Origin of the sequence: Ectopseudomonas oleovorans, assembly GCF_003052605.1 — a bacterium.
In the GTDB taxonomy this organism is placed as follows: Bacteria; Pseudomonadota; Gammaproteobacteria; order Pseudomonadales; family Pseudomonadaceae; genus Aquipseudomonas; species Aquipseudomonas oleovorans_A.
The window spans coordinates 1-53,307 of the sequence record NZ_QASO01000084.1 but is presented as its reverse complement, the minus strand read 5'-3'; the positions used below and the strand labels follow the sequence as shown (position 1 = coordinate 53,307).

Sequence of the window (53,307 nt, the reverse complement as noted above, 5' to 3'; positions counted from 1 at the left end):
AGTTGCTTGCGGCATTTGACCTGCTCATGGCTGTCGACACCATGAACTTGAAAAACCTGCTTTGCCAAATCCACGCCTATGCGTTTAAGTTTCATGCGGGCTCCCCCTCCGGGATTGTTTGTTTCGTAACCTACAGTCTGGCGCAATGACGCCGTAGGAGGGAGGAGTCCATCTCATTGGGCTACGGGGTGTAAACCCTCACCCTCATTGGCTTGCCTGCACATCGCACCGCCTGCGTCGATGTCGCTAGCCCGCTTGTTTCCCCTCAGGATAAAAAAGTTCTCAACAGGCATAGACATACCTGCTTCATTCACTTATAAAAATCACCAACAAGAAAAATAGATTCGTCACAGTAATTTTTATTCATAGACGAACAACACTTTTACTCATGAAGATTTTCCTGCCGCCGCCCCCAGCAGAGGATTCGCCATGCAGCACGCCAAGCACCCATACGTGATCAAGATCAGTTGCCCGGCCACATCCGGCATCGTCGCCGCCGTAACGTCCTTCCTCGCCGACCATGGTTGCTACATCAGCGAAATGGCGCAGTTCGACGACGAGGTCAGCGGTGCCTTCTTCATGCGCGCGGTATTCCGTTTCAACAGCGGATTCGAGGGTGACATCCAGCAGATCCAGGACGGCTTCGTCGATGTCGCCGAGCGCTTCGAGATGGCCTGGGAGCTGTACGACGCCACCGAGCCGATGCGCGTGCTGCTGATGGTCAGCAAGTACGACCACTGCCTGGCCGACCTGCTCTATCGCCACCAGAAAGGCGAGCTGCAGATGAAGATCACCGCCATCGTCTCCAACCACCTCGACCTGCGGCCGATGGCCGAGCGCGAGGGCATCCGTTTCATCTACCTGCCGGTGACCAAGGACACCAAGGCCCAGCAGGAAGCCGAACTGTTGAAGATCGTCGACGAGACCAAGACCGAGCTGGTGGTGCTGGCGCGTTACATGCAGATCCTCTCCGACGATCTGTGCAAGCAGCTCTCGGGCCGCGCCATCAACATCCACCACTCCTTCCTGCCCGGCTTCAAGGGCGCCAAGCCCTATCACCAGGCCTACGACCGTGGCGTGAAGCTGATCGGCGCCACCGCCCACTACGTCACTTCGGATCTCGACGAAGGCCCGATCATCGAGCAGGAAGTGCAGCGCGTGGATCACAACTACACCCCCGAGGCCCTGGTGGCGGTGGGTCGCGACACCGAGACGGTGGCCCTGTCCAAGGCAGTCAAGTACCACCTCGAGCACCGTGTGTTCCTCAACCACGACAAGACGGTGATCTTCCGATGAGCGCGCAACTGATCGACGGCAAGGCCGCCGCCGCGCGCGTGCTCGCCGAAGTCGGCGCTGACGTGGCGGTGCTCAAGGCCCGGGGCATCGAGCCGGCGCTGGCCGTGGTGCTGGTCGGCGATGACCCGGCCAGCCAGGTCTACGTGCGCAACAAGGTGCTGCGCGCGAACGAGGTGGGCATCCGCTCGCTGGAATATCGCCTGGGCGCCGACGCCAGCGCCGAGGCCGTGCTGGAGGTGGTGGCCGGGCTCAATGCCGACGCCTCGGTCAACGGTATCCTGGTGCAGTTGCCGCTGCCGGCGCACATCGATGAAACCCGCGTGCTGCAGGCCATCGACCCGGCCAAGGACGTCGACGGCTTCCACAGCGAGAACGTCGGCGGCCTCAGCCAGGGCCGCCCGGTGCTCACGCCCTGCACCCCGGCCGGCTGCATGCGCCTGCTGCGCGACACCCTCGGCGACCTGTCCGGCAAGCATGCCGTGGTGGTGGGCCGCTCGAACATCGTCGGCAAGCCGATGGCGGCGCTGCTGCTGGCCGCCAACTGCAGCGTCACCGTGCTGCATTCGCGCAGCGTCAAGCCGGAGAAGCTCTGCGGCCAGGCCGACATCGTGGTCGCCGCCGTCGGCCGACCAAGGATGATCGGCGCCGACTGGATCAAACCCGGCGCGGTGGTGATCGACGTCGGCATCAACCGCATCGAGGAAAACGGTCGCTCGCGCCTGGTCGGCGATGTGGACTTCGACGCCGTGCTGCCGGTGGCCTCGGCCATCACCCCGGTGCCCGGCGGCGTCGGCCCCATGACCATCGCCATGCTGATGCACAACACCTTGCTCGCCGCCCGCCAGCAACACGGCCTGTCGGCCCAGGAGTAACCGCAATGCCCCTTGCCCTGCTCAAGTACGGCCTGTCCTCGGACTACCCGGTGGAGGTCGACCTGCCTGCGCCGAAGGAACTCAAGCCGGCGTACGACGTGGTCATCATCGGCGGCGGCGGCCATGGCCTGGCCACCGCTTATTACCTGGCCAAGTACCACGGCGTGAGCAACGTCGCGGTGCTGGAGAAGTCCTACCTCGGCGGTGGCAACACCGCGCGCAACACGGCGGTGATCCGCTCCAACTACCTCACCAGCGAAGGCGTGCGCTTCTATGCCGAGTCGGTGCGGATGTTCAAGGAGCTGTCCAACGAGTTCGACTTCAACATCATGTATTCCGAGCGTGGCCAGCTCACCCTGGCGCACACCGACGCCACCGTGCGCGCCTTCCGCCAGCGCGCCGAGGTGAACAAGCACTTCGGTGGACGCACCGAGATGATCGACCGCCAGCAGATCCGTGAACTGGTGCCCTGCCTCAACCTCGACCCCGGCCACCTGCCGGTGCTTGCCGGGCTCTGGCATATCGACGGTGCCACCGCCCGCCACGACGCCGTGGCCTGGGGCTACGCCAAGCAGGCAGCCAAGCGCGGCGTGGAAATCCACCAGCTTACCGAGGTGCAGGATTTCATCGTCGAGCACGGCAAGGTCACGGCGGTGCAGACCAACCGTGGCACCGTACGCTGTGGCTGTGTGGTGCAGGCAGTGGCCGGCGCCAGCTCGCTGCTGATGAACAAGCTGAACATCAAGGCGCCGATCCACACCTACCCGCTGCAGGCCATGGTCACCCAGCCGTTTAAGCCCTTCCTCGATCCGCTGGTGAGTTCCTCGGCGCTGCACTGCTACGTGCAGCAGACCAGCCGTGGCGAGATCGTTTTCGGCGGCGGCTCCGACCCTTATCCGCTGTACAACACGCGTTCCACCCTCGACCTGAAGGAAAGCCTGCTGGCCCACGCCATCGAGATGTTCCCCTTCATGGCCGGCGCCAAGCTGATGCGCCAGTGGGCCGGCAGCACCGACATGACCCCGGACTACAGCCCGATCATGGGTCACTCGCCGCTGGACAACTACTACCTCGACGCCGGCTGGGGCACCTGGGGCTTCAAGGCCACGCCGATCTGCGGCTGGACCATGGCCGAGCTGGTCGCCACCGGCAAGACCCCGGCGCTGATCAAACCCTTCGCCCTCGAGCGCTTCTCGACCTTCCGCCAGGTCAACGAGATGGGCGCCACGGCGGCGAGCCACTGAACGAACTCCCCTCTCCCGCTTGCGGGAGAGGGGTTGGGGGAGAGGGCTGCATTGATCAAAAGCACCCTCTCCCCAGCCCTCTCCCTGCCCTTGAGCAAAGAGCATGGGAGAGGGAGCAGATCGAAGCTCGGGGGACGTTCCGACGCCACCCGCTACGCAAGCTGAATGACTGGGGATCACCATGAAGATCATGCCCTGCCCACTCAACGGGCCTCGCAACATCAACGAATTCACCTACGGCGGCGAACTCAAGCGCATGCCCGACCCGAACACCTGCTCGGACGCCGAATGGGCCGACTACGTGTTCAACAGCGAGAACATCGCAGGCGTCGTCACCGAATGGTGGATGCACAACGCCTCCAGCTACTGGTTCCTGGCCGAACGCCACACCGTCAGCGATGAAATTCTGCGCACCTTCGACCCGAAGGAACTGTTCGACCGCCGCGTCGATTTCGCCGCGCCTGCCAGCAAACCTCAGGAGGTAAGTGCATGAGTGCCGATCTCCGCCTGCCGGCCCCGCTGGGCCTGCTGATCGACCGCAACCGCCCGGTCAGTTTCGACTTCGAGGGCACCACCTACCAGGGCCTGGCCGGCGACAGCATCGCCAGCGCCCTGCTGGCCAACCAGCGCTGGCTGCTGTCGCGCTCGTTCAAGTACCACCGCCCGCGCGGCCCGCTGTCGATGGCCGGGCAGGACGCCAACACCCTGGTGCAACTGCCGGACGAACCCAACGTGCTGGCCGATATGCAGCCGCTGGCCGCTGGCCTCGACGTCACCGCGCAGAACTACAACGGCAGCCTGGACAAGGATCGCGACGCCCTGCTCGGGCACTTCTCCAGGTTCATGCCGGTGGGCTTCTACTACCGCTCGTTCTACAAGCCCAAGGGCATGTGGAAGGTCTGGGAACCGCTGATCCGCAAGAAGGCCGGCCTCGGCGTACTCAACCTCAAGCTGCAGCCGCAGTACCACGACAAGGCCTTTCTGTTCACCGATCTGGCAGTGATCGGTGCCGGCCCAGCCGGCCTGTGCGCGGCGCTGAGCGCTGCCAACGCCGGAGCCAAGGTGCTGCTGATCGAACAGCAGAACTACCTCGGCGGCGCGCTGGCCTGGGCGCGTTTCGACGTCGAAGGCAAACGTGCCGCCGAACTGCGCGCCGAACTGCTGGCCGCCGTCGAAGGCCACGCCAATATCCGCATCCTCAAGGAAGCCACCTGCAACGCCTGGTTCACCGACCACTACCTGCCGGTGATCCAGGGCAAGCGGATGTACAAGGTGCGTGCCCGCCAGTGCATCGTCGCGGCTGGCGCCTTCGACCAGCCGGTGGTGTTTCGCAACAACGACCTGCCCGGCGTGCTGCTGACCAGCGCCGCGCAGCGCCTGATCAAGCTCTACGCGGTCAAGCCGGGCCAGCGCGCCGTGGTGCTGACCGGCAACGACGATGGCTACCTGGCCACCCTCGACCTGCTCGATGCCGGTGTCGAGGTCACCGCCCTGGTGGACATGCGCGAACGCGCCGATGACGCCAATCTGGCCACCGCCCTGCAAACCCGTGGCGTCGCCTGCCATGCCGGCAGCACGGTCTACGAAGCGCTGGGCGACAAGCACCTGAACGCCGTGGACGTGCGCCGTATCAGCGGCCAGGGCAAGGTGGCGGGCAGCGGCCTGCGCATCGACTGCGACCTGCTGTGCATGTCCGCCGGCTACATGCCGGTGTACCAGTTGCCGTGCCAGGCCGGCGGCAAGCTGGCCTACGATGACGCCAGTGCCTGCTTCAGCCTGTCCGGCCTACCGAGCGGGTTGCAGGTGGTCGGCTCGGTCAACGGCCGCAACGCCCTCGACGCGTTGCTTATCGATGCCACCAACGGTGCCCTGCGCGCGCTCGCTGCTCTCGGGCTGGAAGCCAGTCAGTCACTTGGCGAGCTACCAGCCGAGCCTCGGGTCAACTTCCCCTGGCCGATCTTCCCCCATCCCAAGGGCAAGGATTTCGTCGACTTCGACGAAGACCTGCAGGTGCGTGACATCGTCAACGCCACCCGCCACGGCTACCGCGACGTGCAACTGGTCAAGCGCTTCTCCACCGTCGGCATGGGCCCCTCGCAGGGCCGCCACTCGGCGCTGCCCACCGCGCGCCTGGTAGCCCAGGCCACCGGCCGCAGCGTCAGCGAAACCGGGGTGACCACCGCGCGTCCGCCGTTCTGCCCGGAAACTCTGGCGCAAGTCGCCGGCTGTGGCTTCGATCCGTATCGGCAAACCGCCATGCACGCACGGCACCTGGAGCTGGGGGCGAAGATGATGCCCGCCGGCATCTGGCAGCGCCCGGCCTACTATGGCAAGCCGGAAGAACGCGAAGCCTGCATGCAGGCCGAAGCGCGCCAGGTGCGCGAGAAGGTCGGCCTGATCGACGTCTCCACCCTGGGCGGCCTCGACGTGCGCGGCCCGGACGCCGCCGAGCTGCTCAACCGCCTCTACACCTTCGCCTTCGCCAAGCAGCCGGTCGGCCGTTCGCGCTATGCGCTGATGACCAACGAGCACGGCGTGGTGATCGACGATGGCGTCTGCGCGCGCTTTGCCGACGAGCACTTCTACGTCAGCGCCACCACCAGCGGCGTCGACCGCGTCTACCAACAGATGCTCAAGTGGAACGCGCAGTGGCGCCTGAACGTCGACATCACCAACGTCACCGCCGCGCTGGCCGCGGTCAACCTGGCCGGGCCGGACTCGCGCAAGGTGCTGGCCAAGCTGTGCGGCGATGTCGACCTGTCGGCCGAAGGCTTCCCCTACCTGGCGGTGCGCCTGGGCACGGTCGCGGGTATTCCGGCACGCTTGCTGCGGGTCGGTTTCGTCGGTGAACTGGGCTACGAGATCCACGTCCCGGCGCGCTACGGCGAAGCCCTGTGGGATGCACTGATGGAAGCCGGTCGGGAGTTCGACATTCCCCCCTTCGGCGTCGAAACGCAGCGCCTGCTGCGCCTGGAAAAGGGCCACGTGATCATCAGCCAGGACACCGACGGCATGACCAGCCCAGCCGAGATCGACATGGGCTGGGCCATCGCCCGCAGCAAGCCGTTCTTCGTCGGCAAGCGCTCGGTGGAAATCCTCGAGGCGCAGCCGCCGATCCGCAAGCTGGTCGGCTTCACCCTGCCCAAAGGCAGCAGCCAGCCGCTGGAAGGCCATCTGGTGCTCAAAGGCCCGGACATCAGCGGCAACGTCACCTCCTGCGAATACTCGCAGACCCTCGGCCAGATCATCGGCCTGGCCTACTGCGCGCCTGACCAGGCCACGCCGGGCCAGCGCCTGCCGATCCGCGTCGAAGGCGGCGAGATGGTGCAGGCCACCGTGGTGCTACTGCCCTTCTATGACCCTGAAAGCCAACGCCAGGAGCTGTGAGATGACCCTCCACGCCAATCAATTCGCAGCACGCAGCCCGCTCTACCGCCTGCAGGCCGGCGCCACTCTCGCTCAGTTCGGCGAGAGCTGCATCGTCACCACCTACGGCCAGGGCGACGAAAGCGCCCTACTGGGCCACTGCGCGCTCATCGACCTGACCAGCCTGGCGCGCTACGGCCTGCGCGGACCGGCCGCTGCTGATTATCTCGGCGCACTGGGCTACCAGTTGCCGCAGGCGCCCAACCAGGCGCTGAGCCAGGCCGATGGCAGCCATGTGCTGCGCCTGTCGCAGACCGAGTACCTGCTGCTCGGCAGCCTGCACGATGCCGGCAGCAAAGCGCAGCGCGAGGAAAGCCAGTGGCAGGCCAGCGCCGGCCAGTACCTGCTGCCACGCCAGGACAGCCACGCCTGGCTGGTGCTGACCGGCACCTGCCAGGCCGAGGTGATGGCCAAGCTCTGCGGCGTCGACCTCAGCCCGTCGGCCTTCGCCGTCGGCCAGGTGGCGCAGACCTCGGCAGCGCGGATCAACGTCATCGTCGCCAACCTGCCGCTGGGCGAAGTGCCGTGCCTGCACATCCTCTGCGACCGCGCCTCGGTGCATTACTTCTGGCGCGCGCTGCTGGACGCCATGCAGGAATTCGGTGGACAGCCCGTGGGGATCGACGCACTGCCCTGAGCCCCATGGTGCGCATAGCGCACCCTACGGCCATGGCGCCAAACGTAGGGTGCGCCCTGCGCACCACCAAATCTGGAGGACAGCCATGGGCATCCACGAAGACGAACTTGACTACCGCGTCCCCGCCCTGCAACGCGGCCTGAGCATCCTGCAGATGTTCAACGCCAGCGAGCGCAGCCTGAGCAGCAACACCATCGCCGAGCGCCTCGGCGTCAGTGTCTCGGCCATCTACCGCATCCTGATCACGCTCACTGACATGGGCTACCTGCGCAAGCTCGGCAAGAACAGCTACGAACTGGGCCCGCAGGTGCTCTGCGACGGCTTCGCCTACCTGGCCAGCCGCGACCTGGTGGACATCGCCATGCCGCACCTCAATGCCCTGCGCGACCGCACCTCGCTGTCGTGCCACCTGTCCATTCGCGAGCAGACCGAGAGTCTCTACATCGGCCGCGCCTTCGCCGCCCAGCGCCTGTCGGTGAACATCCCCATCGGCACGCGCATTCCCTGCCACTGCACGGCCATGGGCCGCATGCTGCTCAGCGGCCTGACGCCCATGGACCTGGACAAGCTCTACCAGCACGTACGCCTGGACGACTACCCGCCGCCCGCACCGAAGACCCTGCCCGAGCTGCAACAACTGCTCGAACGCGACCGCGAGCGCGGCTGGGTGATGCACCGCTCCGACTACTCCACCGCCATCGCCTGCGCCGTGCGTGACCACCGTGGCGACGTGGTGGCGGCGATCAACCTGTCCGGCCCGGAAGCGGTGATGGATAGCCCCGTGGCGCGTGAACGCTACAGAGAAAGTCTGCAGCAATGTGCGGACGCTATTTCCCTCGAACTGGGCGCCCAGGAACGTCGGTAAACCGTAGCGCTACTCCATAAGAAGCCGAAGACGCATCGCGGCGGCACTACAGCCAATACGTCAAGTGCCTGCCGGCCAGCGTCGTCACGGCAGCGGCAGCAGGCGAGAGGCATATCCTCGATTCCGCCAGTTACAGGGCCGGCAGCTGTCTCGTACACAACCGCCCCGCGACCTCTGGCCGCGTCTAGATAACGCTAATCCATCTTATTTAAATTCCGTTAGCCTGCTAATCTTGGCGCCCCGCTTCCCTGCCAGTTCGGATTGTTCCTCGATGTCGCCGCTCCAGCGCTGCCTGCTGCCCTTTCTGGCACTGTCTTTGATCGCTTGCGAACAGCAACCGCACTTCACCGCAGCAGAACCCGGCGAGGCCCTTTCTGCCGGTGCGGCGACGGTACGCAAGTTCGATCAAAACGCCTTCTCCCTGCCTTCGGCGAACCTCGCACCCAGCCGTCGCCTAGATTTCGCCGTGGGCAACAGCTTCTTCCGCAATCCCTGGGTCACGGCGCCAGCCACCACCACAGCGCGCGATGGCCTGGGCCCGCTGTTCAATACCAATGCCTGCCAGAACTGCCATATCAAGGACGGTCGCGGCCATCCACCGGGGCCAGATGCGGTCAGCGCCACTTCGATGCTGGTGCGTCTGTCGATACCGGCCGGCCCGGAGCATGCCGAGATGCTGATCCACCAGGGCGTGGTCGCCGAGCCTACCTACGGCACCCAAATGCAGGACATGGCCAACCCCGGCGTCACCCCCGAAGGCAAGATCCGCGTGACCTACAGCAGCGTGCCGGTACGTTTCGCCGACGGCACGCAGGTGGAGCTGCGCAAGCCGCAGTTGGTCATCAGCCAGCTCGGTTACGGCGACATGCACCCCAATACCCGGTTCTCGGCACGCATCGCCCCGCCGATGATCGGCCTCGGCCTGCTCGAAGCCATCGCCGAAGAAGACATCCTGGCCGGCGCCGATCCGGATGACGCCGATGGCGATGGTATTTCCGGTCGTCCCAATATGGTCTGGGATCGCGCCCAGCAGCGCAGCGTGCTCGGCCGCTTCGGCTGGAAGGCTGGCCAACCCAACCTCAATCAGCAAAATGCCGAAGCCTTCGCCAATGACATGGGCCTGACCAGCTCGCTGATCCCTCACGACAACTGCACCACGGCGCAAACCGATTGCCTGGCCGCGCCCCATGGCGGCGAACCGGAAGTCAGCGACAACATCCTCGCCAGCGTGCTGTTCTACAGCCGTAACCTGGGCGTGCCGGCACGGCGTGACGTCGACTCGCCTGACGTGCTCAAGGGCAAGAGCCTGTTCCACCAGGCCGGTTGCCAGAAGTGCCACACCCCCAGTTTCACCACATCGGCCGATGCGGCGGAGCCGGAACTGGCCAGCCAATTGATCCGGCCGTATACGGACCTGCTGCTGCATGACATGGGCGACGGGTTGGCCGATGGCCGCGAGGAGTTTCTCGCCAGCGGTCGCGAATGGCGCACGGCGCCGCTGTGGGGCATTGGTTTGACGCAAACGGTCAATGGCCATACTCAGTTCCTGCATGACGGCCGTGCCCGTAACCTGCTGGAAGCCATTCTCTGGCACGGTGGCGAGGCCGAAGCGGCCAAGCAGCAGGTGCTGCGTTTCGATAGCGATGAGCGAGCAGCGCTGCTCGCCTTCCTGAATTCTCTTTAAGGAGCCTGCGATGTTGCACAAAACCCTGATCGCCTCTCTGCTCGGCCTGGCCCTGGTCGGCTGCGGCCAGCAGGACCCGAAAGCCAAGGTCAGCGCAGCGCTGACCGATGGCGTGCTGCTGCCGGCCTACAGCAGCTGGCAGGAAGCCGATCGCCAGTTGGCCGTGAATGCCGAAGCCTTCTGCGCCGGTAACGTCGATCTGAGCACTGCTCGCCAGGCCTTTCTCGGCGCCCAGAGTGCCTGGGCCGGCTTGCAGCCGTTGCTGGTCGGGCCGCTGGCCGAAGGCAACCGCGCCTGGCAGATTCAGTTCTGGCCGGACAAGAAGAACCTGGTGCAGCGCCAGGTCGAAGCCCTGCTGAAGAACAAGCCGCAGCTGAGCGCGGATGACCTGTCCAATGCCAGCGTGGTGGTTCAGGGCCTGACCGCCTACGAATACATTCTTTTCGACCCCAATCTGGACCTCGCCCAGGCCGAACAGAAAGCGCGCTATTGCCCACTGCTGCAAGCCATCGGCAAACACCAGCAGGCACTGGCGGCGCAGATCGTCGGCGAATGGCAGGCCAAATCTGGCATGGCCGAACAGCTTAAGACATTCCCCAACGAGCGCTACGCCGACGCCAACGAAGCGATCGCCGAACTGTTGCGCGTACAGGTCAGCGCCCTGGATGGCCTGAAGAAGAAACTCGGCGCGCCGATGGGCCGCCAGAGCAAGGGCATCGCCCAGCCTTACCAGGCCGAAGCCTGGCGCAGTGCCGCCAGCCTGGCCAACCAGGGTGCGGCGCTGGCCAATGCCGAACTGCTGTGGCACGGCAGCAACCGTGATGGCATTCAATCGCTACTGGGCGAGGATCAGGTCGACCTGGCCAAACGCATCGACGCCGCTTACCAGGACACCCGTCAGCGCCTGGCTGCACTCGACAGCCCACTGGTCGAACTGCTCGCCGACGAAGCCGGTCGCACCGCCCTGAACGAGCTGTACGACAGCCTCAATCGCCTGCACCGCCTGCAGGAAAGCGAGCTGGCCAAAGCGCTCGGCGTGCAGATCGGCTTCAACGCCCACGACGGAGACTGAGCATGCAACGCAGAGCCTTCCTCGGCCTCAGTGCAGCCGCCGCCAGCCTGGCGGCCGCGGGTGCCTTTGGCGGCTGGACGCTGTTCGGCCCATCAGGACAACCGTTGCTGCTGTCAGCCCGTGACGATGGCGACGGCAACCACTACGCGGTCGGCTATCGCCTCGATGGTCAGCGCGCCTTCGCCACTCCGGTGAGCGAACGCTGCCATGACGTGGTGCCGCACCCCAGCCTGCCCATGGCCCTGTTCGTCGGTCGCCGCCCCAGCACCGAGAGCTACCTGATCGACACCCGCGACGGTCGCCTGCTGCAAACGCTGACCTCGCCGGCCGGGCGTCATTTCAACGGCCACGCGGTATTCCACAAGGGCGGCGAGTGGCTGTACGCCACCGAGAACGACACCACCGAGCCAGGCCGTGGTGTGATTGGCACCTATCGCCTGCAGGGTGAGCAGTTGCTGCGCGCGGCTGAACACAGCAGCCACGGCGTAGGCCCGCACCAACTGCTGTGGATGCCCGATGGCGAAACCCTGGTGGTGGCCAACGGCGGCATCCGCACCGAAGCGGAAAGTCGCGTCGACATGAATCTCGATGCCATGCAGGCCAGCCTGGTGCTGATGCAGCGCGACGGCAGCCTGGTCAGCCTGGAGTATCTGGCCGACCAGCAGAACAGCATCCGCCACCTGGCTGTCGCGCGCGACGGCACGGTGGTCAGCGGCCAGCAGTACATGGGCGACCTGCACGATCAAGTGCCGCTACTGGCGATCAAACGCCCCGGTCAGCCCTTCCAGCCGTTCGCCCTGGGCGAGCCGCAGCGTGCGGCGATGAACCAGTACACCGCCAGCGTGGCGATCCATGACGAGCTGCGCCTGCTGGCGATGACCGCACCGCGCGGCAACCGCTTCTTCATCTGGGATCTGGACAGTGCACAGGTGCGCCTGGACGTGCCGCTGCCGGACTGCGCAGGCGTTGGCGCGGTTGCCGACGGTTTCGTCGTGACCTCGGGTCAGGGCCGTTGTCGCCTGTACGATTGCCGCGGCGAGCGCATCGTCACCAACGCCCTGCAGCTACCGGCCGGCTTGTGGGACAACCACCTGCGCCTGGCCTGATCAGGCGCTGCCGCGTTCGATCAGCTCGAACCCCACGTCCAGGCGCAGCGGCTGACGCGCAGCGGCCGGCTCGGCAATACGCGCCAGCAGCGCATCGGCGATGGCACAGCCGATACGCGGCCCGTCCACTCGCACGGTGGAAAGCGGCGGATGGGTATGGGCGGCGCTGGACAGGTCGCCGAACCCCATCACGGCAAGATCTTGTGGAATGCGCAGGCCACGGCTGAGCGCCTCGGCCAACACGCCTTGCGCCACCGTATCGGAACTGCAGACCACCACTTCGCCGGCCACATCTTCCTGCAGCAGACGCGCAAGACCTTCGCGGCCGACCGCCAAGGTCGCCGGTGCAGGCAGGATCTGCGCTGCCACGGGAGCTCTCACATGGCCCTGCAGCGCCTGCCTGTGGTTCGCCAAGAAGCGCAACTACCCCAAGGGCGAAGTGATTCCGCTGCGCCAGGCGCTGAAGATCTGCGTGGAAGCACTGTGGGGCCTGATGACCATGGTCATCATCCTCGGCGGCATTCTCTCAGGCAGTGTTCACTGCCACCGAGTCGGCTGCCGTCGCGGTGATCTGGGCCTTCTTCGTGACCATGTTCATCTACCGCGACTACAAGTGGAGTGAACTGCCGAAGATGCTGCACCGCACGGTGCGCACGCTGTCGATCGTGATGATCCTCATCGCCTTCGCTGCCGCGTTCGGCTACATCATGACCCTGATGCAGATCCCATCGAAGATCACCACCGCGTTCCTGACCTTCTCGGACAACCGCTACGTGATCCTGATGTGCGTCAACTTCATGCTGCTGGCCCTGGGCACGCTGATGGACATGGCGCCGCTGATCCTGATCCTCACGCCGATCCTGTTGCCGGTGGTGACCTCCTTCGGTGTAGACCCGGTACACTTCGGCATGATCATGCTGGTCAACCTCGGTATTGGACTGATCACGCCACCGGTAGGTGCGGTACTCTTCGTTGGCGCTGCAATCGGCAAGGTCACCATCGAGAACACCGTGAAGGCACTGCTGCCCTTCTACGCCGCGCTGTTCATGGTGCTGATGGCCGTGACCTACATTCCAGCCATCTCGCTGTGGCTGCCGAGCGTCGTGCTCTGATTTACGATCTGCTGCGTGTCGGCCCTGCTGCGTAAAAACAGGCTTGGAATGCTCATGTACAAAAGTACACTCCGCTTCCTCGCCTGTTTTTGCCTTGTAGGGCTCTAGCTCGCGAGATCGCACCTTCTGATTCACCGCCCCACGTGCAGGGCCGCTTCATTCACCCCGAGCCGCTGCCTGACGGCTCTCGCTTTATAAGGACGTACGCCCTGCCATGTCAGCAACCCCGTTCCCCCGGCATATCGCCGCGCTGATCCTCGCCACCCTGGCCTGCTCCTTCGCTGGCAACCACATCGCCGCGCGCATCGCCTTCGACCACGACACCGGTCTGCTGATGGCCATGCTCTTCCGCTCCGGGGGCACCCTGCTGGTACTCGCGGCGCTGGTGCTGTGGCAACGTGACTCGCTGCGCCTGAGCCGCACCACATGGGGCTGGCAGTTGCTGCTGGGGCTGCTGATCGCGGTGCAAAGCTTTTGCATCTACTCGGCAGTGGTACGCATCCCGGTAGGCCTGGCATTGCTGGTGGTGAACCTCTCGCCGATTCTGCTGGCTCTGCTCACCTGGGCACTCGGTGGCGCGGCGCCAACCGGCCGCGCCGCGATGATCATGGGCCTGATCCTGTTCGGTCTGGTGCTGGTGCTGGATGTGCCGGCGCGCCTGTCCGGCGAGGCTCAGCTCGACGCGCGCTGGGTCGAAGGGGTACTGTTCAGCCTGACTGCTGCGGGGGTCTTCGCCGTTGCGCTGTGGATTACCGAACATCGACTGTCAGCCATGCCCGGACGGGTGCGCAGCATGCTGACCATGGCGGTGGTCTTCAGTGCCTCGGCCCTGGCCGGTGCCAGCGGTGCACTGCCCGGCGGCCTGGGTCTGCCCAACGCGGCGGCCGGCTGGATCGCCCTGGCCTGCCTGGTACTGCTCTATGGCACGGCGTTCTCGATGCTGTTCATCCTGATGCCGCGCCTGGACATTGCCCGCAACGCGCCGGTGATGAACATGGAACCAGTAGCCGGCATGCTGCTGGGTTGGCTGGTGCTCGGCCAGTTGCTCGGCCCGCTGCAGGTGCTCGGCGGGCTGATCGTGGTGGGCGGGATTGTCTTGCTGGCTTACCGCCGCTAGCGGCTGCTCAGCCGTGCAGCGCTTCGGCCTCGGCCGCTTCGTGCGCCTGACGCAGGCGCTCGCGGCTGTTGGTCAGGTGCAGACGCATCGCAGCCCGCGCCGCCTCGGCATCCTGGCGCGCGATGGCTTCGAAGATCTGCTCGTGCTCACGCGCCAGGCTGGCGGAATTGACCCGGGTCCGCGGGATGATGCTGGTGCCCAGATGGCTGAGGATATCGGTGAAATAACGGTTACCGGTGGCCTCGGCAATGCGCAGGTGAAACTGGAAGTCCGAGGACACTGCATCACTGGCATGCGCGGCACTTTCGTTGATGGCATCCAGTGCCTCACGGATGGCCTTCAGCTGTGCATCGGTACGACGCGCCGCCGCCATGCCCGCAGACTCGACCTCGAGGCTGATACGCAGCTCGAGAATGGCCAGCACGTCGCGCAGGGTGACGATGGTCGCCGGGTCGATGCGAAAACCACTGGCACTGGGCGTGTCCAGCACGAAGGTGCCAATGCCGTGACGCGTTTCCACCAGGCCAGCAGCCTGCAAACGCGACAAGGCCTCGCGTACCACCGTACGGCTGACACCCTGTTCCTCCATGATCGCCGATTCGGTCGGCAGCTTCTCACCGCGCTTGATCAGCCCATCACGAATGCGCTGCGACAGCTCGGCCACCAATTCCTGAGCCAGGCTGCGGTGTTTGCGACGAGCACGAGGTTGAGCGTTTTGCGTATCCATGGTGGACGAATTCTCGAATTTAGACGCGTGGCTTTGCCGCCATGATAGCCCAGCGGTTGTACGATGACGCTATGAATTCCCGACATTTATAGCCCCAGGAGCGCCACATGCCAACGACCCTGCTGACCCTGCGCGATAGCCTGACACGACTGACCCTCGCCCCGGAACTGGGCGCCAGCCTGGTCAACTGGACTCGCCTGAGCGATGGCCGAGCGCTGCTGCGACACAGCGACGAGCAGGCGCTAGCTGCCGGGGTGTGGTTATGCGCTGAAGACAAACTGTCCAGTCAGTGGGTCGAGTTGCCGCCGGCATGAAACTTCGAAGAGCCGACCCTGCTGCCGCAGCAACTCGTCGACAATGCCTTTACCCAATGGCCGGGCATGGCGCGCATCATTCAAGCGGATGCCGATTATCAACTGGTCTGCGAGGCCGAAGGCAGCGATGTATTTCTGTTGTTCTGTCCGCAGGCGCAGAACTTCTTCTGCTTCGAGCCCGCCACTCATCCGGTCAATGCGCATCACCTGCCAACGCGCCCGGGCTTGCAGTTACTGGCTCACAGACAAAGTTGCCAACTGCACTTGCGCTTGCATTACCAGGCGCTAAGAGGCTGATTGCTGGACATTGGCAAGGCGTTAGTGATAATACGCGACAGTTACTGCATGCAACTTTTCTCGTAATAAAGTTACAAATAGTCAAGTAGCGAAGAACACGGAGAAGATTGCGCACGCTTTGCACGATCATCTCCTTGCCACTCAAAGCAAAGCCCCTGATCGATTCCTGACCGCTGCAGTGAAGCCTGGTGCTTCACGTGTCGTGTGGATCGCTCATAACAGATAGGTAAAACACGTGACGAAAGACGAACTGCGCGCCGAACTCGAGCGCCAGGCGCAGCGTTACAAGAATGTTTACGGCGGAGAAGTCATTACCTACGCCGCTCAACCGGATCCTGACCGTAAACCCTGGCGCAAGAAACCCAGCCTGCTCGATCAGGCCTTTGAGAAGGAAATCGAGAAGATCGAGAAAGAACGCCAGGACAAGCAGGAAGCCGCTGGCGAAGCTGCCGGCCAGTAACAGCCTGCCGTGCCGGGTTCATCTGCCCGGCCACAGTGGGCGCGCTGATAACGACATTTCGCATCACACCCGCGAACGTGACCACACAGCACTGGATGCTCGCCTTCGCAGGGTGACGACCGTTTCTAGCGCTTCTTGCCCCCCATCAACGACCCCATCAGTCCGCGCACCAGTTGCCGGCCTAGCTGGTTGGCCGCCTGACGCAAGGCACTTTTCATGGCGCTGCCCAGTAGATCGCTGGCCATATCGCCCAACCCTGGCTCTACCCGCTGTTTTCCTGCTGCCTTGGCTGGCGCGGCATCACGAGCCTGTTCGGCACGAGCGTTGAGCAGCTCGTAGGCCGACTCGCGGTCGACAGGCTTGTCATAGCGCCCCGCCAGCGATGACTGGCGCACCAGCGCGGCACGTTCGGCATCGCTCAGCGGGCCGATACGCGACTGCGGCGGCGCGATGGCCACACGCTGGACCATGGCCGGCGTGCCCTTTTCCTCCAGCGTGCCAACCAGCGCTTCGCCGATACCCAACTCGGTGAGTACGCTGAGCGTGTTGAACGCCGGGTTCGGGCGAAAGCCATCAGCCACGGCGCGCAGAGCCTTCTGCTCCTTGGCCGTGAAGGCGCGCAGACCATGCTGAATGCGCAGGCCGAGCTGGGCCAGCACATCATCAGGTAAATCACCCGGCGACTGGGTGACGAAATACACGCCGACCCCTTTGGAGCGAATCAGCCGCACCACCTGCTCCAGACGTTCCTGCAGCGCCTTGGGCGTACCCTGAAAGAGCAGATGCGCCTCATCGAAGAACAGCGCCAGCAGCGGCTTGTCGGCATCGCCACGCTCCGGCAACTGCTCAAACAACTCGGCCAGCAGCCATAACAGAAAGGTTGCGTAGACCTTGGGCGCCTCATGCACCAGGCGCGAGGCATCGAGCAGATGCACGCGGCCTCGGCCATCACGATCCGGGTGCAACAGGTCTTCGAGCTGCAACGCCGGCTCACCGAACAGGGCTTCGGCACCCTGCTGCTCCAGACCGGCCAAACGGCGTAACAATGCCTGCGCCGAGGTGCTGGTAAACAACGCAGCGTCTTCCCCGAGCACCTGCGGGTTGTCCTTGAGATGGCCAAGCAGCGCTTTCAGGTCCGTCAGGTCGAGCAGCAGCAATCCTTCGCGATCCGCCACCTTGAAGGCAGCATAGAGTGCAGCCTGCTGACTGTCGGTCAACTCCAGCAGCGCACCAAGCAACAGGGGGCCCATCTCGCTGAGCGTGGTGCGCAAAGGGTGGCCGCTCAGTCCATGCACATCCCACAACGTCACCGGGTAGGCCTGTGGCTGGTGATTCAGCCAGGGCATGCTGGCAATACGCTCGGCGACCTTGCCCTGCGGCGCACCGGCGGCGCCGAGGCCACACAGGTCACCTTTGACATCGGCCGCGAATACCGCCACACCGGCATCGCTGAAAGTCTCGATCAGGCGCTGCAGGGTCACCGTTTTACCGGTACCGGTTGCGCCCGCGATCAGCCCGTGACGATTGGCCAGGCGCAACGGTTGCGCCACCGCCTGCCCATCACTGCCAGCACCCAATACAAACTGCGAAATCAAAGGCATCTTGCCATCCTCTGGGTTAAAGCTTTACTGCAGGTATGCCGACATACAAATAGAACGAAACGTCACCCTGCCTGCTGCAACAGCCCACCACAGTGCCCCAAGAACGCCATGGTGGAACACAAGACTGGTTCCAGAGCCATCCGGATACAACACAACATGAACAAAAACCTGCAGTTCAGCCACAAGATTTTGCTCGCCGCATCCCTTGTGGTCATCGTCGCCTTTTCCCTGTTCACTCTCTACAACGATTACCTGCAACGCAATGCCATCCGCGAAGACCTGGAGAACTACCTGCATGAAATGGGCAATGTAACGGCCAGCAATATTCAAAACTGGTTGTCCGGGCGCATCCTGCTGGTGGAAAGCGCCGCCCAGTCGATCAGCAATGACAGCGAGCAGGAGCGCGTGATCAAACTGCTGGAACAGAAGGCGCTGACCTCCTCCTTCGCCTTTACCTACCTGGGCACCGAGAGCGGCGGCTTCACCATGCGCCCGGATGAGCAGATGCCCGCCGACTACGACCCACGCAGCCGCCCCTGGTACAAAGACGCCATGGCTGCCGGCAACACGACCCTGACCGAACCTTACATGGATGCGGCAACCAGCGAGCTGATCATCACCGTTGCCACCCCGGCCAGGCCCGCTGGCGTGGTCGGCGGCGATCTGAGCCTGCAAACCCTGGTCGATATCATCAATGCCCTGGATTTCGACGGCATCGGCCATGCCTTCCTGGTCAGTGCCGACGGTAAGGTTCTGGTGCACCCGGACAAAGACCTGGTCATGAAGAACCTCAAGGAGATCTATCCACAGGACACCCCGAGCATCAGCAAGGCATTCAGCGAATCCACACTGAACGGTGACACCCGTATCCTTACCTTCACCCCGGTTCAGGGGCTGCCCTCGGTCAACTGGCACGTAGGCCTGTCCATCGACAAGGCCAAAGCCTACGCGATGCTCAGCGAGTTCCGCGCCTCAGCCATCGTCGCCACGGTGATTGCCGTGGTACTAATCATTGCCCTGCTCGGCTTGCTGATCCGCGTGCTGATGCAGCCGCTGACCGCCATGGGCAAGGCCATGGAGGACATTGCCCAGGGTGAAGGAGACCTGACCAAGCGCCTGACGATCCAGTCCAACGATGAATTTGGCGCGCTGGCGCGCTCTTTCAACCAGTTCGTCGAACGTATCCACAGCTCCATCCGCGAGGTGTCTTCGGCGACCGTCCAGGTCAACGAAGTCGCGAAACTGGTGGTCAATGCCTCCAACTCATCGATGGCCAACTCCGACGAACAGTCCAGCCGCACCAACAGCGTGGCTGCGGCAATCAACCAACTCGGCGCCGCGGCGCAGGAAATCGCCCGCAACGCCGCTGACGCCTCAAGCCGGGCCTCGGATGCACGGCATCAGGCCGAGGACGGCGGCAAGGTGGTGCAGCAGGCGATCCGCTCGATGAGCGAACTCTCCGACAAGATCAGCGACGCCTGCGCCAAGATCGAGATGCTCAACAGCAAGACCGTGGATATTGGTCAGATTCTCGAAGTGATCAAAAGCATCTCCCAGCAGACCAACCTGCTCGCACTCAACGCCGCCATTGAAGCAGCCCGTGCCGGCGAGGCGGGACGCGGTTTCGCCGTGGTCGCCGACGAGGTGCGCAACCTGGCGCACCGCACCCAGGAGTCGGCACAGGAAATCGAGAAGATGATCGAGGAACTGCAGGTCGGTTCACGCGAATCGGTCACCACCATGACCGAAAGCCAGCGCCACAGTGAAGACAGCGTGCAAATTGCCAATCAGGCTGGTGAGCGCCTGGAGACTGTGACGGCCCGTATCGGCGAGATCGACGGCATGAACCAGTCGGTAGCGACTGCGACCGAAGAACAAACCTCGGTGATCGAATCACTGAACATGGACATCATCGAGATCAATACCCTGAATCAGGAAGGCGTGGAAAACCTGCAAGCGACATTGCGCGCCTGCGACGACCTGGAACAACAGGCCGTACGCCTCAAGCACCTGGTCGACAGCTTCCGTATCTAGGCAGTCAGCCGCATGAAGAAAGGGCGTCTGCAGGACGCCCTTCGTATTGCATCACGCGCCAGAATTGTCCCGCTGCTCCTGCAACTGTCGCCAGAGCTCGGCCGCCTCGGCGAAATCGGTGCCATCCTCCTCGCTGAGGGCTTCGGGATCGTAGCGCCGCACGCAACCTTCGCCCAATGTCGGAGGCGCCTTGGCGGTGGCCTTGTCCAACGGATCGCTCATCGTCAACACCCTCAACCAATGTTCAGCTCGCCCTGCTCATGCTGGGCGAACTCCTTGACTGCGCGCAGCACATCATGGCGACTGATCTGCCCGACCAGGCGCCCATGCTCGATTACCGGCAGACGCCGCCGCTGGCCACGCAGGAAGCGCTCCGACAGCTCGATGATGTCAGCCTCGGGCGTGACCGTCTCCACCTCGGTGGTCATGTAGGTACTGACGGTGCCACCGACTGCTTCGTAGTAGGCGCCGGAGAGAATGCCGCGCAGGCAGTCGCCCTCGGACAACAGGCCAATCAGGTGGCCCTGGGAGTCGACCACCGGAGCACCGGAAATACGGTGCTCCAGCAGTCGATTGATGGCAGTGAACAGATCGGTATCCGACCTGAAGGTCACCAGATGGCGAGTCATGTAGTCGCGCACCTTGATGGACTTGAGCATGGGCGTTCTCCTCTTTCGTGCAGTGGCCGGCCCATGCAGCAAGTCAGTCGAATACCACCGTCTTGTTGTCGTGCACCAGCACTCGGTCTTCCAAGTGATAGCGTAGCCCACGCGCCAGCACCATTTTCTCCACGTCCTTGCCCAGACGCACCATTTCCTCGATATCGTCGCGATGGGTCACCCGAACCACGTCCTGCTCGATGATCGGGCCGGCGTCCAGCTCTTCGGTGACATAGTGCGAGGTCGCGCCAATCAGCTTGACGCCACGCAGCGAGGCCTGGTGATAGGGTTTGGCGCCCACGAAGGACGGCAGGAAGCTGTGATGAATGTTGATCACCCGCTGAGCGAACTCGGCGCATAGTGCCGGCGGCAGAATCTGCATGTAGCGCGCCAGGACGATGACATCAGCCTGGTGCGCCTTGACCAGACGCTCCACTTCGGCGAAGGCCGGAGCCTTGTCCTTGGGATCGACCGGCACATGGAAGTACGGAATGCCATGCCACTCGACCATGCTGCGCAGATCGTCGTGGTTGGCGATCACGCAGGGGATCTCGCAATCGAGCTCGTTGCTGTGCCAACGGTGCAGCAGATCGGCCAGGCAGTGCGACTCGCGGCTGGCCATCAGCACCACGCGCTTCTTCTGCGCCGAATCGGTAATGCGCCACTCCATCGAGAATTCGCGGGCAATCGGCGCGAAGGCCTGCTTGAAGCCATCGAGATCGAACGGCAGTGAGTCGGCACGGATTTCGTGACGCATGAAAAACCAGCCACTCTGCGTGTCGGAATGGTGACTGGCTTCGGTAATCCAACCGTTGTAGGTGGCGAGAAAATTACTGACTTTGGCAACGATGCCGACGCGGTCAGGGCAAGAGATGACCAATCTGAACGTACGCATAATTAAAACCCCAAGGGCGACGCATAAAGCCGGGCATTCTAACGGCATGCGCGCAAAACTGCAGCAGCCATGCGCCTGCACAAGCCCGCGACTGAGCGCCCGGAAAGGGTCCTATTTGCGCGCAGCGAAAACTTCATGGCTAGTTGCAGTAGCCGATTTAATTTAAGCCTGAGCGACACATAGGGTTGCATTACACTGCGGTTATTTTGTGGCCTGCTGTTTACTTGCTATAAGTGCGTGATTATTATTAGACCACTGTTGACTACCACAGATTTATTCACGCCAAGGTAATGCCCATGTCGCTGATCAACGAATACCGCAACATCGAAGAAAGCATCAAAGAGCTCCAAGAGCGTCTGAAGAACATGTCGCAAGACGACAAGCTGAAGAAAGAGCTGGAGTTCGAAGGCAAGCTACGCACCCTGATGGGCGAATATCAGAAATCGCTGCGCGACATCATTGCCCTGCTCGATCCTGAAGCCAAAACCGGCAAAGGCGTACGTGCCAGCAAGCCTGTGGCTACCAAGCGTGCGCGCAAGGTCAAGCAGTACAAAAACCCGCACAGCGGCGAAGTGATCGAAACCAAAGGCGGCAACCACAAGATCCTGAAAGAGTGGAAAGCCAAGTGGGGCGCCGACGTCGTCGAAGGCTGGGCCACGCTGCTGGGCTAACACCTGCGCAACACCCAAAACGCCAGCCATGCTGGCGTTTTTTATTGTCGCGGTGTTTTTCAGCCCCTAATTATTCCGGGCGATTTCCGGCAGACGCAATATCCGCATCAAGCGAACAGTTTCCGCACTGACCTCTTTCTGGTACTGCATGATGTGAGCCTCATACGCTGCACATTGTCCTGAGCACCTGACCGTTTAAATCCCTACGAAACTTATAGCCAAACGCGCCTGCAACGCCTGCGCATGAGCCTGCCATTGCTGCAACACTTGCAATTGCTCGGGGCTGCAGTTAGCCCGCAGCGACTCCATTGCCGCATAAAATTGCGCCAGGGTATTGGGTGCACCGAACTCTGGATCACTCAAACGCTGCCGACAGAATGCTTCCCAGCGCTGAGACTCAGCGACGGACAGACTGGCCGGAAAATTGCGCGCCCGATAACGAAACAACAATTCGGGCAGTCGTGCATCATCGAACGGCCATTTTTTATTGTTGGCCAATGCGTCAGGTTGTGCGGCACGTACCTGCTCACACAAACGACGATCACGATCACCGATAAAACCATCGTACAGCTGTTGCTCGGGATCGTGACTGCCTGCAAAGGCCTCTTCTCGGTAAACACTCGCCAACTTGCCCAGCCACAATGGCTGTTCATTCTTCAACACGTCAATATGGCGCTGACAAACCGACCAGTCCAACTGCAAACGCTGCCGATCCGCCTCACGCAACACCGACAGCGGCGCCACCACCGGACAGCGGTTGATATGCAGCAGTTTCAGCGGTACCGGCAACTCGCCTTCGGCAAGCGCCTCACGCCGCGTGTAGAGGCGACTGCGCAGCGTGTCGGCATCCAGATTCAGCAGAGGCGATGGATCGGCCTGCAGATCACAGACGATCAGTGCGTTGCGATTGCGCGGATGCCAGGCCAGCGGCAGGACCGGCGCCAGATAATGACGTGCCGCCGAGAAACGCCCGGAAACGTGCAGCACTGGCTGCAGCAGGCGAACCTGATCCATGACCCGCTGCTTGCTGCGCAGCTGATAGAGGAAGTCGTACAGTTTTGTTTGCCGCTCGCGCAGCAGCCGTGCCAGGCCAATGGTGGCGCGTACGTCGGACAGCGCATCGTGCGCCTGGCCGTGATCGATGCCGTTGGCCTGGGTCAGCCGCTCCAGCTTGAGCGATACGCGCCCCTCCTCCTCAGGCCATTCGATGCCTTCGGGCCGCAGTGCGTAAGCAGTGCGTACCAGATCGATCAGATCCCAGCGGCTGTTGCCGCCCTGCCATTCGCGCGCGTAAGGGTCGAAGAAGTTGCGATACAGGCTGTAACGCGTCACCTCATCATCGAAGCGCAGGCTGTTGTATCCCGCACCACAGGTGCCGGGCGCCGATAACGCGGCATGCACACGGGTCATGAACTCCCCCTCGGCCAGCCCCTGTTGTTGCAGACGCTGCGGGTCGATACCGGTGACCAGGCAGGCGGCCGGGTGCGGCAGGATGTCATCGCTGGGCCGGCAATAGATGTTCAGCGGCTCGCCGATCTCGTTCAGCGCCTCGTCGGTACGAATGCCCGCCACCTGCAGCGGACGATCACAACGCGGATTGATACCGGTGGTCTCGTAGTCGTACCAGAAAATGCTGGAAGTCATTGGCGGCTCCATACCCTGGACAAAATGGCCGCCAGTTTATCATTCACCTGCGGCCTCGCTGCCGCCGGCAAAAGCATGCACCAGCGCACAGGCGCCGCACGAGCAGGTGTACTGCACTTGAGAAAAATGCTGTAACCATTAGCATTGGCGCTCCTCTAACACTCTGTACAAGGACGCAACCATGAGTGACGCGATTACCCCCAATCCCTATGCCGCCCCCTCCAGCGATCTGCAACAGTCGCCCCAAGGTCATGCACCGAGTATCGAAGAAGCCCTGGCACGTGGTTATGACTTCAGTATCGGTGAGCTGCTGAGCGAGTCCTGGAGCAAGGTCAAGGGCACCAAAGGCATCATCATCGGTGGCTTTCTGGTGTTCTACGTGGTGCTGCTGGCCGCCACCTTCATCCTCGGCGGCGTTGTCGGCATCTTCGGCGCGCTGAGCGATAGCATCGCCCTGATGTTCATCGGCGAGATTCTGATTTCGCTGCTGGCTTCGGCCCTGGCCTATCCCTTCATGGCCGGCATCAACATGGTCGGCATTCGCCGCGCCGCTGATCAACCCCTGAACTTCAACGAAATTTTCAGCCACTTCGGGCGCACCGTGCCGCTGATCATCACCGCCGTGGTGATGATGCTGCTGATCTACCTCGGCATGATCCTGCTGCTGATCCCCGGCATCTACCTGGGCGTCGCCTACCTGCTGGCCATCCCCTTGGTGGTCGAACGCGGCCTGTCGCCCTGGCAGGCGCTAGAAGCCTCGCGCAAGGCCATTACCCAGCACTGGTTCAAGGTCTTCGGCCTGTTCATCGTGCTCGGTCTGATTATCATCGTCAGCGCCATCCCGCTGGGCATCGGCCTGGTATGGAGCATTCCGCTGATGGTCGTGGCCATGGGCGTGCTCTATCGCACCATTTTTGGCGTACTGCCTGCCGCTCGCTAACCGACGCCACTCGGGCCAGTTCACTGGCCCGGTTGCGTTCGTGGCCCGCTGCTCGCTAGCATCGGGCTTTCCTTGATGCAGTCCGCCGATGCCTTCACGCTCAAGCGTCAGTCTTTCGTCCCACCAGCCGCCTCTGGATACCCGCTATCAGGTCGAAACGCCGGAAGGTATCGATCTGCATCTGCGACCGGCCGGGCTGGTGCCGCGCGCCCTGGCATTCGCCATCGACCTGGCCATTCGTGGCCTGATTCTGATGGTGATGTTCATCGTTCTCGGCCTGCTCGGTCAGTTCGGCATGGGCCTGGGCACCATCCTGCTGTTTCTCGTGACCTGGTGGTACATGGTGCTGTTCGAGGTGTTCAACCAGGGCCGCTCTCCCGGCAAGCAGATGCTCGGCCTGCGCGTGGTGCACGATGACGGTACGCCCATCGGCTGGGCCGCTTCACTGACGCGCAACCTGCTGCGCTTCGTCGATATCCTGCCGTTCGGCTACACCCTGGGCATCATCAGTTGCCTGAACCATCCGGCGTTCAAGCGCCTCGGCGATATTGCCGCCGGCACCCTGGTGGTCTATCGCGATGCGCCGTTGAGCAAACCGCAGTTGGCCGATGCCGAACCGCTGCCAGCACCCTTCCCGCTCAGCCTTGACGAACAACGCGCCATTCTCGGTTTTGCCGAACGTGGTAGCCAACTGTCCGCCGCCCGCAGAGCGGAGCTGGCGGCGCTGCTGGCCGAACCGCTACAAGTGCCTGCCGAACAGGCCGAGCCGCGCCTCAACGGCATCGCCCGTGGCCTGCTGGGGAGTGCACCGTGAAACAGAGCTTGTTCGAAAGTCGCCATCAGCCAGACTGGGATGCGTTCAACAGTCAGCTCGAGGCGCTCGAGCGCGGCAAAGCCGAAGCGCAAACCTGCCAGAGCTTCGCCGCTCGCTACCGCCAGCTCTGCCAGCACCTGGCCCTGGCCCAGGCCCGCGGCTACAGCAGCCACCTGATCGATCAACTGCAGCAGTTGGCCATGCGCGGCCACCAGCAGTTCTATCGCCATCGCAGCCACCTCGGCGCGCAGACGATCCGTTTTCTGTTCGGCGGCTTCCCGCGTCTGGTACGCAGCGAATGGCGCAGCGTATGCGTGGCCAGCCTGCTGTTCTTCGGCAGCCTGGCAGTGATGGGACTGCTGACCTATCTCTATCCCGAGCTGATTTTCAGCCTGGTCAGCCCCGACCAGGTCAGCGAAATGGAGCGCATGTACGATCCCGACGCGCGCCGCCTCGGCCGCTTCAGTGAACGCGGTTCGGGCGACGACTGGGTGATGTTCGGCTTCTACATCATGAACAACATCGGCATCGCCTTTCAGACCTTCGCCAGCGGTCTGCTGCTCGGTCTCGGCAGCCTGTTCTTCCTGCTGTTCAATGGCCTGATGATCGGCGCAGTGGCCGGCCACCTGACGCGCATCGGCTACGGCGAGCCGTTCTGGTCCTTCGTCATCGGCCATGGCGCCTTCGAGCTGACCGCCATCGCCCTGGCCGGCGCAGCGGGTTTCAAGCTCGGCTGGGCGCTGCTCGCCCCGGGGCGCCTGACTCGCAGCGAAGCCTTGCGCCTGGCAGCCGGCAAAGCGATTCAACTGGTAGCCGGGGTGATCCTGTTCCTGCTACTGGCGGCCTTCATCGAGGCGTTCTGGTCGTCGACCACCTTCGCCAGCCCGGACATCAAGTACATCGTCGGTACTGGGCTCTGGGTGCTGGTACTCAGTTATCTGCTTTTGGCCGGGCGGAGGCAGCATGCGCCTGACTGAAGCCAGCGTGGCCATCCGCCCGCGCAGTGCCTGGGAAGCCATCGACCTCGGCGTGCTGCTGGCCCGTCGCCACGCCGGCCTGCTGATGGCCAGTTGGGCGCTGGTCACCCTGCCGCTGTTCGCTCTGCTCTGCGCCCTGCTCTGGGAACATCCGGGCTGGGCCATCTTTCTGTTCTGGTGGCTCAAGCCTGCCTACGAACGGTTGCCGCTGTACATTCTGGCGCAGGCGCTATTCGGCAATACCCCCACGCTCAAGCAATCCCTGCGTGCGCTGCCGAAACTGTTGTGGCCACAACTGCTGGCCAGCCTGACCTGGCGTCGCCTCAGCCCGACGCGCAGTTTCGACCTGCCCGTACAGCAGCTCGAAGGCCTGTCCGGCCAGGCGCGCAGCCAGCGCCTGGTGGTGCTTGGTCAGCGTGACAGCGCCGCCGCTACCTGGCTGACCCTGGTCGGTGTACATGTGGAAATCGCCCTGTGGATGGGCTTGGTCGCGCTGTTCTACATGATGCTGCCGCAACAGGTGGAACTGAACTGGAGCTGGGAAAGCCTGATCGCCGCCAGCAGTGGCCAGTGGCTGTGGCTGGAACACCTGTCCAACCTGCTTTACGTGCTGCTACTGATTCTCTGGGAGCCGGTCTATGTGGCCTGCGGATTCACCCTCTATCTCAATCGCCGTACCGCCCTGGAAGCCTGGGATATCGAACTGACCTTCCGCCGCCTGCGCCAGCGCCTGACCGGCAGCGCCTACGCCCTGCTGCTCGGTTGTGCCCTGCTGCTGACGCAGCTACCTGACAATGCCCTGGCCGATACGCCTGTGGCAGCCAGCGAAGCAACCGAACCGGCTGACCCACAAGGCCCCGACGCCCCACGCCTGCTCAAACAGCCGCTGACCAGCCAGGCTGCGCGCGCGAGCATCGAAGCGCTGCTCGACGAACCGCCCTTCCAGCACCGCGAAACCGTCACGCGCTGGCGCCTGGGCGAAGATAAGCCCGCGGAGGAAACCAAACCGGAGGACATCGAAGCCTTCCTCGACATGCTCAAGAACCTGCTCAAGCTGGGCGAATGGTGGAAGAGCCTGGATGTCGTCGCGCAAGTCTTTGAAGTACTGCTGTGGGCGGCGCTGGCCGCGCTGCTGGCCTTCGTCTTGTGGCGCTACCGCGAGTGGCTGCAGGCCTTTGGCGAACGCATCGGTCTGCCGACGCGGCGCCGGCAGGCCGCACCACAGCAGCTGTTCGGGCTCGAACTGGCGCCGGAGACACTGCCCGACGATGTCGCCAGCGAAGCTGAGCGGCTCTGGGCCGAACAACCGCGCGCAGCCCTCGGTCTGCTTTACCGCGCCCTGCTCAGCCGCCTGCTACACGAACACCGCCTGCTCCTGAAGCAGTCGCACACCGAAGGCGAAGTGCTGCACCTGGTCGCCAGCCTCGGGCAGCAGAACCTGGAGGACTACAGTCGTCAGCTCACCCTGCATTGGCAGGCCCTGGCCTATGGTCACCGCCTGCCTGCCGAATCGCTGCGTCAGGGCCTGTGTCAGGGCTGGCGCCGCCTGTTCGGTCAGGAGCGTGCGGCATGAGTCGGCGCGCCGGTTTCATCCTCGCCATGGCCCTGCTGCTGGTACTGGGGCTGCTCGCCAGCTACGTGTTGGGCAAGCTCGAACCCTATGAAGACGTGATCGAGCACGGCCCAGCCCCCGAGGTTGCCAGCAGCCCTTATCTGGCTGCCGAGCATTTTCTGCGCAAACAGGGCATTGCCGCCCGCCGCGCCGAAGGCCTGGATGTGCTCGATGGCCTGCCCAGCGAAGGCCAGACCCTGATGCTGCTGGCCGACCGCGGCAACATGACGTCACGTCAGGTCGAACGCGTGCTGCAATGGACGGCGGGCGGCGGTCACCTGCTGTTCATCGCCGAACGCCTGTGGGACGAAGAGGAAGGCAAGAGCGGCGACCTGCTGCTCGATTTACTCGGCGTCCAGCAATACATGAGTGACGAGTTGGACGACGAAGAAGCCAGTGAGGCAGAAGCGGAAAACGAGCAGAACGAAGAGCACGAAGCCTACCCGCAACTCACCAAACTCTACTTGGAGAACGAACAGGCCCCGGCCTACATCGCCTTCGACACCGATTTTCACCTGTACGATGCGCAGAACCGCGCGCACGCCTGGGCCAATAGCGACTCTGCCACGCACCTGCTGCAGCTGTATCACGGCGACGGACTGATCACCGTACTGAGCGACCCGTGGATCTGGCAGAACCGCAATATCAACGAGTACGACCATGCCTGGCTGCTCTGGTACCTGAGCCAGGACAGCGCCGTGACCCTGCTTTACCACGCCGACAGCGATGGTCTGGCGCGCCTGCTGCTGCGCCATTTCCCGCTGGCCTTGCTGGTGCTGGCCCTGCTGATCATCGCCACCTTGTGGCACGTCGGCATGCGTCATGGCCCGCTGCAGGCACCGGCCAGCCGAGCCCGTCGCCAGCTCGAGGAACACCTGCGTGGCAGTGCCGACTTCCTGCTCCGCCGCAGTGGCCAGCACAGCCTGCTCAGAGGCCTGCAACAGGACATCAATCGCCGTGCGCGGCGCCGCCACCCCGGTTTCGAGAAGCTCGCCGTCGCCGAACAGTGGCAGGTGCTCGGTCGCCTGACCCGCCTGCCCGCCAAGGACATCAGCCAGGCCATGCGCCCATTGCCGCCGCAACGCCTGTCCGCCAGTGACTTCACCCGCCAGGTCGCCCACCTGCAAACCCTCAGGAATGCCCTATGAGCGAAATCCCCGAGAACGACAACCTGCCGCAGCAGGAAGCCCCGGCTGCCATGCCGAGCAACCCGCAAGCACAACAGCGCCAACGCGCCAGCCAACTGGCCCAGGCCCTGCGCGCCGAGCTGCGCAAGGCTGTGATTGGCCAGAACGCGGTGATCGACGACGTGCTCACCGCGCTGATCGCCGGTGGACACGTGCTGGTCGAAGGTGTGCCGGGGCTGGGCAAGACCCTGCTGGTGCGCGCCCTGGCGCGCTGCTTCGGTGGCGAGTTCGCACGCATCCAGTTCACCCCGGACCTGATGCCCAGCGATGTCACCGGCCATGCCGTGTACGACATGCAGAGCGAGCAGTTCAAGCTGCGCAAGGGTCCGGTGTTCACCAACCTGCTGCTGGCCGATGAAATCAATCGCGCACCGGCCAAGACCCAGGCCGCCCTGCTGGAAGTGATGCAGGAGCGCCAGGTGACCCTGGAGGGCCGCGCCCTGCCGGTGCAACTGCCGTTCATGGTGCTGGCGACCATGAACCCGATCGAGCAGGAAGGCACCTACCCGCTACCGGAAGCGGAGCTGGACCGCTTCATGCTCAAGCTGCGCATGGATTATCCGCAGCAGGATGAAGAGCTGAACATGGTGCGCCAGGTGACCCGCTCGGCCAAGGCCGACATGCTCGAAGTCAGCCCGCTGCGCACCCTGCTGCAAGCCAAGGACGTGTTGGCCCTGCAGAAGATCGCCAGCGATTTGCCACTGGATGATCAGGTGCTCGATTACGCCGTACGCCTTGCCCGCGCTACCCGCAGCTGGCCGGGCCTGACCATGGGTGCCGGGCCGCGTGCATCGATTGCCCTGGTGCGTGGCGCCCGTGCCCGCGCACTGCTGCGCGGCGGCGACTTCGTCCTGCCGGATGATATCAAGAGCTGCGCCCTGGCCGTGCTGCGTCATCGCGTACGCCTGGCGCCGGAGCTGGATATCGAAGGCCTGTCGGTGGACCAGGTGCTGCAACAATTGCTCGATCAGGTGCCGGCACCGCGCCTATGAAACCTTCGCGCCTGCTTCTCGGGCTGCTAGGCGGCCTGTTCGCTGCTGCCATGCTGCTCGGCGCCCTGCCCCTGCTCGGCATACGCCTGGCAGACAGCCTGATGCCACTGGCCTGGGGGCTGTTGCTGACGCTGGCACTGATCGCCGCCGTCGATGCCTTGTGGCTGCGTCGCCAGCACTCGCCGCGCCTGGAGCGCATGCTGCCCGGCAACCTGCCGCTCGGGCGCTGGAGCGAGGTGCAACTGATCGCTCATCACGACTTCACTCAAACCCAGGAAATCGAAGTCTTCGACCATGTGCCTGAAGGCATGGAGTTCGATTTCCTGCCGCAACGCATCACCCTGCACCCCGGCCAGCAGACACGAGTCAGCTATCGCCTCAAGCCGCTGGTCCGCGGGCATTTCCATTTCGCCCGGTGCGAGCTGAAGCTGCCCAGCCCGCTGCGCCTGTGGCAGGCCAAGCGCCTGCTGCCGCTCGCCGGCGAAAGCCGCGTCTATCCGGATTTCGCCCGCCTCTACGGTGCACAGCTGAAGGCCGTGGATGACTGGCTGAGCCAGCTGGGCGTACGCCAACGCCCGCGTCGCGGCCTGGGCCTGGAATTTCACCAGCTGCGCGAATTTCGTGACGGTGACACCTTGCGCCAGATCGACTGGAAGGCCACCGCCCGCAAGCGCACGCCCATCGCTCGCGAGTACCAGGACGAGCGTGACCAGCAGATTGTCTTCCTGCTCGACTGCGGCCGCCGCATGCGCAGCCAGGACGACGAGCTGTCGCACTTCGACCATGCCCTCAACGCCTGCCTACTGCTCAGCTACGTCGCCCTGCGCCAGGGCGATGCCGTCGGCCTGGCGACCTTTGCCGGCAACCAGTCGCGTTACCTGGCGCCGGTCAAAGGCCCGGCTCAGCTGAACGTGCTGCTCAATGCCGTTTACGACCTCGACACCAGCCAGCAACCTGCCGACTTCAGCGCCGCTGCCGACTTGCTGCTGGCACGTCAGCGGCGCCGCTCGCTGGTGGTGCTGGTGACCAACCTGCGCGACGAGGACGATCAGGACCTGCTCGCCGCCGTGCGTCGCCTCTCGCGCCAGCACCGCGTGCTGATCGCCAGCCTGCGCGAGGAAGCGCTGGACCGCCTGCGCCAGACGCCCGTGGAGCAATTCGATCAGGCCCTGGCCTACTGCGGCACGCTGGACTACCTTAACGCTCGCGCCGACCTGCACGAGCGCCTGGCCGCCCACGACGTACCGGTGCTCGACGCCCGCCCAGCCGAACTCGGCCCGGAACTGGTGAGCAGTTATCTGGCCTGGAAGAAGGCCGGCGCACTTTAAAGGTCTGTTGGCGTTTGCGTACGACCGCGCCGAAAGAGGCAACTGCTGGCGCCCCTGACTGTCGAACCCAATGCTGCAGAGGCCCTGGCACCGGCTTTCCCATACAGATGTTGCGTGGTTATGGCCGTGGTTGGGTGCTATGATTCCGAGTCTGCGGCGCAAAGAGTACAAACTCGACGCCGCCTATAGGCCGCCCGTGATCGGCCTTGCGCATAACGCACACGACCTGAGTAGGAGATAGACCATGGCTTTTGAATTGCCGCCGCTGCCTTACGAAAAGAATGCCCTCGAGCCGCACATTTCCGCCGAGACCCTCGAGTTCCACCACGACAAGCACCACAACACCTACGTCGTGAACCTGAACAACCTGGTGCCGGGCACCGAGTTCGAAGGCAAGAGCCTGGAAGAAATCGTCAAGACCTCCTCGGGCGGCATCTTCAACAACGCCGCTCAGGTATGGAATCACACCTTCTACTGGAACTGCCTGTCGCCGAACGGCGGTGGCCAGCCGACCGGCGCCCTGGCTGACGCCATCAATGCGGCCTTCGGTTCCTTCGACAAGTTCAAGGAAGAGTTCAGCAAGGTTTCCATCGGCACCTTCGGTTCCGGCTGGGGCTGGCTGGTGAAGAAAGCTGACGGCTCCCTGGCCCTGGCCAGCACCATCGGCGCCGGCTGCCCGCTGACCTCCGGCGACACCCCGCTGCTGACCTGCGACGTGTGGGAACACGCCTACTACATCGACTACCGCAACCTGCGTCCGAAGTATGTCGAGGCGTTCTGGAACCTGGTGAACTGGGACTTCGTCGCCCAGAACTACGCGGCCTGAATCTCAGCCCCGTAATGCGAAAACCCGGCCTTCAGGCCGGGTTTTTCGTTTCTGCATCACGGCTGCGCAGCTAGAGCAATCTGCGCGGTGAAAACTCCACCCCCTGCTCCTCCACACGGTTGACCGCCTGGCTCAGTACACGGTCGGCACGTACCGGCCCGAGAAACTCGCAGAGCCCGATATAGAGCAGGTTCAACAGTTTGCGCAGCTGCTCCAGCCCCAGGTTGGCGATACCGTCGCTCCCGCCCTGCTCCAACCAGATACGCAAACGCGTCGACAGCTCGGAACTCACCCCCATACCGGACAGGTTGCCGGCGGCAAAGCGCCTCAGCGCCGCCTGCTGCGCGCCATCGAGTTGCTCCAGCAAGGTCTGGTTCAGAGCCAGAAAGGTCGTTTGTGCGGCGCTATCCGGAGTCGCCACTTGCCTTACGGCCTCATTGCGTCCCTGGCGCCAGGCGGCCAGTTGCTCCTCCGGGTCAGGCAACAGCTGCGAGGGTGGTCCCGTCAGGGCGCCAACCAACTCGCGGTACAGGCGTGCGCGTTCGAGCTTGCGCTCGGTACGCAGCACCACCTCGGCGAGAAATTCATTGAGAGCGAACGGCGGTTGCTCGGCGTATTTGTTCTCCCACAGGGCCAGCAGTGGCCAGACCTCTTCATCCGAAAAGTGTCCGGCCAGGCCGGTGTAGATCGCGCGACGGCGCAGGCTCAATCTCATGCTTAGCCCCTCCTCGACCATTGCTCGCTGTCGAAGGTCTGCGTCAGATTGAACTCCGGATAACCGACCTCGGCATGCTCGGCAAAATCCAGCCCACGCTGCTCATGCTGGGTCGAAACCCGCAATCCCATGGTCTTGGCCAACAGGAAGTAGAACACCAGGGCAACCGGAAAGGCCCAGAGAAAGGCTGCCGCAGCCCCCAATGCCTGCACCGCGACACGCTCCCAGTTGAACAGGTCGCCCTGATAGAACAGACCTGCAGCCAGGGTGCCCCAGATACCGGCGAATCCGTGGACTGGAATCGCACCGACCACATCGTCGAGCTGCAGGCGATCGAGCAAACGCATGCCGTAGACCACGACAAACCCGGCGATCAGACCACTGAGCAAAGCGAAACCCGGCGCCATGCTGGCGCAACCGGCGGTGATGCCGACCAGCCCGCCAATCGAGCCGTTCACCGTGGTGGTCAGCAATACCGGGCTGGCCGTGCTGCGTTGTGCCAGCAGAGCGCCGAGCGCACCAGCGACCGCAGCCAGGTGCGTGTTCAAGGCGATCAAGCCGAGACTGCTGCTGACTTCCAGGTTGCTGCCAGCGTTGAAGCCGAACCAACCGACCCAGAGGATGAAACCGCCCAATGCCACCAGGCCAAGATTGTGCCCAGGGATCAAGCGTGCCTTGCCATCAGGAGCGAAACGCCCGAGACGCGGGCCCAGCACCAGAATCCCTGCCAGCGCGCACCAGGCACCGATGCTATGCACCACGGTCGAGCCGGCGAAATCGATGAAGCCCAGCTTGGCCAACCACCCCTGACCGCCATACAGACCACCCCACACCCAGCTGCCGAATATCGGATAGATCACGCCGCTGATCAGTACTGCGCCAATCAGATAGGCGCCATACCGCGTGCGTTCGGCCATGGCACCACTGGCGATGGTCGCAGCGGTGGCGGCGAACATCATCTGGAACAGCAGGAAGGTGTAATCCCAGGGCTCGCCGTCATTCAGCGCGAAGTGACTCATGCCGAACCAGCCAGTGACATTGGCACCGAACATCAGGCCGAAGCCGAACAGCCAGAACACGATGCCGCCAACGCAGCAGTCCATGTAGTTCTTCATCATCACGTTGACCGCGTTCTTGGCCCGCGACATGCCGCTCTCCAACAAGGCGAAACCCGCCTGCATGAAGAACACCAGCACGCTGGCCAACACCAGCCAGGCCGTATTGGCGGCCTCTTCGCTGGCAGCATGGGCCTGTGGGGCAAAGCTGACAGCGACGAGCAACAGCACGAGCGTTTTCATCACGAATCCCCTCCCGGTCGATGCCCGGCCTTCGCAACTCTTGTGCCAGCGGCCAAGCAGACGGCAGGTGACGCGTCAAAGGCGTAACCACGACGGACGGTCAATATGACCAAAGGTATTCAAGTACGGCGCAATCGCACCGACACAGAGCAGTGAGTCGGCCTCCAAACAGCGATTCGCACCAGGAGCGTTCCTTGTGGGATAAATAGTGCCACCCGGCATGATGGCCCTTTGACGGCCAGGCCTAGATTGCCAATACTCTCGTCTGACTGACGCTGTAAGCATCGACATAAGGAATTGCCTTTGAAGCTGGAATTGAAAAACAGCTTGTCACTCAAGTTGCTCCGCGTGGTGCTGTTGTCAGCACTCGTAGTCGGGGTGGTATTGAGTTGTGCGCAAATTGTCTTCGACGCCTACAAGACACGTCAGGCGGTGGTCAACGATGCCCATCGCATCCTCGGCATGTTCCGCGACCCTTCGACCCAGGCGGTATACAGCCTGGACCGCGAGATGGGCATGCAGGTTATCGAGGGGTTGTTCCAGCACGAATCGGTGCGTCACGCCTCCATCGGCCACCCCAACGAACCCATGCTGGCCGAGCGGACTCGCGATCTGGCGCAAATGCCGACTCGCTGGCTGACCGACCCGATCCTCGGTCAGGAACAGCTGTTCGCCACCAAACTGGTCGGCCGTGGCCCTTACAGCGAGTATTACGGTGACCTCAACATCACCCTCGATACGGCACCTTACGGCGAAAGCTTCGTCACCAACTCGGTGATCATCTTCATCTCAGGGGTGCTGCGCGCCCTGGCCATGGGCCTGGTGCTTTATCTGGTCTATCACTGGCTGCTGACCAAACCCCTGTCGAAGATCATCGAGCACCTCACCAACATCAATCCCGACCGCCCCAGCGAACACAAGCTGCCCATGCTCAAGGGCAACGAGAAGAACGAGCTGGGTTTGTGGATCAACACCGCCAACCAGTTGCTGGCGTCCATCGAGCGCAACACCCACCTGCGCCGGGAGGCCGAGAACAGCCTGCTGCGCATGGCTCAGTATGATTTTCTTACCGGCCTGCCCAACCGTCAGCAACTGCAACAGCAGCTCGATCAGATTCTCGAAGATGCCGGCCGTCTTCAGCGTCGCGTCGCCGTGCTCTGCGTCGGCCTGGATGACTTCAAGGGCATCAACGAACAATTCAGTTACCAGAGCGGCGACCAGTTGCTGCTCGCACTGTCCGACCGCCTGCGCAGCCATAGCGGCCGCCTCGGCGCACTGGCCCGTTTGGGCGGTGACCAGTTCGCCCTGGTTCAAGCCGACATCGAACAACCCTACGAAGCCGCCGAACTGGCGCAGAGCGTACTCGACGACCTGGAGCTGCCTTTCCTGCTCGATCAGCACGAAGTGCGCCTGCGCGCCACCATCGGCATCACCCTGTTCCCGGAAGATGGTGACAGCACCGAAAAGCTGCTGCAGAAAGCCGAACAGACCATGACCCTGGCCAAGAGTCGTTCGCGCAATCGCTACCAGTTCTACATCGCCAGCGTCGACAGCGAGATGCGGCGCCGCCGTGAGCTGGAAAAGGATCTGCGCGATGCCCTGGCGCAGAACCAGCTGCACCTGGTCTACCAGCCCCAGATAGACTACCGCGACCACCGCGTGGTCGGCGTCGAGGCGCTGCTGCGCTGGCAGCACCCGCAACACGGCTTCGTCCCGCCGGACCTGTTCATCCCGCTGGCCGAACAGAACGGCACCATCATCCCCATCGGCGAATGGATTCTCGACCAGACCTGCCGCCAACTGCGCGAATGGCATGACCAGGGCTTCAGCGATCTGCGCATGGCCATCAACCTGTCCACCGTGCAGCTGCACCACGCCGAGCTGCCGCGCGTGGTCAACAATCTGATGCAGGTCTACCGCCTGCCGCCCAAAAGCCTGGAGCTGGAAGTCACCGAGACCGGGCTGATGGAAGACATCAGTACCGCCGCCCAGCATCTGCTCAGCCTGCGTCGCTCCGGCGCGTTGATCGCCATCGACGACTTCGGTACCGGCTATTCCTCGCTGAGCTATCTGAAAAGTCTGCCGCTGGACAAGATCAAGATCGACAAGAGCTTCGTGCAGGATCTGCTCGAAGACGAAGATGACGCCACCATCGTTCGCGCCATCATCCAGCTGGGCAAGAGCCTGGGCATGCAAGTGATCGCCGAAGGCGTGGAAACCGCCGAGCAGGAGGCCTACATCATCGCCCAGGGCTGCCATGAGGGCCAGGGCTACCTCTACAGCAAACCGCTGCCAGCGCGCGAGTTGACGCTGTTCCTCAAGCAGTCGCGACGCCTGAGCTCAGCCGCGACGCTCTGAACGTCCCCCACAAAAAACGCCGCGATCAGTCGCTGCGTTTTCGTTCGAGCCCGCAAACCCAACTCACCAGTGCTGCACACCCAGCAGCCAGGCCGTGGCCAATGCGCCGGCCAGGCACAGTACGGCGCCACCGGCGGCCTGCCAGTAGAAGCTGCGGGCCAGCTCGTCCTCTCCGCTGTTGGAGAGAATGAACGGCTGGCGCTCACCTGGCTTGGCCATCTGGTGCCGCGCCGGCTCGGACGCCTTTTGCCGGTGGCGATCCTCGGCTTCCAGTTGCGCCGCCAATCGCACGCGATTCCATTCCTGCTCGTCGAGCTCGCCGTTGCCGTCACTGTCGAAACGCCGCAGCAGCCCAACGTAATCGCCCTTCCATTCGCGGATCACTTCGCCCTGAGCGGCATGCCTGTCGAAGCCCTGCTGCGCAGCGCCACGAGTGCGAAAATCACCGATGGCATACAGCGGCTGGCCGACATGGAAGCGTTCTTCGCTGTAGCGATAGCGCTGGCCGCTGGTGAGAAAACCGAACAATCCGGTCTTGGCCGGACCCAGTGGGTGCCGCAGGTTACCCTCCCAGACGTCACGCACCGCCGCACGAATCTCGGCACCACGCGGGTCGATCAGGCATTCGCCGGTACCATCGACCAGGCGCAGCCAGGCATCACTGGTGCCACTTTCGATCACCCGCCAGCTGCGCTTCTTGCCACTGGAGCGATATTCCTCGATACGAAAGCGCCACCACAGGCAGGGTTTGCCGGTGAGCGGCCCGCGAATCTCCATGTCAGGCAGCGCTTCGAGTACACCATAGAGTTCGACATAACCCTGCGCCGCAGAACGGATCTTCGAGGTGGGAGTATCGAGCAGATGACGTGCCTGCGACCAACGCCGCAGGCACCACCAGGCGCCGCCCAGGCATGCGCTGAGGGTCAGCGTCAGGGTGAAGAAGAAGCCGAAAGGGTCCGCCTGCATCATCGGCTGACGCTCAATTGAATAGCGACTTCATATCTACATCGGCTTTTTCCGCATCGCTGAACACCAGCAATTCGGCAGCCGGGAAGTTGAACATGCGCGCGATGATCACGTCGGGGAACTGCTCGATACGCACATTGTTGAGGTTGACCGCCTCGTTATAGAGCTCGCGGCGATCGGCGATACCGTTTTCCAATCCGCTGATGCGCTGCTGCAGGTGCTGAAAGCTGTCGTTGGCTTTCAGCTCAGGGTAGTTCTCGGCCAGTGCGAACAGCTGGCCGAGGCCGGCACGCAGGCCACTCTCGGCCTTGCCCAGGGCACTGACATCCTGCTGCTCGCGGGCGCTGGCCACGGCGCTACGTGCGGCGATGACCCGCTCCAGAGTCGAGCCTTCGTACTGCATGTATTGCTTGCAGGTTTCCACCAGCTTGGGCAATTCGTCATGACGCTGCTTGAGCAGCACGTCGATGTTCGACCAGGCCTTGCTCACTCCATGCTTGAGGCGCACCAGGCCGTTGTAGAGGGACACCGCGTAGGCGCCGAGCAGGACGAGGACGACGATAACGATCACGGCGGTCAGGCTCATGCAGCTTTCTCCATGCAGAACTGCGTATCAGGTGCTGGCATTCTAGCGGCAGCGATGGCCTTGGGCAGCGATATCCTGCACAGGGATGAATAATGGCCTTTACACATAATGCGAAACATTTGCATTATGTTGCAGTTTTTCAGGTACTACCGAGTACCACTCATATTTCGTACATGCAAAGGACCCCGCCATGATTCGTATGCCCCTGGCCTCCGCCAGCCTGCTGGCCATCGCCATTTCTCTCGCTGGCTGCGGCGAAGACAAAGCCCCTGCCACCCAGGCTGCAGCGCCTGCCGCCGCCACCGAGAGCGCGGCTCCAGCCACCGCGGCTAAGGTCGACGAGGCAGCGGCGAAGGCCGTGGTCAATCATTACGCCGATCTGGCTCTGGCCGTGTTCAGCGACGCCGCGAGCACCGGCAAGGCACTGCAGGCTGCAGTCGATGCGCTGCTCGCCGATCCGAGCGAAGCGACCCTGAAAGCCGCCCGTGAAGCCTGGCTGGCCGCCCGCGTGCCGTACATGCAGACCGAAGTGTTCCGTTTCGGTAACCCGGTGGTCGACGAGTGGGAAGGTCAGCTCAACGCCTGGCCGCTGGACGAAGGCCTGATCGACTACGTGGCCGAGGACTACCAGCACGCCCTGGGTAACCCGGGCGCGCAAGCCAACATCATCGCCAACACCGAGATCCAGGTGGGTGAAGACAAGATCGATGTCAGCGAAATCACCGGCGAGCTGCTGGCCAGCCTGAACGAGCTGGGCGGTTCCGAAGCCAACGTTGCCACTGGCTACCACGCCATCGAATTCCTCCTCTGGGGCCAGGACCTGAACGGCACCAACCCTGGCGCCGGCGAGCGCCCCTACACCGACTACCTGGTCGGCGAAGGCGCCACCGGTGGCCACAACGAGCGTCGTCGCACTTACCTGAAAGCAGCCACCGACCTGCTGGTCAGCGATCTGGATGAAATGGTCGAACAGTGGAAAGACGGCGTGGAAGGCAACTACCGCAGCGAGCTGGTCGCCGATTCGGCCGACAACGGTCTGCGCAAGATGCTGTTCGGCATGGGCAGCCTGTCGCTCGGCGAACTGGCGGGCGAGCGCATGAAGGTCGCACTGGAAGCCAACTCCACCGAAGACGAGCATGACTGCTTCAGCGACAACACCCACAACTCGCACTTCTACAACGGCAAAGGCATTCGTAATGTCTACCTGGGCGAGTACAAGAAGGTCGACGGCAGCACCCTGACCGGCCCGAGCCTGTCCGAGCTGGTGGCCAAGGCTGACGCCCAGGCCGACGCCACGCTCAAGGCCGACCTGCAGGAAACCGAAGCCAAGCTGCAGGCACTGGTCGACAGCGCCGAGAAGAACAACGTGCACTTCGATCAATTGATCGCGGAAGGCAATGCCGAAGGCCAGCAACTGGTGCGTGACGCCATCGCTGCCCTGGTCAAGCAGACCGGCGCCATCGAGCAGGCTGCGGGCAAGCTGGGCATCAGCGACCTGAACCCGGACACCGCCGATCACGAGTTCTGATCGACATAACGGGCTGAAAAAGCCGGCGCCCCGATAAGGAGCGCCGGCTTTTTCATGCCTGGTCCTTTTTGCCTGCTGTCAGCTCCGGGCCACCGCACTGCGATATTCGCCAGGGCTCACGCCATAAACCTGCTTGAACTGTCGCGACAAGTGGCTCTGATCAGCGAAGCCCAACTGCATGGCCACAGCGACCGCCGTGCAGCCCGTCTTGAGCAACGCCCGCGCCTGCTCCAGGCGCCGTTGCTTGAGCCAGGCATGCGGTGGCAAGCCGGTCTCGCGGCGGAACACTCGAGCGAAATGAAACGGTGAAAGATTGACCGCAGCCGCCAGTTCCTCCAGCGAGGGCGGCTCGATCAGCCGCTCGGCGAGCATCTGCTTGGCACAAGCCACTGCCCAGGGCTCACGCCCAGGCGCAGGTGGTTCGGCAAGCTGCGCATGGTGCTGAAACAGCAGCAGCATTGCCTCACGCCAGGCCAGTTGCTGCTGCAGTGCCTCGGCGCCGCCCTCGAGCAGTTGGTGCAGTTGCAGAAAGGCCGCGTGCAAACGTGGATCATGCAGCACACTGAAGGCAAACGACGGCATGCCAGCCTTGGCCAGACCCAGCTCCTGCAGCGCCCCCAGAACCTGGGCGTTGTCGGGATAGAAACCGCGATAGCGCCAACCGTCTTCGTGCGCCTTGGAGCCGGTGTGCACTTCGTCCGGGTTGATCAGCACCATGCTGCCCTGTGGGGCCAGATGATCACAACCGCGATGACGAAAGCGCTGGGCGCCATGCTCGATCACGGTGAACACGAAACCTTCATGCACGTGGGGCGCGAAGCGCTGTTCAAGGTAGCGCGCCTGCAACAGCTCGACGCCGCTCAATGCGGAAGCTTGCCAGAAGCGGGTCTGCTCGCGACTGTGCATCAGGCTCAGGCGTTGAAGCCCGCCTCCATGGCCCCACGCAGCGCCGGCCATTCCAGGTCGGTGATGCTGTACAGCACGGTGTCATCGAGTCGGCCATCAGCCAGACGGCGATGGTTGCGCAGCAACCCTTCACGAACGGCACCAAGCTTCTCGATGGCGCGTTGCGAACGCAGGTTGCTGGCGGCAGTTTTCAGTTGCACGCGAACCATGCCCCAATTTTCGAAAGCGTGCTTGAGCATCAAGTACTTGATGCTGGTGTTCAACCCGCTGCCATGCTGATTGCGGTCGAGCCAGGTCCAGCCGATTTCACAGGCCGGCAGGGGGTTCATGAAGTCGGCGAAGCGGGTGGTGCCTACCCACTCGTTACCCAGACGAATGACGAACGGCAGTGCCCGCTGCTCGCGCATATCGGCCAGGGCGCTGCGGTACCAGTCCAGTCGCTGAGTACCGCTCATGTACAGCAGCTCCTCGCGATTGGCTTCGGCCAGCGCCACCAGCGCGGGGATATCGGCGTCAGAGAGCGGTTCCAGGCGCAGAGCGCCACGTTGCAAAGTCACCAGCTGCGGCTTGAACATAGAGCCTCCTCAGGGTCCTTCCTTGGGCAGAATCGCAAACGCGCCAAGCTATCAGCCCCTGCGCTGCTGCACAATCGAGTCCCGTCGCAAAGCACGTCTGCTTGGCTGCGACCTTGGTCGCAGCCGACAGCGCCCGGCTTTGTGCAACACTGATCAACATCGGCCTCGCCTCGGCGGCCAGGCTCATTTCGTTTCACTGTGCGTTTCGGAGTCTGCATGTCGCTGTCCCCCGGGTTGATCGCCGCGGTCGCCCTGATCTACATGGCCATTCTTTTCGCCATCGCCTTCTATGGTGACCGCCGCAGCACGCCCATGCCGCCGAAGATCCGTGCCTGGGTGTACTCGCTGTCGCTGGCCGTTTACTGCACCAGTTGGACCTTCTTCGGCGCCGTCGGCCAGGCAGCCGAACAACTGTGGTCGTTCCTGCCGATCTACCTCGGTCCGATCATCCTGCTGCTGACCATGCCCTGGGTGCTGCAGAAGATGGTGATGATCAGCAAACAGGAGAACATCACCTCCATCGCCGACTTCATCGCCGCGCGCTACGGCAAGTCGCAGTCGCTGGCCATCGTGGTGGCGCTGATCTGCCTGGTCGGCGTGCTCCCCTACATCGCCCTGCAGCTCAAGGGCATCGTGCTCGGCGTCAATCTGCTGATCGGTGTACATGCCCAGGACACCGGCACCAGCGCTCAGGACACCGCGCTGATCGTGTCACTGGCTCTGGCGTTGTTCACCATTCTGTTCGGCACCCGCAACCTCGACGTCACCGAGCACCATCGCGGCATGGTGCTGGCGATTGCCTTCGAGTCGCTGGTCAAGTTGCTGGCCTTCCTCGCCGTTGGTGCCTTCGTCACCTTCGGCCTGTACAACGGCTTCCACGACCTGCTCGAACAGGCACACAACACCGCCGAGCTGGACGCCTTCTGGAACGAGGCGGTGAACTGGCCGGCGATGCTGGTGCAGACCGGCATGGCGATGATCGCCATCATCTGTCTGCCGCGGCAGTTCCACGTCACCGTGGTGGAGAACATCGAACCCAAGGACCTGCGCCTGGCGCGCTGGGTATTCCCCGCCTACCTGATGCTGGCTGCGTTGTTCGTCGTGCCCATCGCCCTCGCCGGGCAGATGCTGCTGCCGGCAGGCGTGACACCGGACTCCTTCGTCATCAGCCTGCCGCTGGCCGAAGCCCATCCAAGTCTGGCGGTGCTGGCCTTTATCGGCGGCGCCTCGGCCGCCACCGGCATGGTGATAGTCGCGTCCGTCGCCTTGTCGACCATGATCTCCAACGACATGCTGCTGCCCTGGCTGCTGCGCCGGCAGAGCACCGAGCGGCCGTTCGAGGCCTTCCGCCACTGGATGCTCACCGCGCGGCGGGTCAGCATCGTGCTGATCCTGCTGCTGGCCTACGTCTGCTATCGCCTGCTCGGTGAGGGCACCAGCCTGGCAACCATTGGCCAGGTCTCGTTCGCCGCCATCGGTCAGCTGGCACCGGCCATGTTCGGCGCGCTGGTGTGGAAACAGGCCAACCGCCGCGGCGTGTTCGCCGGCCTGATCTTCGGTGCCATGCTCTGGTTCTACACCCTGGTCCTGCCACTGGCGGCACGTGGCATGGGCTGGTCGCTGGAGAGCTTCCCCGGCCTGACCACCCTGCTCTACGCCCCCATCGGCCTGCAGGTCGACCCGCTGACCCGCGGCGTGGTGCTGTCGCTGGCCGGCAATATGCTGCTGTTCGCCTGGGTCTCCTGGTTCTCCCGCACCCGGGTGTCGGAGCACTGGCAGGCCGGGCGCTTCATCGGCCACGACCTGGGTACCAAACCCAGCAGTCGCAGCCTGTTGGCGGTGCAGGTGGAGGATCTGCTGCTGCTCGCCAGCCGCTTCGTCGGCGAGGAGCGAGCGCGCAAGAGCTTTATCCGCTTCGCCTACCAACAGAACCCGAGCAAGGGCTTCGAGCCCAACCAGCCGGCCAACAGCGAGTGGATCGCCCATACCGAGCGCCTGCTCGCCGGCGTGCTCGGCGCCTCCAGCACCCGCGCGGTGGTCAAGGCCGCCATCGAAGGCCGCGAGATGCAGGTCGAGGACGTGGTGCGCATCGTCGATGAGGCGTCCGAGGTGCTGCAGTTCAACCGCGCCCTGCTGCAGGGGGCGATCGAGAACATCACCCAGGGCATCAGCGTGGTCGACCAGAACCTGCGCCTGGTGGCCTGGAATCACCGCTACCTGGAGCTGTTCGAGTACCCCGAGGGGCTGATCTACGTCGGCCGGCCGATTGCCGAGATCATCCGCTTCAATGCCGAACGCGGCATGCTCGGCGGCGGCGACGTCGAGGAGAACGTCGCCAAGCGCCTGTACTGGATGCGCCAGGGCACCGCGCACAGCTATGAGCGGGTATTCCCCAACGGCCGGGTGATCGAGCTGATCGGCAACCCCATGCCCGGCGGCGGCTTCGTCATGAGTTTCACCGACATCACCGAGTTCCGCGAGGCCGAGCGAGCGCTCAAGGATGCCAACGAAAGCCTGGAGCGGCGAGTCGCGGAACGCACCCAGGAGCTGTCCAAACTGAACCAGGCGCTGACCGAGGCCAAGGCCCACGCCGAGGCCGCCAACCAGTCGAAGACACGCTTTCTCGCCGCGGTCAGCCACGACCTGATGCAGCCGCTCAACGCCGCGCGGCTGTTCTCCGCGGCGCTGGCCCACCAGGACGAAGCGTTGCCGAGCGAGGCGCAGGAACTGGTGCGCCACCTGGACAGCTCGCTGCGTTCGGCCGAGGACCTGATCACCGACCTGCTGGACATCTCGCGCCTGGAGAACGGCCGCATCGCTCCGGATCGCCACCCCTTCGCCCTCTCCAGCCTGTTCGACACCCTCGCCGCCGAGTTCGGCGTGCTGGCCGCCGAACAGGGCATCGACCTGCGCGTGCGCGGCAGCAAGCAGTGGGTCGACAGCGACAGCAAGCTGCTGCGGCGCATCCTGCAGAACTTCCTGACCAACGCCTTCCGCTATGCCAAGGGCCGCGTGGTGCTCGGCGTACGCCGCGAGGGTGACCACCTGCGCCTGGAGGTGTGGGACCGCGGCGCCGGCATCCCCGAGGACAAGCGCAAGGTGATCTTCGAGGAATTCAAACGCCTCGACAGCCACCAGACCCGCGCCGAGAAGGGCCTGGGCCTGGGCCTGGCGATCGCCGACGGCCTCTGCCGCGTGCTCGCCCACCGCCTGGAAGTGCGTTCCTGGCCAGGCAAAGGCAGCGTGTTCAGCGTCAGCGTGCCGCTGGCGAGAAAACCGGCGCCGAAGCCGCAAGGCCCAGTCGTACCGGCAGTGGATGGCCAACCCCTGCAGGGCACCCAGGTAATCTGCATCGACAACGAAGACAGCATCCTCACCGGCATGTACAGCCTGCTGTCACGCTGGGGCTGCCAGGTGTGGACGGCGCGCAATCGTCTGGAGTGCGAGCACCTGCTGAGCGAAGATGTGCACCCGCAACTGGCGCTGGTCGACTACCACCTCGACGAGGGCGAAACCGGTACCGAGCTGATGGCCTGGCTGCGCACGCGCCTGGGCGAACCGGTGCCGGGCGTGGTGATCAGCGCTGACGGTCGCCCGGAGCTGGTTGCCGAAGTGCACGCCGCCGGCCTCGACTACCTGCCCAAGCCGGTCAAGCCGGCCGCCCTGCGTGCCCTGCTCAGCCGTCATCTGGTGTTGCGCGGCTAGGGGCAGAACGTTTCCGCAGAGCGAGACCACTGCTGAAGGTTTGCCACCTCTACCGCGAGGCTCCCACCGATATTGGCGCACCAGGCGCCATCGCTGGTGCGGACGCAACGCCAGCGAATGCCCGGCACTTCAGCGCGGCAGCAAGCCGGTAGCAACGGCCGGACACGTTCGCACGGTTTCGCGACTCGCGGCGACCCTGCATTCGGGAGCCCCAACCAAGGACTGGACTTGCCAGGCACTGGCGCTACACGAAACCTTCCAGGATCGCCCCAAACGCTGTTTTCAGAACGGCCCAGAGGTTACTGGCACTTTCGTAACGCCAGCCCACCAGGGCAAGCCAGCACTCAACAATGGCTCTTATACCGAGCGATGCAATCGTCATTCGTGGAGCCAGCCATGTTCCTGTTCGCCCGACCATTTAGTTTCCTGCGATGAACGCGCCACTGTCGCGGGATGAACTGTCACCTCGGCAGTTGGACGTGGATAGCGACGGCCTGCGCCTGCGCACCTATGTCTGGGACAAGGCTGACGCGCCGACCCTGCTGCTGGTGCACGGCTATCCGGACAGTCACGAAATCTGGCTACCGCTGATCCGCGAGCTGGCGGCCGACTATCGCATCGTCGCCTACGACGTGCGCGGCTGCGGCGCCTCGCAGGTGCCGCAGCACCTGCGCGACTACCGCCTGGAACAGCTGGCGCGCGATCTGGAAGCGGTGGTGCATGCCACCAGCCCGGATCGCCCGGTGCACCTGGTCGCCCACGACTGGGGCTCAATCCAGAGCTGGGAGGCAGTAACCGAGCCGCGCACCCAGCCGCTGCTGGCCTCCTACACCAGCATCTCCGGCCCTTGTCTCGACCACGTCGGCCACTGGCTGCGCGAGCGCCTCACCCTGCGCCGCCCCAAAGCGCTGTGGCAGGCGCTCGGACAACTGCTCAGCTCCTGGTACATCGCCCTCTTCCACACCCCACTGTTGCCGGAGTTGTGCTGGCGTCTGGGCCTGGATCGCACCTGGCCCTGGCTGCTGCGCCGCCTCGAAGGTGTAGGCAATCTGCCAGCGAGCCCTACGCAGCGCAGTGATGGCATGCGTGGTGTGCAGCTGTATCGTGCCAATTTCATACGCAGCCTGCTCAGGCCGCGCTCACGCAGCACCCACGTGCCAGTGCAACTGATCGTGCCGCTGAGCGACCGCTTCGTACGCCCGCAACTGTTCGCCGACCTGCAGCGCTGGGCGCCGCTGCTGAGCCGCCGCGAAGTCTGCGCCGGGCACTGGCAACTGCTGGCCGAACCGACCGCCCTGGCCGGCTGGCTGCGCGGCTACGTCAGCAGACTGGAGCAGGCCCGTCCTCGCACACAACCCGAGCAAGCGCCCCTGCGCTAGCGGGTAGACGTCGCTCACTCGCCCAGTTCGTCCAGCGCCGGCAGATCGGCAGAGCGCTCGAGCAACTCGCCTGGCAGACTCTTGCTTGCGCGCGCGCCCAGCAGCTTGAGGTTTTCCACACGGCCAATGAGGTTGCCGCGACCGTCCACCAGCTTGTTACGGGCACTGGCGTAAGCCTTGTCCAATTGCTGCAGACGGCTGCCCATCTCGTCCAGATCGGCGACAAAGGCAACGAACTTGTCGTACAGCTGGCCGGCACGCTCGGCGATCTCGCGCGCATTCTGGCCCTGCCGCTCCTGACGCCAGAGGCTGTCGATCACCCGCAGGGTAGCCAGCAAGGTAGTCGGGCTGACGATCACCACCTGCTGCTCGAAGGCCTCCCGGAACAGGTCCGGCTCGGCCTGCAACGCCGCAGCGAAGGCCGCCTCGATGGGCACGAAGAGCAGGACGAAATCCAGGCTGTGCAGACCTTCGAGGCGCTGGTAATCCTTGCCGGAGAGGCCCTTGAGGTGACTGCGCAGAGAGATCAGGTGTTGCTTGAGCGCCTGCTGGCGGACCGGCTCGTCCGCAGCCGCGACATACTGCTGGTATGCGCTGAGGCTGACCTTGGCATCGACAATCACCTGCCTGTCGCCCGGCAGGCGGATGAGAACGTCAGGCTGAAAGCGCTCGCCACCAGCGCCCTTGAGGCTGACCTGAGTGTGATACTCGCGCCCCTTCTCCAGGCCGGCATGCTCCAGCACTCGCTCCAGCACCAACTCGCCCCAGTTGCCCTGAGTCTTCTGGCCCTTGAGCGCGCGGGTCAGATTGGTCGCCTCGTCGCCCAGGCGTTGGTTGAGCTGCTGCAGACGCTCCAACTCCTTGCTCAGGGAAAAACGCTCACGCGCTTCTTGCTGATAACTTTCGTCGACGCGCTTCTCGAATGCCTGGATCCGCTCCTTAAGTGGGTCGAGCAACTGGCCGAGACGCTGCTGGCTGGTCTCGGCGAAGCGCTGCTCGCGCTCATCGAAGATCTTCGTCGCCAGTTCGGAGAACTGGGCGCGCAGCTCGTTGCGCGCGCCCTGCAGATCATCGAGGCGCTGTTGCTGGTTATCGCGATTTTCCTGCAACTCGGCAGCCAGCGCCGCACACTCGGCGGTGAGCCGACGCAGTTCAGCTTCGTTACGTTCGCGCTGCTGATTCCACGACTGCGCGGCCTCGCGGGCAATCTGCCGCTCCTGCTGCAGCAGCTCGTTCTCACGGCGCAAACCGGCCAACTCGGTTTGCTGCTCCACCTTGATCTCGCTGACCTCGGCCAACTCGGCGCGACAATCATCGAGTTGCGCCAGCAAACCGGCCTGGCTCAGTTGCGCATGCTCCAGGCGTTCCTGCAACAGCGCCTGCTCGCCTTGCGCGCGAGCCAGCCGGCGCTGCAAGGACCAAAGGCCGGCCAATAACGGAACCAGCGCAACGACGGTGCCGATGGCGAGAGAGAAGGGATCGATTGGCATAGACGCTCCATGTTTGACCGCCGTGCAGTATACCCGCCGGCGATTTACACGGGGTCAGCACGCAATCAGCGCGACAGACGCTCCAGCTCCAGCTGAGCACTGCGATCGCCTGCGCGGGCAGCCTGGCGTAGCAGTTCATAACCGATACGGCGATCACGGGTATTACCGCAGTCGCGACAGAGCAATTGGCCCAACCGACTTTGTGCCTGCACACAGCCTTTGCGGGCAGGCTGCTTGAGCAGGTTGCCGGCGATGCGTTTGACGCTCGGTGTTTGTCCCAGACGCGGACTGTCGAGCAGCCACAGCGCAACGCGCATGGGCAGACGAGAAGAACCGGAACGAGTTGCAGGGGATGAAGAAGGCAAGGCGCGAGGCATAAATAAAGGGGGGTGACTGCCGGGGCGCGCCACTCTACTCCTTTTTTCTCGAAGGTAAAGTCTTGCCTGCCAGATCGATTGCGGCTGCCAGAAAGAGTTTCCTCACAATCCACAGAAGCTGTGGATAACTCCGTGCACAACTTGGGCGAAAGAACTCACAGGCCTGATGCCATGGGGCTCGCAGTCAAACTGTCGATTTTTTCACCAATGGAAAAAGTGCATATTTTTCATTGACTTAAAAATCAACCACGGAAAATCAAGCGGTTAGCGGCGTTTCTGACAGTGATGTGACAGCCTGCTTCAGCATTGTGCACAACTCCCTGCGACAGATCCGCGCAGCGCTCTGTTTCGGGGCATCTGACGCGCCAGCGCAGGCGTTACGCGGGGTGCGGCAATTGCCCCTGCACCAGAAACTGCTCCCAGTGAAACAGCCGTGGTTGATCCGGCGTTTGCGCATGCTTGAACGCCACGTACTCGCTCGTGGTTTCACACAACCAGGCCGTCAGATTACGCGGACGCTTCTCCACGAACGCAGCCGGCACGTAGAGCGCCACATTGCTGCCACCGTCAGGACAGCGTGCCGAGCGGTACTCGAAAGCCTGAATGCCCGCCGCGCGCATCGACGTACCGAGACGCTGAGGCACGCTGTAATCACTGGGGTGAGCCAACAGTGCGTCATGTTGAGCGAAAGGCGACTGTTGCAACTGGATACCGTGCTCGACGCGGTAACGCGCCTCGAAGGTCGAATGCTCGGAGAGGATGCGGCCACTGGGCGGCGGCACGACCATGCCATTCCACAATACGAAACGGTAGTAGGCGGCCTCGGCCATCGCCGTTTGCAGACGCTGAGCGGCGTAGAACAGGCTGGGTTCGTGCACGCGGCCGAAGCGCGAGCCCCAACGCAGCGGCGGATAACGAAACGGCGTCTTCAGCAGGTAGTGCAACGGCTCGGCGGCTTCAGGCAGCGGCGGCTTGCTGCTCTCGAGCAGTTCCTCGAGCAGGGTCTGCTCGGCCAGGTTATCCACCAGTTGCAGGGTCGCAACCTGGGCCTGGCTCTCCACCATGCGCAACAGCTTGCCGCGCAGCGGTCGCACCTGTCGCTCGCCGTCGCATAGTTGCCAGATATCCATGGCGATCACTCCTAAGCGTGGAGCCTGCTAGAGCCTGCTTTTAACCCAGCAGGGCCGACGCGCAGCAGGCTTTGAGCAGGCTCTCAGACCTTGCCGCGAATGGCGTCCAGATACTCGACAACACGCACCAGCCCCTGCACCTGACTCATCTGCTGCAGCGGAATACCTGCCAGATGGCGATTTTCGGTGCGCAGAAAATGGCGCATGTCCTGCTGATTGCCGCCAAACAGGGCAAACAGCGCGCGATAGGCGCGTATCAGCAACAGCGCCAGCTCGCCGGTCTTGCTCTGCGGACGCAAACCACCCTGCTCACTCCAGCGGCTGATGGCACTGCGATGGACGCCAACGATGTCGGCCAGCTCCTGCTGCGTCAGCCCCAGTTGCTCACGGGTATTGAGCAGGGCTTTAGCCAGTACCGCATCGGCATCGGGCTGAGAGCGAGTCACAGCACTCATCACATCCTCCTTCGCTCGTTTACGACAAAATAAATATTGAAAGCTGTAAATACACAATAGCACGGAAAGCCGCTTGGCACCCACTCGAGCATGGGGTACCGTCCAGTGGACCGCACCGAGCAAGGAACACTCATGAGTCGCCGGCGTTTCTGGCTGAGCACCTGTGTAGCGATACTGGCGCTGCTGTCGCTACTGGCCTGCTATGTCGGCTACCGCGTGCAGCAACTGTTCGAGGAGCAGCGCATCGTGCTGGACTGGCAGCGGCTTAGCCTTTCCTGGCGAGGCTTGCAGTTCCAGGATGCAAGCCTGGTACAACGTAGTGACGGCGAGCTGCTGGTGCAAAGCGGCCAGTTGCAACTCTACTGGCTGGCCAGTGAGGTGCCTCGCTACCGCCTGGTTGCGCAGGACCTGCGCCTGTCGTGGCAGCCCGCGCAGGGAGAATCCGAAAGCCCGAGCGACAGCGATCTGACCGGACTCCTGGAAACCCTGAGCAATGCCCTGCCATGGCTTCCACGGCACATCGAACTGCGCAACGCCCAAGCGCAACTGCCCTGCGCCAGCGGCCGCTGCACACTGCAGGGCGACGTCGACCTACGACTGCTGGACGATACCCTGCAGTTGCATACGCTGCTGTTGCGCGCAGCCCACAAGGCGAAGTTGCAAGCACAACTGCAGGGGCTGGGCAGTGAGCTGAACAGCCCGCGACAGCTGCAGTTGAACCTGCATCTCGATGATCAACCGCAGATCGCCCTGCATAGCAACTTGCAGGCTCAGGCCGATGCCCTGCAATGGAGCGGCGAGCTTGAGGTTACCGCGCTGCAGGATATGGCCTGGCTCGCCGAATGGCTGAGCGAATGGACGCTACTCGAGGCTGACGCTCTGCCAGCCACGCCCCGACAGGCCGGGATGAACGCCCAGTGGCAGTTGCAGGTACCGCAGATCCCCCCTACGTTCAGCGAACTGCTGGCCACCTCCGGGTGGCTGCGGGTCGATGCGCAGCTACCGCAGCCTTGGCCGCTTCCCGGCGTCGGCCTGGTCAGCGGTGAGCTGGCGCTCGATCTCAGCAATACCCTGGGCAGATGGCAGGCCCGGCGTTTGAACGCCCAACTGCAGCTCGCCACGCAGAACGCGCCTTGGCTGGCGTCGCTGCCGAGCGGCCTGCGGCCACAGCAATTGCAACTGCACCTCGCGCCTCTGGATGGCGCTGCCAATGAGGCGCTGGCCCTGCTGTTGAACGTCAGCGGCCACGGCCCGCTGGAACTGCAGGCAGATGCCGAGCTTGCCCTGCACCAATCCTCCGACTGGGCACTCGACGTTCGACACCTGCAGCTCGAAGCGCGCAGCAAACGCATGGACCTGGCTGACAGCCGTCTCGATGACCTGCATCTGAGCCTTGGCCTCAAAGGCAACGTCACGCAGCAGCAGGTGCAGCTCAGCCTGGCCGACAGCTCGCGCCTCGACGTCCAGCGCCTGCGCGGCGCCGAGCTTGACCTGCAGCAAGCTCAAGCGACGCTGGCCGGCATCACCCTGAGCGGCCCCCCAAGCACACCGACCCTGTCCGGCCCGCTGGGCCTGCGCATCCAACGCCTGCACCATCCACAATTGCAGGCCCAGGGCTGGCAATGGCAGGGACGCATCAACGCCGACAATGGCAGCCAGGCCCTCGACGGCGCACTACTGGCCGATTCAGGCCTGAGCATGGCCCTGCGTCTGGACAACACGACCAGCGCGCTGAACCTGAATGCCACCCTGGACGAGCTGTTCCTGCGCGCCGGCAACCCACTGGCACAAACCCTGGCCGACTGGCCGCCGCTAATGACCTTGGAAAACGGCCGTATTCAGGGCAACGCCAGCCTCAACCTGCCCAGCGGCAAGCCCCTGCAACTCAAGGCCAGCCTGACCGGCAAGGGCCTGGCCGGCATCTATGACCGCACCACCCTGAGCGGTCTCGATGCCGAACTGCGGCTGCAGCTGAACGGCGACCGACTTCGCCTCGACCTGCCTCAGTTGAGTGCCAAGCAGCTCGATCCCGGCATCGAGCTCGGCCCCCTGCGGCTGCAGGCCAGCTACCAGGCCAGCCTGCAACGACCACTGGCAGGCAGCCTGACCCACCAGCGCGCCGAACTGGGCATTCTCGGCGGTAGCCTGAGCCTGGCACCGGCGACCTGGGCACTGGAACAACCCAGCCATCTGCTGCCCCTGCGGCTCAGTGACCTGGATCTGCAAGAGCTGTTTCGCGTCTACCCAGCCGAAGGGTTGGCCGGTAGCGGGCTGATCGACGGCACCCTGCCGCTGCGCCTGGCTGGCGCCATCAGTATCGAACAGGGCCTGATCGAAGCCAGGCCCCCGGGTGGGCAGCTGCGTTTTCATTCACCGCGCATCCGCGCCATGGGTCAGGCCAACCCGGGCATGAAGCTGGTCACCGACGCGCTGGAAGACTTCCACTACGATCTGCTCAGCAGTAGCGTCGACTATGATCAGTCCGGCACACTGCGGCTGGGCATGCGCCTGCATGGACAGAACCCGGCCATAGAGAAAGGCAGGCCCATCCATTTCAACATCAATCTGGAAGAAGACATCCCGGCCTTGCTGGCCAGCCTGCAGCTGACCGACAAGGTCAGTGGCATCATCCAGCAACGGATTCAGCAATGGATGCGCCAGCGTGTCCCCCAAGAGCCAAAGGAGTAGCGCCATGCGCAAGTACCGCCTCCTCGCAGTCCTGAGCCTGGGGCTGCTGTGCCAGGCCTGTACCCCGACGGTACAACTGGCGATGCCGAACGAGCCGATCAACATCAACCTGAACGTCAAGGTCGAGCACGAAATCTACATCAAGGTGGACAAGGCGCTGGACAGTGTATTCAACGAAGACAGTGGTCTGTTTTGAGCCTGCCGCACAGGTTCTACGGAGAGAGACGATGATTCGATACATTTCGACCCTGCTGCTGGCATTGAGCCTGAGCCTGCCGGCATACGCACTGAACCTCAACCAGGCCATGAGTGCCCTGGGCGACGCCAAGGCCAGCGGCCAGCTCGGCGAGCAACCCAACGGCTACCTGGGCGTGGTCAAGCCTGGCGGCCAGGCCGAAGAAATTGCCCGCCTGATCAACCAGGCGCGCCGCGCCGAATACCAGAAGGTGGCCAAGGACAATGGCATCAGCCTGAGCGACGTGGAAGCCATTGCCGGCAAGAAGGCCATCGAGCGCACGCCCAAGGGCCAGTACATCCAGCTGAACGGCCAGTGGCTGCAGAAGTAAAAAGCCTGCGGCAGAATCGGGTAGGAGGCGGGGTCACCCCCGCCGTCCTCCCACACCACCGTACGTACGGCTCCGTATACGGCGGTTCCTGCCTACTGACAAACAGCATCAGTGAGCTTGGTTCCGTTGATGTGTCGCCTGCGGTAGCTAAGCGCCCAGACCGGCCCTCGGAGTTT

General features: G+C 63.5%; 46 protein-coding genes and 3 pseudogenes. 31 read left to right on the top strand and 18 right to left on the bottom strand.

The window, feature by feature from the left end; translation table 11 throughout:
• Window positions 1-95, bottom strand: a 95-nt coding sequence (locus tag DBO86_RS26730) for a hypothetical protein (protein WP_244185501.1), incomplete at its 3' end; no start/stop codon positions are given.
• Between the two features lie 334 nt (window positions 96-429).
• Between DBO86_RS26730 and purU (DBO86_RS14340) the strand changes: the two genes are divergently transcribed.
• The 10 genes from purU (DBO86_RS14340) to DBO86_RS14295 all read left to right on the top strand — a co-directional run bounded on the left by purU (DBO86_RS14340) (window position 430) and on the right by DBO86_RS14295 (window position 12,202).
• Window positions 430-1,296, top strand: coding sequence for a formyltetrahydrofolate deformylase (gene purU, locus DBO86_RS14340; RefSeq protein ID WP_096825830.1), 867 nt, complete (start codon window positions 430-432; stop codon window positions 1,294-1,296).
• On the top strand, window positions 1,293-2,168 hold the full coding sequence (gene folD / locus DBO86_RS14335) for a bifunctional methylenetetrahydrofolate dehydrogenase/methenyltetrahydrofolate cyclohydrolase FolD (protein ID WP_108234012.1): 876 nt from the start codon (window positions 1,293-1,295) through the stop codon (window positions 2,166-2,168). Before purU (DBO86_RS14340) ends, folD begins: the two co-directional genes overlap by 4 nt.
• Before the next feature lie 5 nt (window positions 2,169-2,173).
• Window positions 2,174-3,412, top strand: a complete 1,239-nt coding sequence (locus DBO86_RS14330; RefSeq protein ID WP_108234011.1) for an FAD-dependent oxidoreductase — start codon at window positions 2,174-2,176, stop codon at window positions 3,410-3,412.
• Window positions 3,413-3,593: 181 nt separating this feature from the next.
• Complete coding sequence (locus tag DBO86_RS14325; RefSeq protein WP_108234010.1) at window positions 3,594-3,905, top strand: sarcosine oxidase subunit delta; 312 nt, start codon at window positions 3,594-3,596, stop codon at window positions 3,903-3,905.
• Complete coding sequence (locus DBO86_RS14320; protein WP_108234009.1) at window positions 3,902-6,799, top strand: 2Fe-2S iron-sulfur cluster-binding protein; 2,898 nt, start codon at window positions 3,902-3,904, stop codon at window positions 6,797-6,799. The genes DBO86_RS14325 and DBO86_RS14320 overlap by 4 nt, the downstream gene beginning before the upstream one ends.
• A gap of 1 nt (window position 6,800) precedes the next feature.
• Window positions 6,801-7,475 (top strand): sarcosine oxidase subunit gamma, encoded by a 675-nt coding sequence (locus DBO86_RS14315; protein ID WP_108234008.1) that lies wholly within the window; start codon window positions 6,801-6,803, stop codon window positions 7,473-7,475.
• Between the two features lie 85 nt (window positions 7,476-7,560).
• Window positions 7,561-8,340 (top strand): IclR family transcriptional regulator, encoded by a 780-nt coding sequence (locus DBO86_RS14310; RefSeq protein ID WP_108234007.1) that lies wholly within the window; start codon window positions 7,561-7,563, stop codon window positions 8,338-8,340.
• A 271-nt stretch (window positions 8,341-8,611) separates the two neighbouring features.
• Window positions 8,612-10,024 carry a di-heme oxidoreductase family protein gene (locus DBO86_RS14305; RefSeq protein WP_108234006.1) on the top strand — a complete coding sequence of 471 codons (1,413 nt, stop codon included), beginning with the start codon at window positions 8,612-8,614 and terminating at the stop codon, window positions 10,022-10,024.
• Window positions 10,025-10,034: 10 nt separating this feature from the next.
• On the top strand, window positions 10,035-11,096 hold the full coding sequence (locus DBO86_RS14300; RefSeq protein WP_084340561.1) for an imelysin family protein: 1,062 nt from the start codon (window positions 10,035-10,037) through the stop codon (window positions 11,094-11,096).
• A gap of 2 nt (window positions 11,097-11,098) precedes the next feature.
• Complete coding sequence (locus DBO86_RS14295) at window positions 11,099-12,202, top strand: DUF1513 domain-containing protein (RefSeq protein ID WP_108234005.1); 1,104 nt, start codon at window positions 11,099-11,101, stop codon at window positions 12,200-12,202.
• Here the strand turns inward: DBO86_RS14295 and DBO86_RS14290 are convergent.
• Window positions 12,203-12,595 (bottom strand): annotated as a pseudogene (locus DBO86_RS14290) (substrate-binding domain-containing protein); the annotation flags it as partial.
• A 4-nt stretch (window positions 12,596-12,599) separates the two neighbouring features.
• On the opposite strand from DBO86_RS14290, the pseudogene DBO86_RS14285 reads away from it, so the two are divergent.
• Together DBO86_RS14285 and DBO86_RS14280 are read left to right on the top strand one after the other, a co-directional pair.
• Window positions 12,600-13,314: pseudogene (locus DBO86_RS14285) on the top strand (TRAP transporter large permease); the annotation flags it as partial.
• 214 nt (window positions 13,315-13,528) lie between these two features.
• Window positions 13,529-14,431, top strand: a complete 903-nt coding sequence (locus DBO86_RS14280) for an EamA family transporter (RefSeq protein ID WP_003462488.1) — start codon at window positions 13,529-13,531, stop codon at window positions 14,429-14,431.
• Window positions 14,432-14,438: 7 nt separating this feature from the next.
• Here DBO86_RS14280 and DBO86_RS14275 read toward each other — a convergent pair whose 3' ends face one another.
• Window positions 14,439-15,158 (bottom strand): FadR/GntR family transcriptional regulator, encoded by a 720-nt coding sequence (locus DBO86_RS14275; RefSeq protein ID WP_108234004.1) that lies wholly within the window; start codon window positions 15,156-15,158, stop codon window positions 14,439-14,441.
• Window positions 15,159-15,265: 107 nt separating this feature from the next.
• Here DBO86_RS14275 and DBO86_RS14270 point away from each other — a divergent pair.
• Together DBO86_RS14270 and DBO86_RS14265 are read left to right on the top strand one after the other, a co-directional pair.
• Window positions 15,266-15,769: pseudogene (locus DBO86_RS14270) on the top strand (aldose epimerase family protein).
• 235 nt (window positions 15,770-16,004) lie between these two features.
• Complete coding sequence (locus DBO86_RS14265; RefSeq protein WP_074856217.1) at window positions 16,005-16,229, top strand: hypothetical protein; 225 nt, start codon at window positions 16,005-16,007, stop codon at window positions 16,227-16,229.
• A gap of 125 nt (window positions 16,230-16,354) precedes the next feature.
• Here DBO86_RS14265 and DBO86_RS14260 read toward each other — a convergent pair whose 3' ends face one another.
• Window positions 16,355-17,830 (bottom strand): helicase HerA-like domain-containing protein, encoded by a 1,476-nt coding sequence (locus DBO86_RS14260; protein ID WP_108234003.1) that lies wholly within the window; start codon window positions 17,828-17,830, stop codon window positions 16,355-16,357.
• A 156-nt stretch (window positions 17,831-17,986) separates the two neighbouring features.
• On the opposite strand from DBO86_RS14260, the gene DBO86_RS14255 reads away from it, so the two are divergent.
• Entirely contained in the window at window positions 17,987-19,864 is a 1,878-nt protein-coding gene (locus DBO86_RS14255) for a methyl-accepting chemotaxis protein (RefSeq protein ID WP_108234002.1), read from the top strand.
• A gap of 51 nt (window positions 19,865-19,915) precedes the next feature.
• On the opposite strand, the gene DBO86_RS26055 is transcribed toward DBO86_RS14255, so the two are convergent.
• The 3 genes from DBO86_RS26055 to purU (DBO86_RS14245) are packed head-to-tail and all read right to left on the bottom strand — an operon-like array spanning window position 19,916 to window position 21,418.
• On the bottom strand, window positions 19,916-20,086 hold the full coding sequence (locus DBO86_RS26055; protein ID WP_003462503.1) for a hypothetical protein: 171 nt from the start codon (window positions 20,084-20,086) through the stop codon (window positions 19,916-19,918).
• Window positions 20,087-20,097: 11 nt separating this feature from the next.
• Window positions 20,098-20,523 (bottom strand): CBS domain-containing protein, encoded by a 426-nt coding sequence (locus tag DBO86_RS14250; RefSeq protein ID WP_003462505.1) that lies wholly within the window; start codon window positions 20,521-20,523, stop codon window positions 20,098-20,100.
• A gap of 43 nt (window positions 20,524-20,566) precedes the next feature.
• Window positions 20,567-21,418 carry a formyltetrahydrofolate deformylase gene (purU, locus tag DBO86_RS14245; protein WP_003462508.1) on the bottom strand — a complete coding sequence of 284 codons (852 nt, stop codon included), beginning with the start codon at window positions 21,416-21,418 and terminating at the stop codon, window positions 20,567-20,569.
• Between the two features lie 296 nt (window positions 21,419-21,714).
• Here purU (DBO86_RS14245) and mvaT point away from each other — a divergent pair, with 296 nt between their 5' ends.
• Window positions 21,715-22,089: a histone-like nucleoid-structuring protein MvaT gene (gene mvaT / locus DBO86_RS14240; RefSeq protein ID WP_108234001.1), complete on the top strand. Its 375-nt coding sequence runs from the start codon at window positions 21,715-21,717 to the stop codon at window positions 22,087-22,089.
• Window positions 22,090-22,284: 195 nt separating this feature from the next.
• Here mvaT and sbcB read toward each other — a convergent pair whose 3' ends face one another.
• The gene (gene sbcB, locus DBO86_RS14235) at window positions 22,285-23,733 is read right to left on the bottom strand and encodes an exodeoxyribonuclease I (protein ID WP_108234000.1); all 1,449 of its coding nucleotides are present in this window, start codon (window positions 23,731-23,733) and stop codon (window positions 22,285-22,287) included.
• A 181-nt stretch (window positions 23,734-23,914) separates the two neighbouring features.
• Here sbcB and DBO86_RS14230 point away from each other — a divergent pair, with 181 nt between their 5' ends.
• The 8 genes from DBO86_RS14230 (at window position 23,915) to DBO86_RS14195 (ending at window position 32,409) form a co-directional block, all read left to right on the top strand.
• The gene (locus tag DBO86_RS14230) at window positions 23,915-24,673 is read left to right on the top strand and encodes a hypothetical protein (protein ID WP_108233999.1); all 759 of its coding nucleotides are present in this window, start codon (window positions 23,915-23,917) and stop codon (window positions 24,671-24,673) included.
• 88 nt (window positions 24,674-24,761) lie between these two features.
• Window positions 24,762-25,487, top strand: a complete 726-nt coding sequence (locus tag DBO86_RS14225) for an RDD family protein (protein ID WP_003462518.1) — start codon at window positions 24,762-24,764, stop codon at window positions 25,485-25,487.
• Window positions 25,484-26,464 (top strand): stage II sporulation protein M, encoded by a 981-nt coding sequence (locus DBO86_RS14220; protein WP_108233998.1) that lies wholly within the window; start codon window positions 25,484-25,486, stop codon window positions 26,462-26,464. The genes DBO86_RS14225 and DBO86_RS14220 overlap by 4 nt, the downstream gene beginning before the upstream one ends.
• Window positions 26,451-28,037 carry a DUF4129 domain-containing protein gene (locus DBO86_RS14215; protein WP_108233997.1) on the top strand — a complete coding sequence of 529 codons (1,587 nt, stop codon included), beginning with the start codon at window positions 26,451-26,453 and terminating at the stop codon, window positions 28,035-28,037. The genes DBO86_RS14220 and DBO86_RS14215 overlap by 14 nt, the downstream gene beginning before the upstream one ends.
• On the top strand, window positions 28,034-29,224 hold the full coding sequence (locus DBO86_RS14210; RefSeq protein ID WP_108233996.1) for a DUF4350 domain-containing protein: 1,191 nt from the start codon (window positions 28,034-28,036) through the stop codon (window positions 29,222-29,224). The genes DBO86_RS14215 and DBO86_RS14210 overlap by 4 nt, the downstream gene beginning before the upstream one ends.
• A gap of 50 nt (window positions 29,225-29,274) precedes the next feature.
• A complete protein-coding gene (locus tag DBO86_RS14205; RefSeq protein WP_425266793.1) occupies window positions 29,275-30,255 on the top strand; it encodes an AAA family ATPase in 981 nt (326 codons plus the stop codon).
• On the top strand, window positions 30,252-31,583 hold the full coding sequence (locus tag DBO86_RS14200; protein ID WP_108233994.1) for a DUF58 domain-containing protein: 1,332 nt from the start codon (window positions 30,252-30,254) through the stop codon (window positions 31,581-31,583). The genes DBO86_RS14205 and DBO86_RS14200 overlap by 4 nt, the downstream gene beginning before the upstream one ends.
• A 244-nt stretch (window positions 31,584-31,827) precedes the next feature.
• A complete protein-coding gene (locus DBO86_RS14195; protein ID WP_003462535.1) occupies window positions 31,828-32,409 on the top strand; it encodes a superoxide dismutase in 582 nt (193 codons plus the stop codon).
• A 70-nt stretch (window positions 32,410-32,479) separates the two neighbouring features.
• Here the strand turns inward: DBO86_RS14195 and DBO86_RS14190 are convergent, their stop codons facing one another.
• Together DBO86_RS14190 and DBO86_RS14185 are read right to left on the bottom strand one after the other, a co-directional pair.
• Window positions 32,480-33,124: a hypothetical protein gene (locus tag DBO86_RS14190; RefSeq protein ID WP_108233993.1), complete on the bottom strand. Its 645-nt coding sequence runs from the start codon at window positions 33,122-33,124 to the stop codon at window positions 32,480-32,482.
• A gap of 2 nt (window positions 33,125-33,126) precedes the next feature.
• Window positions 33,127-34,422, bottom strand: coding sequence for an ammonium transporter (locus tag DBO86_RS14185; RefSeq protein WP_108233992.1), 1,296 nt, complete (start codon window positions 34,420-34,422; stop codon window positions 33,127-33,129).
• A gap of 303 nt (window positions 34,423-34,725) precedes the next feature.
• On the opposite strand from DBO86_RS14185, the gene DBO86_RS14180 reads away from it, so the two are divergent.
• Window positions 34,726-36,780: a putative bifunctional diguanylate cyclase/phosphodiesterase gene (locus DBO86_RS14180; protein ID WP_108233991.1), complete on the top strand. Its 2,055-nt coding sequence runs from the start codon at window positions 34,726-34,728 to the stop codon at window positions 36,778-36,780.
• 63 nt (window positions 36,781-36,843) lie between these two features.
• On the opposite strand, the gene DBO86_RS14175 is transcribed toward DBO86_RS14180, so the two are convergent.
• A complete protein-coding gene (locus tag DBO86_RS14175) occupies window positions 36,844-37,749 on the bottom strand; it encodes a GIDE domain-containing protein (RefSeq protein ID WP_108233990.1) in 906 nt (301 codons plus the stop codon).
• A 10-nt stretch (window positions 37,750-37,759) separates the two neighbouring features.
• On the bottom strand, window positions 37,760-38,332 hold the full coding sequence (locus DBO86_RS14170) for a LemA family protein (RefSeq protein ID WP_013716744.1): 573 nt from the start codon (window positions 38,330-38,332) through the stop codon (window positions 37,760-37,762).
• 190 nt (window positions 38,333-38,522) lie between these two features.
• Between DBO86_RS14170 and DBO86_RS14165 the strand changes: the two genes are divergently transcribed.
• Window positions 38,523-39,860: an imelysin family protein gene (locus DBO86_RS14165; protein ID WP_108233989.1), complete on the top strand. Its 1,338-nt coding sequence runs from the start codon at window positions 38,523-38,525 to the stop codon at window positions 39,858-39,860.
• Window positions 39,861-39,938: 78 nt separating this feature from the next.
• Here DBO86_RS14165 and DBO86_RS14160 read toward each other — a convergent pair whose 3' ends face one another.
• Both DBO86_RS14160 and DBO86_RS14155 read right to left on the bottom strand, forming a co-directional pair.
• Window positions 39,939-40,766, bottom strand: a complete 828-nt coding sequence (locus DBO86_RS14160; protein ID WP_039964860.1) for a helix-turn-helix transcriptional regulator — start codon at window positions 40,764-40,766, stop codon at window positions 39,939-39,941.
• Window positions 40,767-40,771: 5 nt separating this feature from the next.
• Window positions 40,772-41,341: a GNAT family N-acetyltransferase gene (locus DBO86_RS14155; protein WP_003462563.1), complete on the bottom strand. Its 570-nt coding sequence runs from the start codon at window positions 41,339-41,341 to the stop codon at window positions 40,772-40,774.
• Window positions 41,342-41,557: 216 nt separating this feature from the next.
• On the opposite strand from DBO86_RS14155, the gene DBO86_RS14150 reads away from it, so the two are divergent.
• The gene (locus DBO86_RS14150) at window positions 41,558-45,046 is read left to right on the top strand and encodes a hybrid sensor histidine kinase/response regulator (protein WP_108233988.1); all 3,489 of its coding nucleotides are present in this window, start codon (window positions 41,558-41,560) and stop codon (window positions 45,044-45,046) included.
• A gap of 431 nt (window positions 45,047-45,477) precedes the next feature.
• On the top strand, window positions 45,478-46,425 hold the full coding sequence (locus DBO86_RS14145) for an alpha/beta fold hydrolase (protein ID WP_074860044.1): 948 nt from the start codon (window positions 45,478-45,480) through the stop codon (window positions 46,423-46,425).
• A gap of 14 nt (window positions 46,426-46,439) precedes the next feature.
• Here DBO86_RS14145 and DBO86_RS14140 read toward each other — a convergent pair whose 3' ends face one another.
• From DBO86_RS14140 to DBO86_RS14125, 4 genes are all read right to left on the bottom strand, one after another.
• The gene (locus DBO86_RS14140) at window positions 46,440-47,915 is read right to left on the bottom strand and encodes a DNA recombination protein RmuC (protein ID WP_074860042.1); all 1,476 of its coding nucleotides are present in this window, start codon (window positions 47,913-47,915) and stop codon (window positions 46,440-46,442) included.
• Window positions 47,916-47,980: 65 nt separating this feature from the next.
• A complete protein-coding gene (locus DBO86_RS14135) occupies window positions 47,981-48,232 on the bottom strand; it encodes an SEL1-like repeat protein (protein WP_017675070.1) in 252 nt (83 codons plus the stop codon).
• A gap of 437 nt (window positions 48,233-48,669) precedes the next feature.
• On the bottom strand, window positions 48,670-49,422 hold the full coding sequence (locus DBO86_RS14130) for an RES family NAD+ phosphorylase (RefSeq protein ID WP_003462580.1): 753 nt from the start codon (window positions 49,420-49,422) through the stop codon (window positions 48,670-48,672).
• Between the two features lie 83 nt (window positions 49,423-49,505).
• A complete protein-coding gene (locus tag DBO86_RS14125; RefSeq protein ID WP_003462583.1) occupies window positions 49,506-49,877 on the bottom strand; it encodes an XRE family transcriptional regulator in 372 nt (123 codons plus the stop codon).
• 132 nt (window positions 49,878-50,009) lie between these two features.
• Between DBO86_RS14125 and DBO86_RS14120 the strand changes: the two genes are divergently transcribed.
• Genes DBO86_RS14120 through DBO86_RS14110 form a run of 3 tightly spaced genes read left to right on the top strand, consistent with a single transcriptional unit; the run spans window position 50,010 to window position 53,131 of the window.
• Window positions 50,010-52,565, top strand: a complete 2,556-nt coding sequence (locus DBO86_RS14120) for an intermembrane phospholipid transport YdbH family protein (protein WP_084340548.1) — start codon at window positions 50,010-50,012, stop codon at window positions 52,563-52,565.
• 4 nt (window positions 52,566-52,569) lie between these two features.
• Window positions 52,570-52,761, top strand: a complete 192-nt coding sequence (locus DBO86_RS14115; RefSeq protein ID WP_017675074.1) for a YnbE family lipoprotein — start codon at window positions 52,570-52,572, stop codon at window positions 52,759-52,761.
• A 31-nt stretch (window positions 52,762-52,792) separates the two neighbouring features.
• Window positions 52,793-53,131: a YdbL family probable chaperone protein gene (locus DBO86_RS14110; RefSeq protein WP_003462591.1), complete on the top strand. Its 339-nt coding sequence runs from the start codon at window positions 52,793-52,795 to the stop codon at window positions 53,129-53,131.
• The last annotated feature ends 176 nt before the right edge of the window (window positions 53,132-53,307 follow it).

Bases quoted from the DNA above. Each gene is read 5' to 3' on its own strand.
- purU (WP_096825830.1), top strand. From the start codon at position 430: ATGCAGCACGCCAAGCACCCATACGTGATCAAGATCAGTTGCCCGGCC.
- folD (WP_108234012.1), top strand. From the start codon at position 1,293: ATGAGCGCGCAACTGATCGACGGCAAGGCCGCCGCCGCGCGCGTGCTC.
- DBO86_RS14330 (WP_108234011.1), top strand. From the start codon at position 2,174: ATGCCCCTTGCCCTGCTCAAGTACGGCCTGTCCTCGGACTACCCGGTG.
- DBO86_RS14325 (WP_108234010.1), top strand. From the start codon at position 3,594: ATGAAGATCATGCCCTGCCCACTCAACGGGCCTCGCAACATCAACGAA.
- DBO86_RS14320 (WP_108234009.1), top strand. From the start codon at position 3,902: ATGAGTGCCGATCTCCGCCTGCCGGCCCCGCTGGGCCTGCTGATCGAC.
- DBO86_RS14315 (WP_108234008.1), top strand. From the start codon at position 6,801: ATGACCCTCCACGCCAATCAATTCGCAGCACGCAGCCCGCTCTACCGC.
- DBO86_RS14310 (WP_108234007.1), top strand. From the start codon at position 7,561: ATGGGCATCCACGAAGACGAACTTGACTACCGCGTCCCCGCCCTGCAA.
- DBO86_RS14305 (WP_108234006.1), top strand. From the start codon at position 8,612: ATGTCGCCGCTCCAGCGCTGCCTGCTGCCCTTTCTGGCACTGTCTTTG.
- DBO86_RS14300 (WP_084340561.1), top strand. From the start codon at position 10,035: ATGTTGCACAAAACCCTGATCGCCTCTCTGCTCGGCCTGGCCCTGGTC.
- DBO86_RS14295 (WP_108234005.1), top strand. From the start codon at position 11,099: ATGCAACGCAGAGCCTTCCTCGGCCTCAGTGCAGCCGCCGCCAGCCTG.
- DBO86_RS14280 (WP_003462488.1), top strand. From the start codon at position 13,529: ATGTCAGCAACCCCGTTCCCCCGGCATATCGCCGCGCTGATCCTCGCC.
- DBO86_RS14275 (WP_108234004.1), bottom strand. From the start codon at position 15,158: ATGGATACGCAAAACGCTCAACCTCGTGCTCGTCGCAAACACCGCAGC.
- DBO86_RS14260 (WP_108234003.1), bottom strand. From the start codon at position 17,830: ATGCCTTTGATTTCGCAGTTTGTATTGGGTGCTGGCAGTGATGGGCAG.
- DBO86_RS14255 (WP_108234002.1), top strand. From the start codon at position 17,987: ATGAACAAAAACCTGCAGTTCAGCCACAAGATTTTGCTCGCCGCATCC.
- DBO86_RS26055 (WP_003462503.1), bottom strand. From the start codon at position 20,086: ATGAGCGATCCGTTGGACAAGGCCACCGCCAAGGCGCCTCCGACATTG.
- DBO86_RS14250 (WP_003462505.1), bottom strand. From the start codon at position 20,523: ATGCTCAAGTCCATCAAGGTGCGCGACTACATGACTCGCCATCTGGTG.
- purU (WP_003462508.1), bottom strand. From the start codon at position 21,418: ATGCGTACGTTCAGATTGGTCATCTCTTGCCCTGACCGCGTCGGCATC.
- mvaT (WP_108234001.1), top strand. From the start codon at position 21,715: ATGTCGCTGATCAACGAATACCGCAACATCGAAGAAAGCATCAAAGAG.
- sbcB (WP_108234000.1), bottom strand. From the start codon at position 23,733: ATGACTTCCAGCATTTTCTGGTACGACTACGAGACCACCGGTATCAAT.
- DBO86_RS14230 (WP_108233999.1), top strand. From the start codon at position 23,915: ATGAGTGACGCGATTACCCCCAATCCCTATGCCGCCCCCTCCAGCGAT.
- DBO86_RS14225 (WP_003462518.1), top strand. From the start codon at position 24,762: ATGCCTTCACGCTCAAGCGTCAGTCTTTCGTCCCACCAGCCGCCTCTG.
- DBO86_RS14215 (WP_108233997.1), top strand. From the start codon at position 26,451: ATGCGCCTGACTGAAGCCAGCGTGGCCATCCGCCCGCGCAGTGCCTGG.
- DBO86_RS14210 (WP_108233996.1), top strand. From the start codon at position 28,034: ATGAGTCGGCGCGCCGGTTTCATCCTCGCCATGGCCCTGCTGCTGGTA.
- DBO86_RS14205 (WP_425266793.1), top strand. From the start codon at position 29,275: ATGCCGAGCAACCCGCAAGCACAACAGCGCCAACGCGCCAGCCAACTG.
- DBO86_RS14200 (WP_108233994.1), top strand. From the start codon at position 30,252: ATGAAACCTTCGCGCCTGCTTCTCGGGCTGCTAGGCGGCCTGTTCGCT.
- DBO86_RS14195 (WP_003462535.1), top strand. From the start codon at position 31,828: ATGGCTTTTGAATTGCCGCCGCTGCCTTACGAAAAGAATGCCCTCGAG.
- DBO86_RS14190 (WP_108233993.1), bottom strand. From the start codon at position 33,124: ATGAGATTGAGCCTGCGCCGTCGCGCGATCTACACCGGCCTGGCCGGA.
- DBO86_RS14185 (WP_108233992.1), bottom strand. From the start codon at position 34,422: ATGAAAACGCTCGTGCTGTTGCTCGTCGCTGTCAGCTTTGCCCCACAG.
- DBO86_RS14175 (WP_108233990.1), bottom strand. From the start codon at position 37,749: ATGATGCAGGCGGACCCTTTCGGCTTCTTCTTCACCCTGACGCTGACC.
- DBO86_RS14170 (WP_013716744.1), bottom strand. From the start codon at position 38,332: ATGAGCCTGACCGCCGTGATCGTTATCGTCGTCCTCGTCCTGCTCGGC.
- DBO86_RS14165 (WP_108233989.1), top strand. From the start codon at position 38,523: ATGATTCGTATGCCCCTGGCCTCCGCCAGCCTGCTGGCCATCGCCATT.
- DBO86_RS14160 (WP_039964860.1), bottom strand. From the start codon at position 40,766: ATGCACAGTCGCGAGCAGACCCGCTTCTGGCAAGCTTCCGCATTGAGC.
- DBO86_RS14155 (WP_003462563.1), bottom strand. From the start codon at position 41,341: ATGTTCAAGCCGCAGCTGGTGACTTTGCAACGTGGCGCTCTGCGCCTG.
- DBO86_RS14150 (WP_108233988.1), top strand. From the start codon at position 41,558: ATGTCGCTGTCCCCCGGGTTGATCGCCGCGGTCGCCCTGATCTACATG.
- DBO86_RS14145 (WP_074860044.1), top strand. From the start codon at position 45,478: ATGAACGCGCCACTGTCGCGGGATGAACTGTCACCTCGGCAGTTGGAC.
- DBO86_RS14140 (WP_074860042.1), bottom strand. From the start codon at position 47,915: ATGCCAATCGATCCCTTCTCTCTCGCCATCGGCACCGTCGTTGCGCTG.
- DBO86_RS14135 (WP_017675070.1), bottom strand. From the start codon at position 48,232: ATGCGCGTTGCGCTGTGGCTGCTCGACAGTCCGCGTCTGGGACAAACA.
- DBO86_RS14130 (WP_003462580.1), bottom strand. From the start codon at position 49,422: ATGGATATCTGGCAACTATGCGACGGCGAGCGACAGGTGCGACCGCTG.
- DBO86_RS14125 (WP_003462583.1), bottom strand. From the start codon at position 49,877: ATGAGTGCTGTGACTCGCTCTCAGCCCGATGCCGATGCGGTACTGGCT.
- DBO86_RS14120 (WP_084340548.1), top strand. From the start codon at position 50,010: ATGAGTCGCCGGCGTTTCTGGCTGAGCACCTGTGTAGCGATACTGGCG.
- DBO86_RS14115 (WP_017675074.1), top strand. From the start codon at position 52,570: ATGCGCAAGTACCGCCTCCTCGCAGTCCTGAGCCTGGGGCTGCTGTGC.
- DBO86_RS14110 (WP_003462591.1), top strand. From the start codon at position 52,793: ATGATTCGATACATTTCGACCCTGCTGCTGGCATTGAGCCTGAGCCTG.